This window comes from Mucilaginibacter sp. P4_A11 (genome assembly GCF_056402535.1).
Genome location: NZ_JBFUHE010000009.1, coordinates 230,687 through 288,357 on the forward strand (window position 1 = coordinate 230,687; position 57,671 = coordinate 288,357).

At 42.6% G+C, this 57,671-nt stretch carries 48 protein-coding genes (2 of these 48 running past the window's edge); 29 read left to right on the top strand and 19 right to left on the bottom strand.

Translation table 11 applies throughout. The features are described 5' to 3' along the window. Window positions 1-625, top strand: the 3' portion of a protein-coding gene (locus AC1DUD_RS18870) for a LutC/YkgG family protein (protein ID WP_477377149.1). The gene continues 14 nt to the left of window position 1, outside the view; only the last 625 of its 639 coding nucleotides appear in the window; the start codon falls outside the window, past its left edge; it ends in the stop codon at window positions 623-625. Between the two features lie 87 nt (window positions 626-712). Here the strand turns inward: AC1DUD_RS18870 and AC1DUD_RS18875 are convergent, their stop codons facing one another. Continuing rightward, window positions 713-1,816: a metallophosphoesterase gene (locus tag AC1DUD_RS18875; RefSeq protein WP_477377151.1), complete on the bottom strand. Its 1,104-nt coding sequence runs from the start codon at window positions 1,814-1,816 to the stop codon at window positions 713-715. Window positions 1,817-1,965: 149 nt separating this feature from the next. Here AC1DUD_RS18875 and AC1DUD_RS18880 point away from each other — a divergent pair, with 149 nt between their 5' ends. From AC1DUD_RS18880 to AC1DUD_RS18895, 4 genes are all read left to right on the top strand, one after another. Further along, window positions 1,966-2,337 carry a hypothetical protein gene (locus AC1DUD_RS18880; protein WP_477377153.1) on the top strand — a complete coding sequence of 124 codons (372 nt, stop codon included), beginning with the start codon at window positions 1,966-1,968 and terminating at the stop codon, window positions 2,335-2,337. Window positions 2,338-3,004: 667 nt separating this feature from the next. After that, the gene (locus AC1DUD_RS18885; protein ID WP_477377155.1) at window positions 3,005-3,835 is read left to right on the top strand and encodes a sensor histidine kinase; all 831 of its coding nucleotides are present in this window, start codon (window positions 3,005-3,007) and stop codon (window positions 3,833-3,835) included. Then, window positions 3,801-4,442, top strand: coding sequence for a response regulator transcription factor (locus AC1DUD_RS18890; RefSeq protein WP_477377157.1), 642 nt, complete (start codon window positions 3,801-3,803; stop codon window positions 4,440-4,442). Before AC1DUD_RS18885 ends, AC1DUD_RS18890 begins: the two co-directional genes overlap by 35 nt. Before the next feature lie 29 nt (window positions 4,443-4,471). Next, on the top strand, window positions 4,472-5,542 hold the full coding sequence (locus tag AC1DUD_RS18895) for a PA0069 family radical SAM protein (RefSeq protein ID WP_477377159.1): 1,071 nt from the start codon (window positions 4,472-4,474) through the stop codon (window positions 5,540-5,542). Window positions 5,543-5,568: 26 nt separating this feature from the next. Here AC1DUD_RS18895 and AC1DUD_RS18900 read toward each other — a convergent pair whose 3' ends face one another. Then, window positions 5,569-5,856 carry a hypothetical protein gene (locus tag AC1DUD_RS18900; protein WP_477377161.1) on the bottom strand — a complete coding sequence of 96 codons (288 nt, stop codon included), beginning with the start codon at window positions 5,854-5,856 and terminating at the stop codon, window positions 5,569-5,571. Between the two features lie 146 nt (window positions 5,857-6,002). Between AC1DUD_RS18900 and AC1DUD_RS18905 the strand changes: the two genes are divergently transcribed. Together AC1DUD_RS18905 and AC1DUD_RS18910 are read left to right on the top strand one after the other, a co-directional pair. Then, window positions 6,003-6,188 (top strand): hypothetical protein, encoded by a 186-nt coding sequence (locus AC1DUD_RS18905; protein ID WP_477377163.1) that lies wholly within the window; start codon window positions 6,003-6,005, stop codon window positions 6,186-6,188. A gap of 19 nt (window positions 6,189-6,207) precedes the next feature. Then, a complete protein-coding gene (locus AC1DUD_RS18910) occupies window positions 6,208-6,534 on the top strand; it encodes a PIN domain-containing protein (protein ID WP_477377165.1) in 327 nt (108 codons plus the stop codon). Here AC1DUD_RS18910 and AC1DUD_RS18915 read toward each other — a convergent pair. The 4 genes from AC1DUD_RS18915 to AC1DUD_RS18930 form a co-directional block, all read right to left on the bottom strand. Next, the gene (locus AC1DUD_RS18915) at window positions 6,515-6,895 is read right to left on the bottom strand and encodes a ribosomal maturation YjgA family protein (RefSeq protein ID WP_477377167.1); all 381 of its coding nucleotides are present in this window, start codon (window positions 6,893-6,895) and stop codon (window positions 6,515-6,517) included. The genes AC1DUD_RS18910 and AC1DUD_RS18915 overlap by 20 nt on opposite strands. Window positions 6,896-6,977: 82 nt before the next feature. Further along, window positions 6,978-7,721 (bottom strand): zinc ribbon domain-containing protein, encoded by a 744-nt coding sequence (locus AC1DUD_RS18920; protein WP_121232474.1) that lies wholly within the window; start codon window positions 7,719-7,721, stop codon window positions 6,978-6,980. After that, entirely contained in the window at window positions 7,721-8,818 is a 1,098-nt protein-coding gene (locus AC1DUD_RS18925; RefSeq protein ID WP_477377170.1) for a Nif3-like dinuclear metal center hexameric protein, read from the bottom strand. The genes AC1DUD_RS18920 and AC1DUD_RS18925 overlap by 1 nt, the downstream gene beginning before the upstream one ends. Window positions 8,819-8,850: 32 nt before the next feature. After that, on the bottom strand, window positions 8,851-9,213 hold the full coding sequence (locus tag AC1DUD_RS18930; RefSeq protein ID WP_477377172.1) for a TM2 domain-containing protein: 363 nt from the start codon (window positions 9,211-9,213) through the stop codon (window positions 8,851-8,853). A gap of 132 nt (window positions 9,214-9,345) precedes the next feature. Here AC1DUD_RS18930 and AC1DUD_RS18935 point away from each other — a divergent pair, with 132 nt between their 5' ends. From AC1DUD_RS18935 to AC1DUD_RS18950, 4 genes are all read left to right on the top strand, one after another. Further along, window positions 9,346-10,332 carry an NAD-dependent epimerase/dehydratase family protein gene (locus AC1DUD_RS18935; RefSeq protein ID WP_477377174.1) on the top strand — a complete coding sequence of 329 codons (987 nt, stop codon included), beginning with the start codon at window positions 9,346-9,348 and terminating at the stop codon, window positions 10,330-10,332. Then, window positions 10,329-11,120 carry an SDR family NAD(P)-dependent oxidoreductase gene (locus AC1DUD_RS18940; protein WP_477377176.1) on the top strand — a complete coding sequence of 264 codons (792 nt, stop codon included), beginning with the start codon at window positions 10,329-10,331 and terminating at the stop codon, window positions 11,118-11,120. The genes AC1DUD_RS18935 and AC1DUD_RS18940 overlap by 4 nt, the downstream gene beginning before the upstream one ends. A gap of 4 nt (window positions 11,121-11,124) precedes the next feature. After that, window positions 11,125-11,400 (top strand): hypothetical protein, encoded by a 276-nt coding sequence (locus AC1DUD_RS18945; protein WP_477377178.1) that lies wholly within the window; start codon window positions 11,125-11,127, stop codon window positions 11,398-11,400. A 147-nt stretch (window positions 11,401-11,547) separates the two neighbouring features. Next, window positions 11,548-13,944, top strand: a complete 2,397-nt coding sequence (locus AC1DUD_RS18950) for an ABC transporter permease (protein WP_477377180.1) — start codon at window positions 11,548-11,550, stop codon at window positions 13,942-13,944. A gap of 434 nt (window positions 13,945-14,378) precedes the next feature. On the opposite strand, the gene AC1DUD_RS18955 is transcribed toward AC1DUD_RS18950, so the two are convergent. After that, entirely contained in the window at window positions 14,379-15,740 is a 1,362-nt protein-coding gene (locus AC1DUD_RS18955) for a UDP-N-acetylmuramoyl-tripeptide--D-alanyl-D-alanine ligase (protein WP_477377182.1), read from the bottom strand. Between the two features lie 258 nt (window positions 15,741-15,998). Next, a complete protein-coding gene (gene recQ / locus AC1DUD_RS18960) occupies window positions 15,999-18,170 on the bottom strand; it encodes a DNA helicase RecQ (RefSeq protein WP_477377184.1) in 2,172 nt (723 codons plus the stop codon). A gap of 247 nt (window positions 18,171-18,417) precedes the next feature. On the opposite strand from recQ, the gene AC1DUD_RS18965 reads away from it, so the two are divergent. Further along, the gene (locus AC1DUD_RS18965; protein WP_477377186.1) at window positions 18,418-20,925 is read left to right on the top strand and encodes a M14 family metallopeptidase; all 2,508 of its coding nucleotides are present in this window, start codon (window positions 18,418-18,420) and stop codon (window positions 20,923-20,925) included. 138 nt (window positions 20,926-21,063) lie between these two features. Here AC1DUD_RS18965 and AC1DUD_RS18970 read toward each other — a convergent pair whose 3' ends face one another. The 4 genes from AC1DUD_RS18970 to AC1DUD_RS18985 all read right to left on the bottom strand — a co-directional run bounded on the left by AC1DUD_RS18970 (window position 21,064) and on the right by AC1DUD_RS18985 (window position 26,081). Then, window positions 21,064-23,511: a TonB-dependent receptor domain-containing protein gene (locus AC1DUD_RS18970; protein WP_477377188.1), complete on the bottom strand. Its 2,448-nt coding sequence runs from the start codon at window positions 23,509-23,511 to the stop codon at window positions 21,064-21,066. A 304-nt stretch (window positions 23,512-23,815) separates the two neighbouring features. Further along, entirely contained in the window at window positions 23,816-24,025 is a 210-nt protein-coding gene (locus tag AC1DUD_RS18975) for a hypothetical protein (RefSeq protein WP_477377190.1), read from the bottom strand. Window positions 24,026-24,035: 10 nt separating this feature from the next. Then, window positions 24,036-25,724 (bottom strand): PspC domain-containing protein, encoded by a 1,689-nt coding sequence (locus tag AC1DUD_RS18980; protein WP_477377192.1) that lies wholly within the window; start codon window positions 25,722-25,724, stop codon window positions 24,036-24,038. A 24-nt stretch (window positions 25,725-25,748) separates the two neighbouring features. Next, on the bottom strand, window positions 25,749-26,081 hold the full coding sequence (locus AC1DUD_RS18985) for a PadR family transcriptional regulator (RefSeq protein WP_091209926.1): 333 nt from the start codon (window positions 26,079-26,081) through the stop codon (window positions 25,749-25,751). Between the two features lie 183 nt (window positions 26,082-26,264). On the opposite strand from AC1DUD_RS18985, the gene AC1DUD_RS18990 reads away from it, so the two are divergent. The 4 genes from AC1DUD_RS18990 to AC1DUD_RS19005 all read left to right on the top strand — a co-directional run bounded on the left by AC1DUD_RS18990 (window position 26,265) and on the right by AC1DUD_RS19005 (window position 33,149). Beyond that, window positions 26,265-29,585, top strand: coding sequence for a SusC/RagA family TonB-linked outer membrane protein (locus tag AC1DUD_RS18990; RefSeq protein WP_477377195.1), 3,321 nt, complete (start codon window positions 26,265-26,267; stop codon window positions 29,583-29,585). Between the two features lie 11 nt (window positions 29,586-29,596). Continuing rightward, on the top strand, window positions 29,597-31,063 hold the full coding sequence (locus tag AC1DUD_RS18995; RefSeq protein WP_477377197.1) for a SusD/RagB family nutrient-binding outer membrane lipoprotein: 1,467 nt from the start codon (window positions 29,597-29,599) through the stop codon (window positions 31,061-31,063). A gap of 17 nt (window positions 31,064-31,080) precedes the next feature. After that, window positions 31,081-31,983: a DUF1735 domain-containing protein gene (locus AC1DUD_RS19000; RefSeq protein WP_330863049.1), complete on the top strand. Its 903-nt coding sequence runs from the start codon at window positions 31,081-31,083 to the stop codon at window positions 31,981-31,983. Window positions 31,984-32,183: 200 nt separating this feature from the next. Then, window positions 32,184-33,149 (top strand): hypothetical protein, encoded by a 966-nt coding sequence (locus tag AC1DUD_RS19005; protein WP_477377200.1) that lies wholly within the window; start codon window positions 32,184-32,186, stop codon window positions 33,147-33,149. 53 nt (window positions 33,150-33,202) lie between these two features. Here AC1DUD_RS19005 and AC1DUD_RS19010 read toward each other — a convergent pair whose 3' ends face one another. The 3 genes from AC1DUD_RS19010 to AC1DUD_RS19020 form a co-directional block, all read right to left on the bottom strand. Next, entirely contained in the window at window positions 33,203-34,090 is an 888-nt protein-coding gene (locus tag AC1DUD_RS19010; protein ID WP_477377202.1) for a hypothetical protein, read from the bottom strand. A gap of 132 nt (window positions 34,091-34,222) precedes the next feature. Next, a complete protein-coding gene (locus AC1DUD_RS19015) occupies window positions 34,223-34,630 on the bottom strand; it encodes a DoxX family protein (RefSeq protein ID WP_477377204.1) in 408 nt (135 codons plus the stop codon). Between the two features lie 346 nt (window positions 34,631-34,976). After that, window positions 34,977-35,363, bottom strand: a complete 387-nt coding sequence (locus AC1DUD_RS19020) for a hypothetical protein (RefSeq protein ID WP_477377206.1) — start codon at window positions 35,361-35,363, stop codon at window positions 34,977-34,979. Window positions 35,364-35,725: 362 nt separating this feature from the next. Between AC1DUD_RS19020 and AC1DUD_RS19025 the strand changes: the two genes are divergently transcribed. The 5 genes from AC1DUD_RS19025 to AC1DUD_RS19045 all read left to right on the top strand — a co-directional run bounded on the left by AC1DUD_RS19025 (window position 35,726) and on the right by AC1DUD_RS19045 (window position 41,224). After that, window positions 35,726-37,033 carry an amidohydrolase gene (locus AC1DUD_RS19025; RefSeq protein ID WP_477377208.1) on the top strand — a complete coding sequence of 436 codons (1,308 nt, stop codon included), beginning with the start codon at window positions 35,726-35,728 and terminating at the stop codon, window positions 37,031-37,033. A 131-nt stretch (window positions 37,034-37,164) separates the two neighbouring features. Beyond that, on the top strand, window positions 37,165-37,671 hold the full coding sequence (locus AC1DUD_RS19030; RefSeq protein ID WP_477377210.1) for a Cif family virulence factor: 507 nt from the start codon (window positions 37,165-37,167) through the stop codon (window positions 37,669-37,671). Between the two features lie 182 nt (window positions 37,672-37,853). After that, on the top strand, window positions 37,854-38,867 hold the full coding sequence (locus AC1DUD_RS19035; RefSeq protein WP_477377212.1) for an LLM class flavin-dependent oxidoreductase: 1,014 nt from the start codon (window positions 37,854-37,856) through the stop codon (window positions 38,865-38,867). Window positions 38,868-39,023: 156 nt separating this feature from the next. Beyond that, window positions 39,024-39,758, top strand: a complete 735-nt coding sequence (locus AC1DUD_RS19040; protein WP_477377214.1) for an acyl-CoA desaturase — start codon at window positions 39,024-39,026, stop codon at window positions 39,756-39,758. 209 nt (window positions 39,759-39,967) lie between these two features. After that, window positions 39,968-41,224: a pyridoxal phosphate-dependent aminotransferase gene (locus tag AC1DUD_RS19045; protein WP_477377216.1), complete on the top strand. Its 1,257-nt coding sequence runs from the start codon at window positions 39,968-39,970 to the stop codon at window positions 41,222-41,224. Between the two features lie 187 nt (window positions 41,225-41,411). On the opposite strand, the gene AC1DUD_RS19050 is transcribed toward AC1DUD_RS19045, so the two are convergent. Together AC1DUD_RS19050 and AC1DUD_RS19055 are read right to left on the bottom strand one after the other, a co-directional pair. Continuing rightward, the gene (locus AC1DUD_RS19050; RefSeq protein ID WP_477377218.1) at window positions 41,412-44,306 is read right to left on the bottom strand and encodes a DEAD/DEAH box helicase; all 2,895 of its coding nucleotides are present in this window, start codon (window positions 44,304-44,306) and stop codon (window positions 41,412-41,414) included. A gap of 349 nt (window positions 44,307-44,655) precedes the next feature. Beyond that, window positions 44,656-47,109 carry a PIG-L family deacetylase gene (locus AC1DUD_RS19055; RefSeq protein WP_477377220.1) on the bottom strand — a complete coding sequence of 818 codons (2,454 nt, stop codon included), beginning with the start codon at window positions 47,107-47,109 and terminating at the stop codon, window positions 44,656-44,658. A 263-nt stretch (window positions 47,110-47,372) separates the two neighbouring features. Between AC1DUD_RS19055 and AC1DUD_RS19060 the strand changes: the two genes are divergently transcribed. The 4 genes from AC1DUD_RS19060 to AC1DUD_RS19075 are packed head-to-tail and all read left to right on the top strand — an operon-like array spanning window position 47,373 to window position 51,997. Next, a complete protein-coding gene (locus AC1DUD_RS19060) occupies window positions 47,373-48,002 on the top strand; it encodes a TetR/AcrR family transcriptional regulator (RefSeq protein ID WP_477377222.1) in 630 nt (209 codons plus the stop codon). Between the two features lie 2 nt (window positions 48,003-48,004). Next, a complete protein-coding gene (locus tag AC1DUD_RS19065) occupies window positions 48,005-49,369 on the top strand; it encodes a TolC family protein (RefSeq protein ID WP_477377224.1) in 1,365 nt (454 codons plus the stop codon). 23 nt (window positions 49,370-49,392) lie between these two features. After that, window positions 49,393-50,448: an HlyD family secretion protein gene (locus AC1DUD_RS19070; protein ID WP_477377226.1), complete on the top strand. Its 1,056-nt coding sequence runs from the start codon at window positions 49,393-49,395 to the stop codon at window positions 50,446-50,448. A 4-nt stretch (window positions 50,449-50,452) separates the two neighbouring features. Beyond that, entirely contained in the window at window positions 50,453-51,997 is a 1,545-nt protein-coding gene (locus AC1DUD_RS19075; RefSeq protein ID WP_477377229.1) for a DHA2 family efflux MFS transporter permease subunit, read from the top strand. A gap of 255 nt (window positions 51,998-52,252) precedes the next feature. Here AC1DUD_RS19075 and AC1DUD_RS19080 read toward each other — a convergent pair whose 3' ends face one another. Together AC1DUD_RS19080 and AC1DUD_RS19085 are read right to left on the bottom strand one after the other, a co-directional pair. Further along, window positions 52,253-52,837: a carboxymuconolactone decarboxylase family protein gene (locus tag AC1DUD_RS19080; RefSeq protein WP_121232522.1), complete on the bottom strand. Its 585-nt coding sequence runs from the start codon at window positions 52,835-52,837 to the stop codon at window positions 52,253-52,255. A 226-nt stretch (window positions 52,838-53,063) separates the two neighbouring features. Beyond that, complete coding sequence (locus AC1DUD_RS19085) at window positions 53,064-53,609, bottom strand: peroxiredoxin (protein WP_110586381.1); 546 nt, start codon at window positions 53,607-53,609, stop codon at window positions 53,064-53,066. A 187-nt stretch (window positions 53,610-53,796) separates the two neighbouring features. Here AC1DUD_RS19085 and AC1DUD_RS19090 point away from each other — a divergent pair, with 187 nt between their 5' ends. The 4 genes from AC1DUD_RS19090 to AC1DUD_RS19105 form a co-directional block, all read left to right on the top strand. Then, entirely contained in the window at window positions 53,797-55,701 is a 1,905-nt protein-coding gene (locus AC1DUD_RS19090; protein WP_477377232.1) for a hypothetical protein, read from the top strand. 71 nt (window positions 55,702-55,772) lie between these two features. Further along, window positions 55,773-56,849 (top strand): WG repeat-containing protein, encoded by a 1,077-nt coding sequence (locus AC1DUD_RS19095; protein ID WP_477377234.1) that lies wholly within the window; start codon window positions 55,773-55,775, stop codon window positions 56,847-56,849. Then, window positions 56,846-57,667: a hypothetical protein gene (locus AC1DUD_RS19100; RefSeq protein ID WP_477377236.1), complete on the top strand. Its 822-nt coding sequence runs from the start codon at window positions 56,846-56,848 to the stop codon at window positions 57,665-57,667. Before AC1DUD_RS19095 ends, AC1DUD_RS19100 begins: the two co-directional genes overlap by 4 nt. Further along, window positions 57,664-57,671, top strand: partial view of a DUF2306 domain-containing protein gene (locus tag AC1DUD_RS19105; protein WP_477377238.1) — the start only. 625 nt of this gene lie beyond the right edge of the window; the window shows 8 of its 633 coding nt (coding positions 1-8); the start codon lies at window positions 57,664-57,666; the stop codon falls past the right edge of the window. Before AC1DUD_RS19100 ends, AC1DUD_RS19105 begins: the two co-directional genes overlap by 4 nt.

Genomic DNA, 57,671 nt, shown 5'->3' on the forward strand with positions numbered 1-57,671 from the left:
CACATCAAAAGAAAAACTGCTTAAAAAAATAAGGAAGGCGCTTTTGGAAAAAAGGGATAACCCATACCCTCAGCTGGAAGACCTGCCCCTTTATCCTCCTACCGAAGAAATGCCCGAGGTGATCTTCGCCGAGCAGTTTACCAATGTATCAGGTCAGTTTATTTTTTGTGAAGATGAGCTGCAGTTTATAGAAAACCTGCTTACCCTTGCCGAAGAACGTAAATGGCACAAAATTTACTGCTGGGAACCAAAGCTGCAGGAGATCCTGAACCAGTTTGAATACCCACACTACGAAACCGACAAAGACTTTGAAGAAGCGGAAGTGGGTTTTACCCTTTGCGAAGCTTTAATTGCCCGAAATGGCAGTATTTTGCTCTCAAACGGAAATATGGCCGGCCGCAGGTTAAGCATCTACCCGTCGGTTCATATCGTGCTGGCTTATACCTCTCAAATGGTTATGGACTTGAAGGACGGCTTTAAACTCATTAAGGCTAAATATGGCAACCAGTTGCCATCCATGATCAGTACCGTAACCGGCCCCAGCCGTACTGCTGATATAGAAAAGACACTGGTATTAGGCGCCCACGGCCCTAAAGAGCTTTTTGTTTTTATGATGGAAGGCTGACAACTGATTTTTTTGATTCCGATGATTTTTAGGATTTTTCTGAACCGTGATTTTTAGGATTTAAGGATTAGTTTGATGTTTTCACCTTTAGCCTTTCACCTCGTCATTAAACAGTTCTTTCAACTCGCATTCCTCCAATATTATTCTTTCGCTTTGGTTTAGGTTGTTGTATTCCCATTTGATCAGGCGAATCTGACCATCTGCTATCTCAATGCCTGTGATATCGCCATCATCATAGCAACAACAGCCGCTGTTAAAATAACTTGGGTCGCAGGCGCTGAAATCGGGTGCTACGTCGCCTTTGATCTGCCTGTTTACGATCTGTTTGCTTAATTCATCTGCCAGTTTATCGTCTCCTGCTTTCTTTGCCCTTGCGATATCATTATACAACTTTTCGAGATGCGTTAAGGACCTGAACACTGGCTGATGGGTATGCCCGGTTATCAGCAGGGTATCTTTTTGCTTCAGGCTCCATTCATACATAATGCGGTTATGATCTGTTTTGAGCAGGTCATTATTGGCAGGGGTATTAGGATTGATTTTAAGATATGCCTGAAAAGGTGCCCAGATATCGGACACAAACCATTTGCTGAACCAGTTACCGTCACTTTGCAGATCGCCCTGGTGACCGTGCGTTAAAAAGATATTTAATGGTTTGTCATTAAGCTTTGTTTGCAGCACGGCTCCCTCATATATTTTAATTACTTCATCATAAATTTGCTTTAAGCCTACTTTGGCTAAAGGATCATTGTCCCAATACAGGTCATGGTTGCCGAAGATTTTCAGGAACGCTTTACGTTTTATGAATCGTTTTTCGCTTTCAAAAGTGGCCTTGTTATGCTTTTTTATGGTGATGAACAGGTTTTCCCAAAGCTCCTCACTATCCCCAAGGTTAATGTAGAAGAATTGCTGGTTGTGGTAATAATCAAGTGCTGCAAGGTAATTTTGCTCAGCGAGGGCAAACATATCCATATCGTCACGGGCACCTTTATGCTGATCAGACAGGATGATGAATTTATCGCTTTCCGCGTTGAACGGAATCAAAAGTCCTTTTTTGCCTGAACCTTTCAGTAGGTATTTGTATAAGCGGTTCAATGACTTGTCAACCCTTTTTTTGTCTGGCCGTGAAGAGAGCCTGTCGGCCAGGCGTGCCACCGGCTTAGTTAAAAGTTTTTGTAAAAACTTACGCATGGCTTTTTAACGTATAATATAAAGTATTGTGTTGCTGATTGATGGTTAATTTACCGTGTTTAAACGGGGTGAAAAAACGGTGAAATGACGGGTGGAATAATTTGTAATAAATATATAGATTGGAGGCTAATTTAAACTCCCGAAATTATATGGAACCTATTGACTTAAAAACCGCCAGGGAAATGGTAGCCCGGTATAAGAAAACCCGAAAAGCAGTTATTGACAAACATCATAAAGTTAATGATACCGAATCGACATGGCTCCCGATAGACAAACTGAAGGAGTTTATTAATAATTTGCCAGCGGAAGCTACAGGTGTGAGGATACATTTTGGAGTGCATGATGCAGACCACAAGCACGCACCACATCAAACATCGGTTGCTATAGTTGGTACAGTGGCAGGGAAAGGTGCAGATCAGCATATAGATGCGATACAATCTGATGATGTGGCAAGCCTGGCGGTAAGCGGGTTAGCTGCTTTAAAGTCGAGCAAGGATTGCCCCCCGACATGTCAATCCTGATAAATTTGTAAGCTGCATGAATGCTATTATATATTATTTTAGCGTTCATGCTTGATTCCCTTTATTATGTAATGTTTGTGGTGGCTTTTATATGCTGTATATTCACATATAAGTCGCTTGACAAAAATTTTAAATGGTTTTTACCCTTTTTGGCTTTTGGGGTATTTTATAATTATCCGGCTATTTTTCAACTGCTTATTATCAACCACACTAATGCGTGGTGTAATAACTTCAATGACATATTGGAGTTTATTTGTTATACAATGTTCATCATGTCATTTGATGATCGGGCTAAACGTAAAAAGTTTGTATATATAGCTGCTGGGGTTATTGTTGGGCTAACGCTTATTGATATATTTTTCATTCAGGGTTTCTGGCATAGGGCAACCATCGCGATAGTTATACAGAATATATTTGGCCTTTGGCTTGTTTGTGATTACTACTATAGATTATTAAATGATGATAATGACGAATACATTGAATTAATATCACACCCCCCGTTTTTGGCGATAACAGGGATTTTTTTCTATTATTTGGCAATGACATTTTATTACTCTTGCTTCAGCTTCATGGTGTATAAAAACAATTATCATTTTTATCTGATAGCCATGACATTGTTAGATCTTAACTCATTAATGCTATACGGCCTATTTTCATTCTCCTTTATATGCTTTTTCAGGAAGAACAATTTATCCTCATAATAATTGCAGGTACTGCTTTATTGCTTCTGTTAGGGGTATTCATGGTTAGCTTTATGCTCATGTACCAAAAAAAGCAGAATAAAAACCTGCTTGAACGTGAAAATTTGAAAGCTTCATTTAAGCAGGAGATGCTTAAAACCCAGATAGAGATCCAGGAGCAAACGCTTAACGATATAAGCCGCGAGATCCATGATAATATTACCCAGGTGTTATCATTTGTAAAATTGAACCTCGGCTTGCTCAACAATAGCCTCGATGACGAAAAAAAGGCCCGTGTAAACGAAAACCGTGAACTGGTTTCGCAAACTATTAATGATTTGCGGCACCTTTCAAAAAGTATGAGCTTCGAGCACATCAGCTCATATGGACTTATAAAAACCCTTGAAACCGAAACAGAACGTTTAACCCGCAGCGGCATTATCAATGTTGCGTTTGAGGTTGAAGGTGATGTATACCGTTTAGGTGAACAACGCGAGCTGGTAATATTCCGGATTTTCCAGGAAGCGGTGAATAATACCCTGAAATACGCTAAGGCAGCTAACCTTAAAATCAGTTTGTATTATACTGCACAAATGTTTAATTTGCTCATCGAAGATGATGGTGCTGGTTTCAATACCGAAAAGGTTGATAGTAAGGGCGGTTCGGGATTGCGGAACATTGAAAACAGGGCAGCTTTAGTAGGCGCGGACGTAATTATTACCAGCTCGCCTGGTAAGGGTTGCCAGATAAAATTGTCGTTCAATCCCCTGGTACAACAAATTTATGCTAAAGGAACCCATTCAAATAGCCTTAGTTGATGACCACAAACTCTTCAGGAGTGGTATGGCCGCTCTTGTCACCAATTTTAAAAGATACAATATACTATTTGAAGCAGCCAACGGCCAGGAACTGTTAAATACTATAAACAGCGGTACTGTTCCGGATATTATATTGCTGGATATCAGCATGCCGGTTATGGATGGTGTTGAAGCAGCCCAAATACTCAGGGCCAAACATCCAAATGTGAGGATCATCATATTATCCATGTTTGAGGACGCCGATAAAGTGCTGCTCATGGTAAAAATGGGGGTAAAAGGATACCTGCTTAAAGACTCGGAACCCCATGAAGTTGAAGACGCCCTTTTGAAAGTTTCGCAGGGCGAGCTTTACTACCCCGAGTTTGTAACCCGCCACCTGATCACCAACTTTAACAGCAAGTTAGAGAACATCAAGCTTAACCCGCGCGAAATAGAGTTCCTTCGCCTTACCGGCACCGAGCTTACTTACAAGGAAATTGCCGAAACCATGAACATCAGCGTGCGCACCGTTGATAGTTATCGCGATCAGCTTTTTGAAAAACTCCAGATTAAAAGCCGCGTAGGGCTGGTTTTATACAGCATAAAAAATAAACTGATTGAATTGTAATTTGCTAAATTTATTAGCAAATTTGTTCGATGTCACATGAGGAAAATCCGGATTTTTTTAAGGGACGCGGCGCACAGGTAAATACGCACAATAAGTTTCTGAAAAACAAGTATGTACTTGATCATATTGAAGGTATTGACGAACCCTTGCTTGAAAATAGCAACACGCAACTTTTTGAGGAAACACCCAAAAAAATAGTAAGCGAATCCAACAGTCCCGACTTAAGCCATATGTACTCCATAAACCCTTACCAGGGTTGCGAGCATGGCTGCATTTATTGTTACGCCCGTAACACCCATGAATATTATGGCTTTAGCGCCGGACTCGATTTTGAACGGAAGATCATCATCAAGCCTAATGCCCCCGAACTGCTTGAGCAATATTTTAATAAAAAAAATTATAAGCCGGTCTGCATCATGCTCTCCGGCAATACCGATTGCTACCAGCCTATTGAGCGCAGCCTGAAAATAACCCAGGGCCTGCTCGAGGTGTTCTGGAAATATAAAAACCCGGTAAGTATCATCACCAAAAATAACGTGATTCTGCGCGATATTGACCTGCTTGCCGACATGGCCAAACTGAACCTGGTGCATGTTAACGTATCCATCACCTCCCTTAACGAGCAGCTAAGGCAAAAGTTGGAGCCCCGTACCGTAACGGCAACGGGCCGACTGGCAGTGGTTCAAAAACTATCTGAACGCGGTATCCCGGTGCGGGTTATGGCGGCACCTATTATTCCCGGGTTAAACAGTAATGAAGTGCCTAATATCATCAAAGCTGCAGCCGACAGGGGCGCTTTAGCCGCAGGTTTTACCATGGTACGCCTGAACGGTAGTATAGCCGAAATTTTCAGCGACTGGATCCATAAAGCTTTTCCCGACCGCGCCGAAAAGGTGCTGAACATGATCCGCTCCACGCATGACGGCAACTTAAACGACAGCGATTACGGTCGCCGGATGAGTGGTGACGGTAAAATAGCCGAATCTATTCACCAGATGTTTAAAATGGCCTGTAAACGCTTTATGGGCGACAGGCAAATGCCGGAATATGACTATAGTTTATTTGTGCCGAGGAAAGGGAAACAAACGAGCTTGTTTTGAGGCTTGAAATTATTAGCCTTATCCGATTAAAGAAATTGTAACACTAATTGCTCCCACTCTTCTTCCAATGATAGGTTGGGGCGGATTTGCCGTGCCCGGCTGTACCAGTAATCGGCATTTCCAATATCACCTTCTTTACGGTGCAGGTAAGCATGAACCCACGCCGATGCCCGGTCTTCGAGGTGATCAACCTGTGCATGGGCTTGATGCCAATCGCCCTTACTATCGTACCACAGGCTTTTTAACTGTACAGGCAGTTCGTTGCCGGGCTGCGGTAAATTTAATGATGCTTTAAATTCGGCTAAAGTTTTCATTGGGTGTTGGTTTCTTAGATGACAAGTATAAATATCGCACTTTTTGAATTGATAGGATTTAAAAGTTTGAGGTGAAGGATAGCAGACAAGTATGTTTCGCGGTGAATATGTATAAAATTTATTAAATTTGTTATGAAAGGATTAATATGGTATTGGTATTAAAAAAGGGAGCATCCAAAAAGGATATAGAGGCGATTGAAAAAGCACTTTACAAAGAAGCGCCATCTTCGGGCTTTGATGCAAAAAAATACAGCGGAACAATACCTTTAAAAGAAGATCCAATAACCATTCAAACTAAGTTAAGAGATGAGTGGGAAAGAGATATTAGTTGATATCAATATCCTATTGTATTTGCTTGACGGAAATGATACCATAGAAAAGTTATTGCAGGGTAAGCAAATCTATATTTCATTTATAACCGAGCTGGAATTATTAGGGTTAAAAAAGCTTTCAGAACGCGAAGAAAAGCAAATACACGCCTTATTAAATGATTGTTCAATTATTCAGATGAATAACAAATTAAAAGAACAATATATTACGATAAGAAAAAAGCATGGTTTAAAGCTGCCTGATGCTATCATTGCAGCAACAGCTATTGCCTTCAATCTCCCGTTTATAACATCTGATAAGCAATTCAGAACTATAGAAAGACTAAAGCTTATTGCTTATGAGGTTTAATTTTTTGCAGTAATTGATCAATCCCCACCCCTATCCCCACCCCAATAACATAGCACAACAAATCACCCCACAAAAAGCCCTCGCCTAAAACGAGCCTTCCGAACAATGTATGCCGTAATTCGTTTATCCATGGCGCTTTATAAAGCTGGCTAAATTCAATCGCGAAGCAAAATAATAATGCCGCTATAACATTGAACTTGATAGGCTTGGCGATAAAAAGGAACCGCATGATAAAGTAAACCATGGTAGCCCATAAAATGTCGCCAATAAATAGGGGGATGAATTTGTAATGCCGGGATAGCAGACCGAGGATAATGGTTGCTATTGTTAAAGTAAAGTAAGTGATGCGGGTTTTAGCCATGAAATAAATATCGGCTAAATAAATGCAACAAAAAAGGCACCCACCGGGTGCCTTTGATATATTTAATTTTATAAATGGTTGCTTATGCTTCTTCAGCTTCCAAAGCCATTTGCTCATCAACAAGGATACGTCCGCAATGCTCGCAAACGATGATCTTTTTACGCTGACGGATGTCTGACTGGCGCTGAGGTGGGATCTGGTTAAAGCAACCAGAACATGAATCACGCTGAATAGTTACTACAGCCAATCCGTTTTTAGCGTTTTGACGCAGACGGGTGTAAGCAGTTAACAAACGCTCTTCAATGTTTTGAGTAGCTTTTGCAGCCTGTGAATTCAATTCGGTCTCTTCTTTTTCAGTTTCGGCGGTAATGGTGCCTAATTCTTCTTTCTTGGCATCAAGGTCGCTCTGACGGGCTTCCAGGTCGGCAAGTGCTTTTTCGTAAACCTGTGTTTTGTTAGTGATCTCGAAGCCGTACTCACGGATCTTCTTTTCGCTCACCTGTATATCTAAGCCCTGGATCTCAATTTCTTTTGAGATAGCATCATATTCGCGGTTGTTTTTAACCTCGTTAAGCTGGCCTTCGTATTTTTTGATGTTCGCCTGAGCTTCTTTGATCAGGTTTTTACGGGTAACTATGTCATCTTCCACATCGTCAAGTTCACCTTTGATCTTCTGGATGCGGGTTTCAAGGCCAGCAACGTCGTCCTCAAGGTCGGCAACTTCCATTGGCAATTCGCCTCTTACCTGGCGGATCCTATCAATTTTGGTGTGGATAGTTTGTAGCTCGTATAAAGCTTTAAGCTTTTGTTCTACGGTTTGTTCCATTAAATAAAATATTTGACGGGGTTTGTATTTACTTCTGTTAAACGGACGGCAAAGATAGGGAATTTTTTTCTAATTATTTCATACAATAATTGCTGCGTAAATTGTTCACTTTCAAAGTGTCCGATATCTGCAATAACTATCTTTCCTTCGGCATCAAAAAACTCGTGATACTTGTAATCGGCTGTGATAAAAACGTCGGCTCCGGCAGCTATGGCATGCTTCAATAAAAAGCCTCCCGAACCTCCGCAAACAGCTACTTTTTTAACGTGCTTACCTATTAATTTAGTATGCCTGATCACGTGTGTGCGCATCTTGTCCTTTACATGAAACAGGAAACTTTCCTCATTAAGCGGTATTTCCAGTTCGCCTATCATGCCCGAACCTACCTGCTGGTGCTGGTTGGTTAAGTTATAGAGATCGTAAGCAACCTCTTCGTAAGGGTGGGCCAGTATCAGGGCCATCAGGATCTTGCTTTCCAGGTTGGCCGGATATACAGTTTCAATACGCACCTCGTTTTCCTTGTGGCGTTTGCCAACTTCGCCAACGTAAGGGTTAGCTGCATCGTTGCCTTTAAATGTTCCTGTGCCTTCGGCATTAAAGCTGGTTTCGCTGTAGTTGCCAATATTGCCAGCGCCCGCACTGAATAAAGCATCGCGCACGGCATCAGCATGCCTTAAAGGCACATAGGTAACCAGTTTTTTGATCAGGTTATGCTTGGGCAGCAGTATGCGGGTGTTCTTTAAACCCAAAGTTTCGCAAATGCGGGCGTTAACACCCGTCATGATACTATCCAGGTTGGTGTGAATAGCGTATATCGCGACCCCTTTGCGGATAGCTTTTTCAACCACCCGCTCCACATAAGTTTTGCCGTTGAATTTTTTGAGCCCCTTAAAAACTATGGGATGGTGTGATATGATCACCTGGCAACCGGTGGCGATAGCCTCATCAACTACAGCTTCGGTACAATCAAGCGAAATCAATGCCTGGCTTATTTCCTGATCAGGGTTACCAACTATAAGGCCTGAGTTGTCATAATCTTCCTGGTAATTAAGCGGAGCAAGGCTTTCAAGGTATGCGGTTAGGGCGGATAATTTCATTAATCAAGTATAACAATAAATAATGGCGTTAGTTAGCTGCTCATTTTAGCCATTTGATAGCTTTCATAAGCCATATTCTTATTATACTCCAAAGTGATCGACTTATTGTTGATCAGATCGACAACAGTACCTATTACGCAAAGGCCCCCCGTGAAAAAGTAAAGGATCCCCATCCCTACCTGCCCTAACACAAAACGCTGGATGCCCGCAAAGCCAACAAAGCCAAGCAGGGTAAATAACAGTATATCCTGCGAGTTTTTGCGCTTGTTGCTGTAAACCATATAAAAGTATTTCTTTTGATTTTCAGTCAGATCGGGCGTTGCATGCTGTAAAAAGCCCAACTCCTCGGGCGAAAAATCTGCAAATGATTTATATGGATCCTGGAATGTGTTCATGTTTGGTAAAGGCTTTATTATAGTAATAAGTCAAATTTAAATATTTACCGCATTAAAACTATAGGTTAAAAAATGATTTAAAATTTCTTTCCCTTGCATAGGGGTAAACTCAGGCCGGATTGTAATACCTGTATGAAAGTTTTAGTAACCGGGGCAACAGGCTTTATTGGCAGGCAGCTTACCTTATCACTGGCTATGCAGGGCTATGATGTTAAGGCTTTATGCCGCAATACCGATCATCCATATTTAGTAAAGCATAAAAACATTGAGCCGGTTACCGGCAATATCCTGTACCGGCAAAGCCTGGGCAGAGCCATGCAAGGCTGCGGATTGGTTTACCATACCGCTGCCCTGGCTAAAATGTGGTGCCGAAACCCTGATGATTACCACGAAACCAACGTGGTTGGCACCCGGAACGTGCTTGAAGTTGCCGCCAATGCCGGGGTACAAAAAATTGTCTATACCTCTACCTGCGGAGTATGGGGCCCCACCGTTAAATATCCCATGCATGAGGATGACCCGCGAATAGCTGGTTTCCCGATTGCCTATGAGCGTACCAAATACTTGGCCGAGCTTGAGGTGCAAAACTTTGTAAAGCGAGGTGCTCACGTGGTTACCGTAAATCCTTCACGCGTATATGGTGAAGGCCCGGTTACCGAAAGTAATACCGTTGGTAAAATGGTATCCGCGTATTTGCGTGGCAAATGGCGTTTTATACCCGGCAGCGGTGAACAGATAGCCAATTATGCTTTTTTAAACGACGTTGTTGAAGGGCACCTGGCAGCGATGGAAAAAGGGCAAAGCGGCGAACGTTATATTTTAGGGGGAGAGGACATCAGCTTTAATGACTTTTTTAACACGGTGTACAAGGTTTCCGGTAAACATCACCGCCTTATTCACCTGCCTTTAAAAGCGATAGAATTTTATAGTCATATAGAAAAGCTTAAAGCACAATTTACGGGTTTGCGCCCATTTTTCCTTCCTGAATTTGCCGAGCGTTTAAAGTACGATCAAAAATATAGCAGCAACAAGGCTATCACCCAACTGGGCTACAGGATAACCCCTTTTGCCGAGGGAATGCACAAAACAGTTAACTATCTTAAAAAGCCTGAACCATGATCAACCAAACCGCCATCATAACCGGCGCCAGCGAAGGACTGGGCAAATCATTTGCCATTGAACTGGCATCGCGCCAAATAAACCTGGTGCTGGTTTCGTTGCCCGAGTCAGGCCTGCCCGAACTGGCATCGTTTATCCGCAAAAACTTTGAGGTTAAAGTAAATTATCTTGAAATTGATTTAACACTTGCTGAAAGTTACCCGGCAATTTTTAATTACCTTAGTGATGAGCAAATTACCGCCCACCTGCTCATCAATAATGCAGGTTTGGGCAACTGGTCGTGGTTTGAAGATCTGAATATTGGTTTCTATAAAAAGCAAATTGAACTGAACGTGATTACTCCTGTACTGCTTACGCGCTTGTTTCTGGCCCAGGCCGATACCGATGCTACTTCATATATATTAAATGTAGGGAGTTTAGGCGGATTGTTTGTGGTACCTAAAAAGCAAGTTTATGGCGCTACCAAATCATTCATTAGGTATTTTACTAAATGTTTGCAGCTGGAGCTTCACGGCTCAAATGTGAAGATCAGTCTGCTCAGTCCCGGAGGCATCAATACCAAGCCCGAACTGCTGGTAATGAATAATAAGCTTAAAGGCATATCAAAAGCAACCATTATGGAACCCGGGCACGTAGCACGTATAGCGGTAGACGGTTTGCTGAAGGGTAAAAAAGAAATTATCCCCGGCATGATAAACAGGATACTTGTTTTATTGAATAGTTTGCTGCCTGCTGGTATTAAAGACATTATTATAAGGCAACGCCTGGCAACCATTATAAAAAGCTGACAGCATGATCATTTCTTTACTCACCTATCGGCACGTTAAAAGTTTGTGCAGCTTTTTTAAGCGTACACGAAATAGCTTTAAACTCATCAATAATGAGCAGATCGTTATTATTTCGGGCAGTATGCGCGGGTTGGTATTATATTTTGATCGCGATGCCTGCGAGATAAAAAATGGCGAAAAGGACTTTATCAGTATTGATATAACACGCGATTTTTCGGTTGATATGCTGATGCGGATCCTGGTGAACCATAATATCATAACTCCTGTTTTTGAAGGCTGATTGCCATCTGTATCCCGTAACCAGATCAAATTTTTATATTTTTTACCGTTGCATAAGTGGACACCCGGCTGTCCGTATCCGTACGGTATTCCATGGCGACGTTGTGTAAGTTTTTGATATATAGCAATTTACAATATTGGCATCATTTTGATTATCACAACATCTGATAAAGCCGATATTATTATGCTGAAAAACTATATCAAAACCGCCTGGCGCAATCTCATCCGTAATAAATTTTATTCGGTGATCAACATCGCCGGGTTAACTTTGGGCCTTGCCATAGGGATCCTGATCCTGCTTTGGGTACAGGACGAGTTTAGCTTTGACAGCTTTCATAAAAATGCATCCAATATTTACCGGGTGGAGCTTTTTGGAGGTACCGGTGCCAGCAAACAAATCTGGCAGGTTACGGTAGCACCGATGGGGCCGTTGGCCAAACAGGAATTGCCCGCTGTGCAAAACCAGGTGCGCATTACCAATAATTGGTTTTTCTCCTTATTTAAATACCAGGATAAAGTTTTTAACGAGCAGGCCGTAGGTTTTGCCGATCCGTCGCTGTTTACGGTTTTTGATTTTCCGCTGATTGAAGGTAACAAGACAAAGCCTTTTGCAAACGATAATTCGGTAGTGATCACAAAAAGTACAGCAAAGAAATATTTCGGGAATCAGGATGCTTTGGGAAAAGTTATTGTCGCCGATAGCAAAGAGAACTTTACGGTATCGGGTGTTATTGATGATTTTCCGCTTAACTCGAGCATTCACTATGATATGATCATTCCGATGAGCTATCATGTTAAGTACATGCTGACTAATTTTAAAGATGATCTGAACCATGATTTCAGCAATTACGCTTATGAAACCTACTTACAGCTGAAACCCGGTACTTCGTTAAAACAGCTATCGGCCGATTTAAATAGTGTTCACCTGAAACGGAAACCCGAAGATACTGATGCCGACTATCTCGTACTGCCTGTTACTAAGATGCACCTTTATAATGCTGATGGTACCGACCGGGGGATCAGTACTGTACGTATCTTTATTATTATAGCTTTAGTGATATTGATTATTGCTTGCATTAATTATGTTAACCTTTCAACCGCGCGGGCCATGCTGCGCGCCAAGGAAATCAGCATGCGAAAGATCATCGGCGCAGCAAAAACGCAATTATTTATGCAGTTTGTGGTGGAAACCGCTTTGCTGTTTGTGCTTTCGGCGGTTTTAGCGGTGCTGGTAATTTATAATGTGATGCCTGTATTTAATACAATTGCAGGTAAACAGCTGGTGTTTAATCTTTCCGATTTCCATATTTGGCTGGTTATCGCGGGAACGATAATCGCTACCCTGCTGTTATCCAGTATTTACCCGGCCTTGCTGCTGTCGTCTTTTGAGCCATTAAAAGCACTTAAAGGCAGGGTATCAAACGGTATTGGCGATGTGCTTTTCCGTAAGATATTGGTGGTGGTGCAGTTTACCTTTTCGGTTGTATTGATCATCAGCACCATTGTTATCACAGGGCAGTTGAATTATATCCGGTCGAAAAATTTAGGTTACGATAAAAGTCATGTATTTGCTTTTTGGATGCGTGATATGAAAGGCCATTATGACGCTGTTAAGGCCGAGCTTTTGAAACAACCGGGTATTGAAGCCGTAACCCGATCGACCGGTAATATCGTTAATAGCGGAGGTATTTCTGGCGATACCGATTGGGATGGCAAAGCAACCGGGCAAACATTTATTGTACACCCGCAAGGGATTGATAAGGATTTTATCTCCTTTTTCAAGATGAAAATGGCAGCAGGACATAGCTTTGACGGTTCGGTAAGCGACTCGGCTCATTATATCCTGAACGAAGCGGCAATTAAGGAATTAGGAATGAAAGACCCGATAGGTAAACGTTTCAAGCTGCGTAAAACCGAAGGTACTATTATAGGAGTGGTTAAAGATTTTCACTTTGCGAGTATGCGTGAAAAGATTGGTCCGATGGTGTTTTTCTACGCGCCGGATACTTATGCCTCTATCTACATTAAAACCACCGGCAATGGTGTATCAAAAGCCATAGCCGCTGCCGAAGGTCAATTTAAACAATACAACGGCCAGTTTCCGTTTGGGTATACTTTTTTGGATGAAGTATTTAGTAAGCTTTATCAGGGCGAGCAACGGGAAGGTACGTTATTTAATTATTTTGCAGGGATAGCTATTTTGATCTCTTGTCTCGGTTTGCTTGGTTTAGCGGCTTATACGGCCCAGGTTCGTACCCGTGAAATTGGCGTACGGAAAGTTTTGGGTGCGACAGTGGGAAGTGTTGTTACCCTATTAGCCAAAGATTTTATTAAGTTAGTGCTTATTGCAATTGTTATAGCCTTCCCAATAGCCTGGCTGGCCATGAGCCATTGGCTGGATGCTTTTGCTTACCGCGTTGGTATAAGCTGGACAACCTTTTTATTAGCTGCTGGTATTGCTGTATTAATAGCCTTTATCACAATCAGCTTTCAATCGGTTAAAGCTGCACTGGCTAATCCTGTTGATAGTTTAAGGAGGGAGTAGTTTAGACCTTTTTTAAGCAAGAAATAAAACTCGCGTCATTGCGAGGTACGAAGCAATCCCAAACTTTACAGGGCTACCTGCATAGCCACTCTGTATTTAGGGGTATTAATATTTATTTTTTTTATAGGTATTAATGAGCTCCTTTGGGTCGGTTGTCTTAGTGTCTTATAATGACGTAATCGTAAGGCGTTGATTATTACGTGTGTTTTTAAAGTCGACTTTCTGACCTGGGCGTTGCCTCCGGCCCGGGCTTTTCGTTACAAGTCCTCGCCTTTCCTGCCCGCATTCCCTTCACGCGCTGTGGGCTTTACACTGCAATCCCTAACGCGGCCCCCTCACAAAATCCCTAAAACATATTTTACACGTCATCGCTTTTTTTAGAGTTTCCATGATAATTACTCGCAATGACGCTTTTATAAGGGGAGGCTCATCTATTAAAACAACTCCACCAATCGCTCCAAAGCCATACCTCTTGATCCTTTAATAAGAATGGTTGAATTGCTTATGGGTTGTGCTTTTAAGGCAGCAATAGCGTCTTCGGCGGTTTCATAAAACTTATTGTCCATGGTCCATAGTCCATGGTCCATGGCCTGTGACGAAGCTAAAAAATCCTTCCCAATAAAGATCCGTTCATCAACCGGGGTATCCATTGCCTTTTTAATTACTGCTGCATGTTCAACAGCTGCTTCCGGCCCCATTTCAAACATATCGCCCAAAATGAGCACTTTCCTTTTTGCCTCAATTTTTGCCACGTTTTCAATAGCTACAAACATGCTGCTGGGGTTGGCATTGTAATAATCGCAAATAAGGGTATTTGTAGCTGTCTGCACAATTTGCGAGCGGTTGTTTTTAGGCTGATAACCTTCAATTCCGGCGTTTATTTCATTAGCCGATAAACCGAGATAGGTGCCAATACAAATAGCCACCAAAATATTAGGCAGGTTGTAAGTACCTGTTAATTGAGTTTTAACTTTATAGCTTTCACCGGTTTTGTTGTTTACCCACTCTAAAGTAAGGAAAGGCGAGTTTTCAAGCAGTTCGCCGCTAATAAGATTATCAATTGCATCTGTACCATAATATTCCACATGTGTTAAATGGCGGGCAGAAGCCATCTCCATTAAAACAGTATCGTCGCTATTAACAAAAACAATATTCTTACTTACCGACTTTCCGACTTCCGGACTTTCCGACTTTTTGAAGTAATCATACAACTCCCCTTTTCCTTTCTTCACCCCTTCAACGCCGCCAAAGCCTTCTAAATGTGCCTTACCCACATTGGTAATTAAACCGTGCGATGGCTGAGCGATACTGCAAAGCAGCTCAATCTCTTTTTGATGATTGGCCCCCATTTCAATAACCGCAACCTCATGGCTGGCATCAATAGTTAATATGGTGAGCGGTACACCAATGTGGTTGTTTAAGTTACCTTGTGTTGCCTGGGTTTTAAAATGCTGCGATAATATGGCGTTGATTAATTCTTTAGTGGTTGTTTTACCATTGGTACCGGTAAGGCCGATAACCGGGATATCAAGCTGCCTGCGATGGTGCCGCGCCAGGTCCTGTAAGGCGGATAATACATCATCGACCAATAAGTATTGTTCACCCAGTTTGTATTCGGGATTATCAATTACCACATAAGCTGCACCGGTCTCCACTGCTTTTTGAGCAAACGTATTGGCATCAAATTTATCGCCCTTAAGCGCAAAGAACAGGCTGCCCGGTATTATTTTCCGGGTATCGGTGCTAATTACAGGGTGTTTGGTGTATATATCGTAGAGTTGGGTTGTGGTAGTCATATGTATTCTATAATGGCAAACGTAAATCAAAAGTACAATTATCTTGCACTCGTTAAAAACGAGCGCAAGGTTAAAGACTTACGAAGTTTTAAAAACTTCATAAGTCTGGTTTCTGCAACATGTCATTTTGGGGAACGAAGCAATCGTACGGAAGTATAGCCGCTCTGTATGGCATGCGATTGCCGCGTCGCGCCCTGGCTTTTCCCATCTTGCTCCTCGCAGTGACATGGGCCTATTTTAACGTAACAAAAATTATTCCTACTTCTTTATCCAGTCTATCACAGCCCTGATCTCGCCATAGCTATAATCATCACCTAAGATCTCTTTTAATGGTGACAGCTTTTCAGCTCCGTAACTTTCAACTGCATCGGAAATAACAGCTATCTTTTGCTGTGGCACTATTTCGGTTATATCCAGATCACCGTTTTGTACATAATAACTCAGGTGTGTTTCTATGGTTGATGTAGTGAAACCACGTTCAGCAGCTATTTCGGCAATAGTTTTTCCGGAACGATACAGATTAAACGTTTCGGTTTTAGTATCACTGCTTCGCGGAGAAGATTTGACTTGTCCCTGCGATTTCGCCTTCCGCTCACGCTTAGGTGATTTCTGCTTTATTTTTGAACCAAGGCCTTTTTCGGTACAATAAATCTTAACCGGTTCAAGCAGCTCGCGACCGTAACGGGCAAGTTTAATATCGCCAAAACCAGAGATCATTCTCAATTCATCGAGGCTTTGAGGTAGGTAGGTTGCCATTTCCTGTAAAGTAGCATCCGACACTATAATATAGGCAGGGACATTTTCATTTGTAGCAATGCCGCGCCTAACCTCCTTAAGTTGATTAAGCAATCCGGCTTCGTATGGTAAAGTTTCTTCGTGATGAACTTCCTCTACCTTTTCTATCTCAATAAACTCAATCTTTTGGCCGCCTTTTAAAATATCAGTGCTTTGTGCGGTAAGTTTTAAAACAGGATATTCATCGCCCGCAGTTTGCAGGTAGCCCATGGTTACCAGCTCACGGATGTGGTGCTGCCAGTCGGCCTTGCTGATATCGGCACCAATGCCGTAGGTTTTTAACTGTTTATGTTCCTCGCGAATTTTGTCGCTTTTTGATCCCCGTAAAAAGTCTATCACATAGTTAGCACCAAAGCGCTCGTTTAAGCGGGCCACTGCCGAAAGCGCTTTTTGAGCGATCAGCGTGCCATCAAAGCGTTTGTACTCGGTAAGGCAAACATCGCATGAGCCGCATTTGGGCGGAAACTCTTCGTCGAAGTATCTCATCAGATATTGCCTGCGGCACGAAAGCAGCTGGCAATATTTAACCATATCATTAAGCTTGTTAAGCATAATACGGCTTTGTTGCTCGTTACCCTCCACTTTGGCAAAACCCTGTAGTTTCATGGCATCGCCGGGTGAGTAAAGCAATAATGCTTCGGATGGCAAGCCATCACGCCCTGCCCTGCCTGTTTCCTGGTAATAGCCCTCGATGTTTTTAGGCAGATCGACGTGTACCACATAGCGCACGTTTGATTTATTAATACCCATACCAAAGGCAATGGTCGCTACAATGATTTTCAAGTCATCGCGCAAAAAAGCTTCCTGGTTCCGGGCTTTTATTTCGTTATTTAAACCGGCATGATAAGCCTCGGCTGCAAAACCTTCATCCTTTAAATCTTCGGCTAACGCTTCTGTAGATTTGCGGGAAAGACAATATATAATACCCGATTCATCCTTATGCTCATTTAAAAAAGCGATGAGCTGTTTAAAGCTGTTCTTTTTGGGCGATACCCGGTAAGTAATGTTTGCCCTGTTAAATGAGGATACAAATATCGCCGGGGATTTAAGGTTAAGTTTTTCAAGAATGTCTTTCTGTGTGAGCTTATCGGCCGTGGCCGTAAGTGCAATAACCGGTACCGATGGAAATTCCTCTTTAAGGCCAGCAAGCATTAAATACTCGGGCCTGAAATCATGCCCCCATGACGAGATACAATGTGCTTCGTCGATAGCTATCTGCGCAACTTTTAGGGTTTTTAAAAAGGGGATGAGCTTGTTATCTTTATTTTCCTTACTCTCGGCGCTGAACAAACGTTCGGGGGCAAGGTAAAGCAATTTGATCTCGTTATTCTTCAGCCGGTTTACCAATATCCTTGTTTCTTCGGGATTTAAGGATGAATTGAGGAAAGCCGCCGGGATACCGTTTACGTTCAGGCTATCTACCTGGTCCTTCATCAGCGCAATAAGCGGTGATATTACAATGGTTAGGCCATCTAATAAAACGGCAGGCAATTGGTAGCATAACGATTTGCCGCCGCCTGTGGGCATCAGCGCCATTACATCCTGCCCTTTGAGTATATTTTGAATAATAGCTTCCTGCTCATGCCTGAAGGCACTATAACCAAAATATTTTTGCAGGGCCTGGATAGGTGTCATGTTTGTATTTATTTCAGCTGCGTAATTTAATAAGATTCAGGACAACAAATGTGAGAATTTGTTGCCGATTTTGATTTTTCTGAACCGGAATTTGTTGATTTTATGAATTATTAAGAATTGAAAAGGGTAAGCAAAACATAAAATAATATGGAATAGTCACGTATTTAATAAAATCTGTTAACCGCTGCGAAATACATCGGAATTTTATTTTTAGATTAGCTTCTGCTACACTTCCACATTAAATAACATGATAAAAAAAATACTTCTTACTCTGATAGCAGTCGCTTCGGCTGTAGTGGGCTTTGCGCAAAAAATCCAATCGCCGCAGGAGTTCCTTGGTTATAAATTGGGTGAGCATTTTACACCACATTACCGCATTGTCGAATATTTTAAATATGTAGCATCGGCCTCAAAAAATGCAAAGCTGCAACAGTTTGGTACAACCAACGAGGGCAGGCCATTGCTGGCGATGTTTATTGCATCCGACGAGAATATTGGCAGGTTGGAAGAGATCCGTCACAATAACCTTAAACTGGCTGGGATTGAAAGTGGCGGTGGCAGTACTGCCATGCCGGTTGTAACCTGGTTAAGCTATAATGTGCATGGCAACGAACCAGCATCAAGTGAAGCGGCCATGTGGACCTTGTTTGATATGGTTGATCCGGAAAATACCGCTACCAAAGCCTGGCTCAAAAATATGGTTGTTGTTATCGACCCATGTTTAAACCCTGACGGGCGCGACCGCTATGTGAACTTTTATAACTCGGTTGTAGGTGCTACGCCCGATGCCAGCCCAACATCGCGTGAGCATGCCGAACCATGGCCGGGCGGCAGGGTAAACCATTTTTACTTTGACCTTAACCGCGATTGGGCCTGGCAGCAGCAAAAAGAAACCCAGGCGCGTGTAGGCCTATATAATCAATGGTTGCCGCAGGTGCACGTTGATTACCATGAGCAAGGTTATAATGCCCCTTACTACTTTGCACCGGCTGCCGAACCTTATCACAAAGATATTACAGCATGGCAGCGCCAGTTCCAGATCACCATTGGTAAAAACAATGCCAAATATTTTGATCAGAACGGTTGGATGTATTTCACTAAATATGAGTTCGACCTGTTGTATCCTTCGTACGGCGATACCTATCCTTTATATAATGGCTCTATCGGCATGACCTATGAGCAGGGTGGGATCAGTGCGGGTTTGGCCGTAGTTACCCGAAGTGGGGATACCCTTACTTTGGTACAGCGTGTGGCGCACCACCATTCAACAAGTTTAAGTACGCTGGAGATCGCTTCGCTAAATACCCAAAAACTTTTGGACGAGTACAAAAAGTTTTTTGATAACAGCCGCGCCAATCCACCAGGCGACTATAAGACTTACGTTATTAAAAATGATAACAACAATAAAATTAATGCGCTGGCAAAAATGCTGGGCCGCAACGGCATTCAGTACGGGTTTGGTTTAGCCAATAAGGCGGTTACAGGCTTTAATTATGTTACCCAAAAAACAGAACAATACAATGTTGGCGCAAATGACCTGGTAATTAATGCCTATCAGCCTAAAGCGGTATTGCTGCATGTGCTGCTGGAGCCCAAAACTTTTATCCCCGATTCCAATACTTATGATATTACGGCATGGTCGCTTCCGTATGCCTACGGTTTAAAAGCTTATGGTTTAAAGGAATCGTTTAAGCCGGCCAGTACAGAGTGGAGCGTGGCTGCGCCCAAGCCTTTGATAAATACACATGCTTACGCTTATGTATCGGCATGGCAATCTGTTAATGACGTGAAATTTTTGGCGGCATTGCTTAAAAAGAAGATCAAGGTGCGCTACGCCGAAAAGCCATTTGAGGCCGGAGGTAAACAATTTACTGCAGGCTCATTAATAATTACCCGTGCCGGGAATGATCAGGCGGACTTTGACCAGGTTGTTACGCAAACGGCGGCTGGTTTGGGTCAGGAGATCACCCCTATTTCAACTGGTTTTGTCGATAAGGGATCGGATATTGGCTCGGATGCGGTAAGGTATATTCATCAGCCTAAAATTGCTTTGATAGCTGGCGATGGTATAAACTCTGAAGCCATGGGCGAGGTTTGGCATTTGTTTGAAGCGCAAATTGCATATCCTGTTACTTTAATAAGGTACCAGGACTTAGGCAGGACCAAACTGGGCGATTTTGATGTGGTGATTTGTCCCGATGGCCGTTATGAGGATTTTCCTTCCGAGAAATTGCAGAGCTGGATCCGCGACGGTGGCAAGCTGATAGCAATAGATAACGCAGTATCATTATTGGTTGATAAAAAAGGCTTCCTGATCAAACATAAGGAAGAAAAAAAAGAAGACAAGGATAAAGAAAAGGACAAGGATAAAACAGTTAAGCTTTATGGCGATCGTGACCGTTTGGCGCTTAGCGAATCTATCCCTGGTGCTATTTATAAGCTGAACCTTGATAATACCCATCCGCTTGGCTTTGGTTTGCCGGATTACTACTATTCATTAAAGCTGAATGACGATATCTATGATCTCTTCTCTGGTGATGACGGCTGGAATGTAGGCACCATAAAAAAGGATGGATACGTATCGGGCTTTGTTGGCGCCGAATCAAAAAAGAAAATCATAAACGGTTTGCTGCTCGGTGTACAGCCCATGGGCCGCGGCTCAGTTGTTTATATGGTTGATGACCCGCTGTTCCGTAGCTTCTGGGAAAACGGTAAGCTGTTGTTCAGCAACGCTGTGTTTATGGTGGGGCAGTAGAGCCAGTTTGCAGTTTGCAGTTTTTGAATCAACTAATTAGGTTAGGGAAATTATTAAAAAGAAAAGCGCTGGATAAACAAAATCCGGCGCTTTTCTTTTTATAAAGAGCTAACTGCCAACTAAAAACTGCCAACTGATTTAATTATTCCCCTTCACCCTGCCTTTTTCATCATCGGCACCGCTGCGGTGCTCGCGCATTTTGATGGAGTTGTTGCCAAAATTATAGGTGAAAGTGAGGCGCATTACGCGGGTATCATTCTTTTGTTTGATGGTGAAATTATTGTTTACCACCTGGCTGCTTAAATCATTACGACGAATGTTGAAGATATCATCGCATGAGGCTTTAATATTGAATTTTTTATTCATGAATGATTTGCTGACCCCCATATCTACGGAGTAACGCGGCCTGATCTTGTAGATGCCATAGGTTAATGCTGATTGATAATCGCCCGTTACCTCGAAGCGGTAGCCTGCATATTTGAATGTTTGTGTTGTACGGCCCTGGAAAGCCCATTGCCCATCGTTAAATTTTTGACCGGCAAGGGTATCTGATTTAAAGCCCAGGTAAAACGCGGTTGCGTTAACATTGCCTTCCCACCATTTGGTAATGGTGAACGGGGTGTTGATATTGATATTATACCCGGTTTGGGTTTGCAGGTTCTGGTGTGTTTCGAACGAGCGTTTGCCTTCGGTTAGTATCAACTCGGTGATAGCATCAGTAGTATGACTATAGCCAAGGCTTACGTTAATGGTTTTATTATAGGTATAGTTAAACTCAAAGTTTTGAGTGTATTGCGGGTTCAGGAATGCATTACCCTGTGAGTAAGTATATGGGTCAAGGTAGTAGATGAACGGGTTCAGATCGTCATAGCCAGGGCGGTCGATACGGCGGCTGTACGAAAAGCTTACCTCATTTTTATCATTAATGGTTTGGTTAATGAATACACTTGGGAACAGGTTTAAATAACTCCTCTTAACAGGTGTGCTGCCAATCAGGTTGCCAGTCGACCGGGTTTGTTCGGCACGTAAACCTAATTGTACCGAAAACTTTTTGAACTGCTTGTTCAGGTTCAAATAGCCGGCGTTGATTTTTTCGCTATAAATAAACCGGTTAGTACGGGTGGAGTCATTTCTATAAGCGCCGTTATCAAATATCTGTGCTTGCAGGTCATTGTCTGTTTTAACGCTGCTGAATTTTACCCCGGCTTCCAGTTTGATAGTTTTCGTAAGCGGTTTGGTATAGTCAGCTTTACCAGTGTAGATGCTTATGGTTGAGGGGGTTTGGTTGCGCAACATCTGCGGGGCATGCTGTACGCTGCCATCAGGCAAAAAGTAATCGGTATTATACATGGCGTTTGAGTTGTTCTTGAATTTAGAATAATCCAAATCAATGCTCAATTCCTGGCCGCTGGTATCAAGCTTCAGCCTGTCGTTAAGGTTAAGGGCGAAGTTTTTATAGGTTTGCCTGATATCTGAAGTAGTATGCAATGATGAATCGGCCACGCCAAATTGTTTGCCGATGATAGTTCTGTTGTCATTAAGGTCCTGCCCACTATTTGAATAGCCGCTTACCACAAAGCCAATGGTATGTTTAGGGGTTAGGTCATAGTCGGCACCTAAACGATAGTTATTGTAATGGTTGGTGCTCGGCATGCTTGATTTCTGATTGAAATATGTTTTATTGCCTAGCGTATCGGTAATGATGCGGTTAATGCCAATGTCATGTCCGCGTTTGTTATCGCCCCTGCTTAACGAGGTAAATACATTAAGGCCGCCTTGTTTGTGGTTAAGGTTAAGGCTGCTGTTATCGCGCCAGTATTGGCTTTTTGCGCCCCCTACAGTAAGGCTGCCGTTTGTGCCGGATTGTGCATTCTTTTTTAACTTGATATTGATAATCCCTGAATTACCCGCTGCGTCATATTTTGCCGATGGATTGGTAATGATCTCAATAGATTTAATGGTATTGCCATCGGTTGACCGTAACAAAGTGGCCAGCTGAGCTGCAGTAAGATAGGTTAATTTATCGTTGATCATCACGGTTACGCCCTGTTTGCCTTTCAGGCTGATGTTATCATCTTTATCAACAGTAACACCGGGCGCGCGCTCTAAAATTTCCATAGCGGTATTGCCGGCTGCCAGTACGCTGTTCTCAACGTTCATTACAGTGCGGTCAATCTTGCGCTCTATAAGCGGTTTAGTTGCCGTGATGGTAACACCTTTTAATTCGGTACTGCCTGTATGCAGGTTTAAAGCTGGTGCTGTAACCTGCGATGAATTAGCTGGCACAGTAAAACTTTTACTTACCGCTTTTTGATAACCAACAACCGATGCTTTAATGAGGTAGCTGCCAGCTTTTATGTTGGTAAATACATAAACCCCGGCATCGTTACTTAACGCGCCTTTAACAACGGTTGAGTCGGATGCGCGCAAAAGGCTCACGGTTGCATAATCAAGCGGTTTGCCCTGCTCGTTGAGCAAAGCCCCGGATACCTTAGCGGTAGGCGCGGCCTGCTGGGCAAAGGATACACCGCAGCTGATAGCAACAAGCAGCAGTGTATAAAATATGTTGTGTATGATAGTTTTCATTTTTAGTTCGGTTTAAAACGTATGGGCAATACAATGCCGGTAAAGAATCTCGTCTTTTTTAAAATTTGTAAATAAGCTTGTTTTAGTTTCCGGGGGTGTTTTTCCGGTGTTGGGTGTTTAGTAATTATGAGATATAGGCGATTGTTTTCATAGTGTCCCTGTTATTTGATTTAAATTTTTGGCAAAACAACTCCACCTGGCTTTTAGGCCATTTTTTAACGATTATTAAATTTATGTTGCCGGATTACCCGGAAATGGTGATTGTGTTGCTTTTTATAGTAAGATGCAAAAACAGGGGTGTTGGTTACAGATTATTTTCACTTTTTAAAGCAGGCATTAAATTTTTTGCCATATCCTTAATAATCCGGAAGGTGATTGGCATTTCAATTTCTGATCCGGGCGTGTTTATCCGGCTGGTTAAAAGCGATTTGCCGCCTGGTTGAAACAGGAAGTAAAAAGGAATAATAAGCCCGCTAAAAATTAGCAGGCTTATATATTTAAACAATGTTTTCACAGGGAGATGTTTATTGTGCTTGTACCGTTGCGGTATCCGTTCTTTCTAATGTTGTATCCTGTTCTCTGAGCGCTTTCAGGCTATCAGCTTTAAATTTGGCTGCCTTTATTGGGTCAACTTTGCACTCCAACCCGTTTGCCGTCATGATGTAAGTAGCCGTGGTGATGCCGTTATTGTTACCCTGCTCTTTACATTCATATATATTAAAGTTGATGTTACGATCAAGCTTTTGATCAATAACGATCTTTGCATTAAGCGGAACTTTGAGGGTGAGGTGAAGCTCCTGTCCGCGCCATAAAAAGCCCTTAGGCATTTCCAGGTGGCGGTCAAAGTTCAGTACTGAATCTTTTTGATCGAAACGGTAAGCTGCGCTGCGGGCGTTAATCAGGGCTTCTTCAAGGTTAGTGCCACGGGCGCTAAAAGTTTCGATCAGTACAGGCTGCGGTACGTCGCTTTTTTCAATATCGATGGTAACATTATGGTTTGGCATATCATCGCCGTTAAAGTCATCATCTAAAATGATCATACCCTTAAAACGGTCGTTGATTTTAAGACGGGTACTATCCTCATTGCTTAAATACTTGGTATCATTAAGCTGCAGGTAATAAGTGTTATTAGCCGTTGGCTTAAGCTTGATTGTTTGCGTGAATTTGCCACCCTCGCGGAAGCTGGCCGCAGTTTTTACGCCGTAGTATGAAACTGCTCCTAATGACGCTAACCAGATACATAATAAGGTGGTACCTATCGAACGGTTAAATGAAGCCTTTTTAAACAGGAAGCCAATAGTTGATAAAATGATGGCCAGTAAAGGTATGCTTAGCACCAAAAAGCCGCTCACCATAAAAATACCGTTAGCCTGGTGGTTAGCTATATTGAAGGGGAACAGGTTGTAGATGCCCATATTGCCTGCGGCAAATAAGGCTATAAGCGAAATAATGAGGGCAATGGTCATGCCCAGGCAGGTTAACAAAACGGCTGCTGCCAATAGTTTACCAAGTAAATTGCCGGTGCCTTTTAAAAAGGCCGCCAAATGTTCAAAAATATCACTGATGAGGTCACGCACCTGGTATATGAAGGGCTTGGCTTCGTGCTTAAAGTTTTGGAGGTTTTCGCGTACGGTGCTTAACTCTTCTTCAAAATTCTTTTTAAAGCCTTTCAGGTCCTGCTTTTCACCCTTCATGGCCATGCGGTCGGCACGGGTAATGGCTTTAGGCACAACCATCCATAATATAATATATATGATGAAGCCTATTGCTGCAAACGGTACCAGGATGGCAAAGGCAAGCCGCACCCAAACAGGGTTAATATCAAAATAGTTAGCGATACCGGCGCAAACACCGCTGATCAGGTGATCGTCCGGATCGCGGAAAAGCCTGCGGCGTTCCATATTATATTCAAACGGGTTGCCGCCCGAGGTTTTGGCATCGGTTTCGGCAGTTTCAAAATCCTGCACGCTGCCCATCTGCCCGGTAACTTCCTTCACATCAGCCTCAACAATAACTTGTTTGGCGTCGCGTGCCAGGATCTCGTTAAACATTTCGGCAATGCGGTTTTCAATGTCGGTTGTGATCTCCAGGCTATCGGCCGAAGTTGAAAAATGACGCTTTACATCCGTCATATAATTCTTCAGCACTTCGTAGGCATCTTCTTCAATGTGAAAAACCATGCCGTTTATATTTATGATAATTGTTTTGTTCATGATTAAAGTGATTTGTAGGTTTTTCTATTTTCTTTCTCCGATAGCTGTTTGAACAGCAAATACCAGTTCCTGCCAGGTTTTGTCCAATTGTTCAAGCACCGCGCGACCTTCGTCCGAGAGCACATAGTACTTTCGGGGCGGCCCGGAAATCGACTCCACCCAGTTGTACGTGAGCAGGCCGTTATTTTTTAAACGTGTTAAAAGAGGATACAGAGTACCCTCAACTACAAGCAGTTGGGCTTTCTTAAGTTCAGCGATTATGTCTGACGCATATGTTTCGCCCTTTGCTATGATGGAGAGGATGCAGTACTCCAGTATGCCTTTCCTCATTTGGGTTTGGGTGTTTTCGACGATCATAATACAAAGATATATGTTTTAGATTGTATTATGCAATACATAGTACTATAATTATTATTCTTTCAGCACAAACTTGGTTTTTTGAAAAAAAAATGACGTTTTAAAAGAAATTACTTGACTTTTTGATAACGTAACATTACTTTTATGATTAATTAACTATTAACTGATCTTATTATTAACGAAATGAAAAAACTTCTACTCGTAAGTTTGTGCTTGCTTGTGTTGTCTATGACGCAAGTATTCGCGCAAAACCGTACAGTTACTGGTACGGTTACGGCCAAAGACGACGGCCTACCCATCCCGGGAGTAACAGTAAAGGTAAAGGGTTCAACAATCGGAACCCAAACCAACGCAGCCGGTAAATATGTACTCAGCATCCCGGCAAATTCCACCCTCGTTTTTAGCTTTATCGGTTACACCACAACCGAAAAATCAACAACAGGCAGCACCATCAACGTTGTTTTAGAAACTTCGGCCCGTTCATTGGGTGAGGTTGTTGTTACCGGTGCTTTGGGTATTAAACGCCAGGCCAAAGAGCAGGGAGCAGCAGCTACAACTGTAAGTGCAAAAAGCTTAACCGAAGCGCATCCTACCAACTTTACCAACGGCTTAACCGCCAAGGTGCCGGGCTTAGTGGTAAGTACCCTTAACAACGGTGTTAACCCTAATACCCGTTTTACCTTACGTGGTAGCCGTCACATTATCGGTAACAACTACGCGCTGGTGGTATTAAACGGTACGCCGATCTCTCCAAATGAGGTTAACACCATCAACCCTGACGATATCGAATCTGTGAATATCCTTAACGGTGCCGGTGCAGCCGCGCTTTACGGTTCAGACGCGTCAAACGGTGCATTGATCATTACTACCAAAAAAGGTAGCCCAAGCGGTGCCCCACAGGTTACTTATACCAATAACTTCCTGTTAGAGAAAATCTCTTACTTCCCTAAATTCCAAACCAAATTTGGTGGTTATGGTGGTGAAGGCGCTCCGTTCCAGGATCCGATTACCGGTTTTATTACCGCTACTGCTCCTTTCGAAAACCAATCATACGGCCCTGCCTATGATGGCCACATGCAGCAGTTAGGTATCCCGTTGGAAGATGGTACAACTCAAAGCTATCCTTACATGACCCCAAAGACTGACCCAAGGAGGGCTTTCTTTAACACTGGTCACAGCGAAGAGAATAACCTTTCTTACTCATCAGGTGATGCTAATAACAGCTTTAACTTAACCGCCAACCATTTATTTAAAACAGGTGTATTGCCTGATGATAAATATAAAAGGAGCAGCGTACGTGTATCGGCAGCAAAAACTTATAATAAGTTTAAGGCCGAGTTTACCGCCAGCTATGTGCAGGATTATACCAATACTGTAGGTAGCGGTGGTTATGACGGTGCTACATTAGATGGCGGCCGTTCATTATACAGCACTATATTCAACACCCCGTCATGGGTGCCTTTAACTAAATTCAGCGACCCTGCAAAACCGTTTGCTGATGTTAATACTTACTTTAACTCATACGGCGTAAACCCATACTGGATCATCAAAAACGACCGTGTTGATACCCGTACCGATCACTTTAACGGTAGCTTCGGCGGTACTTATTCGCCAACTACCTGGTTAGATGCAAGCTACCGTTTATCAGGTAACTTTGGTACAGGTCAGCAACAATACAGAAGGTCATCTGTACAGTTCAGCAAATACGCGCTGGGCCAAACAAAGGATGCTGATGGTAACCTTATCGACCCAACTGCCGGTTTATATGGCCTTGATAAAGTGCCTGGCGGTGGCTATGGTACACAAGCACAATCATATGGTGGTTCAACAGGTTATATCCCTGGCCAGGTACAAAATATTACCCAGTTTGGCGATGGTTCAATAACCAACCCGGCTGCAGGTACAAATAACGCTGTAGCAGGCCCGCAAGGTTACTCACGTTTACAACAGGATTTCTTTTTAACCTTCCACAAAAAGTTCTTTAATGACTTTACAACCAATTTGTTGGTAGGTAGTTCATTATGGCAGGCTTATTATAGCAATGTTCAAAACAACAGTACCAACTTACTGGTTGATAATTTTTATAACGTTGGCAGTATCCTCGGTACGCCGGCAACTTCAAGAACCGAAGGTAAAATACGCCAGATAGGTTACTTTGCCGATTTAACCATCGGTTATAAAGATTTTGCGTTTCTTGAAGGTACCGTACGTAATGACCACGACTCAAGGCTTGCCAGCGGCATCCGTTCATTCTGGTACCCTTCTGTAAAAGGTTCATTCATTTTCACCGAAGCTATCCCGGCGTTAAAGAACAATAAAATCATTAACTACGGTAAATTAAGGGCTTCCTACAGCCAGGTAGGTGATATCAACGTTGCTCCGTACAGCACAGTTAACACCTACAATCCAACTACAGGTTTCCCATATGGTAACACAGGTGGTTTAACTGTAAGCACAACTTTAAATAACCCTACCATTAAGCCGGAGAAAACCAAAGAAATTGAGTTTGGTACCGATCTGGGCTTCCTCAACAGCAGGATCAATGCGGGCTTTACTTATTACAAGAGCAACACTACCAACCAAACACTGCCAATTACTACATCACCAACCACAGGTTACAGCAATGCTACTGTAAATATTGGTGAAGTTGAAAACACCGGTTATGAGTTTAAAATGGATGTAACTGCGCTTACTAAAGAAGCAAATGGTTTTTACCTGAATGTTGGCGGTAACTTGGCCATCCAAAATTCAAAAGTTAAATCATTATTTGCCGGTTTATCATCAATTACTGTAGCCTCACAAGGCTCAGCCGCTATCCAGGCGGTGGTTGGCCAGCCTTTCCCGGTATTATACGGTACCGATGTAACACGTGACCCTCAAGGCCGTGTTGTTGTTGACCCGGTTACTGGTTATGCTATCACAAACTCAAACCTGGTTAACTTAGGCCGCACAACACCTAAATACATATTAGGTTTAACAACAACTGCAAGCTGGAGATTTATTACCCTTACAGCGGTGAGCGAATACCGCAGCGGTTATGTAGTATATAACCAGGGTATAGCTTCAGCGACAGCTGCAGGTGTATCTTACCTTTCTGCTTCTGCTGATCGCCAGGCATTTATTTTCCCTAATTCAGTTATTCAAACATCTCCGGGTGTATATGTGCCAAATACCAGCACTACTGTTGTTGATGGTAACCAGGGTTTCTGGAACGCGGGTGCTTATTATAACTCAATTGCCGCATACACATCAAGTGCTGCTTTCTGGAAACTGCGTGAAGCCAACTTAAGCTTTGATATTTCGCAATGGACAAGATCAGTGAAGTTTATCAAAAGGGCTTCATTTGGTATCATAGGCAGGAACCTTGTTATGATCAGGCCAAAATCAAATACCTTTAGCGATCCTGAGTTCGCAGCAACATCAGGTAACGGTACAGGTATTATCAACACTTACCAGTTGCCTCCAACCCGTATTTTCGGAGCCACTCTTAATGTTACATTTTAATAACTATTCAGATGAAAAAGTATCTTTCAATTATATTAATGGGTGTTGTAATTGCTGGCAGCAGTTGCAAGAAAACTTATCTTGATGAGTTAACAAACAACCCTAATACGCCATCTGTAGCTGCCCCGGGCTTGCTACTATCGGGTGCGCTTAAAAGCACGGCCGATATCGTTAACGGTACAACCCTTAGGCAATATGGCGGTTACTTAAATTATTTAAGCCGCAGCACCGGTTACCAGGTTTTTGCAAACTTTGATCAGTACCAGTTTACTACCAATGATTTTGATATCTGGTCGCCTACGTACCTTAATCTTTCAAACTATAAAGCGTTAATCGATGCAAACATAAGCGCCAACTATACCGCTATAGCCAAGATCATGACTGTGTATGATTTTCAGATAGTTGTTGACAGCTATAATAACGTGCCATACACCGAAGCTTTACAAGGTACCAAAAACCTTAACCCTAAATATGATAAGGGTGCGGCTATTTATGCCGATTTACCAAAACAACTGGATGCAGCTATTGCTTTAATAGCCGGCGGTGCTGCAAGTGCAAACCCCGGAAACGGCGATATCATGTTTAAAGGTGATATGACCAAATGGACCAAATTTGCCAATAGCCTTAAATTAAGGATAGCCTTACGTTTGGTAAATGTTGATCCAGCAGGCGGTAAAACTATAGCGACCGGCCTTACTGCCGATAAAATGCTTGACGGAACAGTAGCGGCTTCATTAAACCCGGGTTACACTAATTCTGATGCTAATGGTGGTCAGCAAAGCCCGCTTTGGCAAAACTGGGGCACCACACAGGCTGGTGCAGGTACGTTGGGTAACCAGCAATACCAGGCCAATACTGATTTTATTAACTTTTTAACTAATAATAATGATCCCCGCCTAACTAAAGTTTATGCGCCTAATGGCGACGGGAATGTTATTGGCAGCTATTTTGGTGGAACTGCTACCGTGCCTGCAAACAAAACTGCAAGTAAATTTGGCCCGGGCGTATTAAAGGCTGCTACTATGGATGCCTATATCCTGTCATCGGCCGAAGCATTGTTTGAGCAGGCTGAAGCTGCTGCAAGAGGTTATACTACAGGTGATGCCCAGGCGCTATATAATGCGGCTATTACTGCTTCATTTACAGACGAAGGCCTTACTGCCGCGCAGGCAACAACTTATTATTCACAGGCTGCTATTGCCTACCCAACAGGCGGTTCATTAGAAGATAAGATAAAAGCAATTATCACCCAAAAATGGGCAGCCCTAAATCCTTATGGTGTGCTTGAAGCTTATAATGATCTGCGCCGCACAGGTTATCCAACTGGTTTGCGATTGTCAACATATCCGGGGGTAAATGCTACCTCGCAGGTAACACGTATTTTTTATCCGGTTGTTGAGTATAAAACCAATGCTACAAATGTAGGCGCTGAAGGTACTATTGATATATTCAAGTCGAAAATATTTTGGGCAAAATAATTTTAAACTAAAAGAAAATGAAAAAATTAAATTATATAAAAACGATTTTGCTTGGCCTGGCGGTAACAGCTTCATTAAGCTCTTGCCTTAAAGACAAGACATATATCGACTTTTCGCAGGGAGGTGTGTCTGCAGAACTTCCACTAAGCGGTTTGAATAGTTTCAGTGCTGATGCAATTACAGTTGACACGGCTATTGTATCATTTGGTGTAAATATAGCCTCATCTAAAACGCCTACAACTGATTCAAAAATTACGGTAGATGTAATACCTGCTAAGATTGCAGAATATTTAAAAAGTAACCCTGCGGTGCAATATGAATTAATGCCGACCACAGCTTATACATTCAAAACAACTGTTGTAGATATACCAGCTGGTCAAAGACTGAAAATATTAACTTTTACAGTGTATAAAAATAAACTGGATCCATCAAAAAGTTATATGCTTCCAATTGGTATTACCAGTGCGCCTGGATTAACTATTTCGGCAAATAATGCATTGCATTATTATCACGTAATTGGTAATGATTTTGCAGGGGTTTATAAATGGGATTATACACGTTATAATGCCAGTGCACCACTTGCTACTCCATCGGGAGGTTCATTTACAAACGGCACAGTTACTATATCTCCTGTATCACCAACGCAGTTTGAAGTAGTTACAGGTTATAACACGAAAGAAGTAAAGTATGAAGTAACATTTAAAAGAAATGTTGATGGAACAGGAAAAGTTACTTATTCAGACTTTGCCGTATCGATGGATCCAGCAACTGTAAAATCTGTATGGACAGCAGGGGGAGTAACACAGACGCAACCACCTAAGATTGTAAGTATAGATCCGGTTGCTAAGACATTTATATTCCAATACATAGCGAATAATGGAACTGCTGATCGTTACATAATTGACAAGTATTATAAATAAGCTTTCAGTTAATTTATGACATATAAGGGCATCTAATTTAGGTGCCCTTTTTTATTGGAAAATAGGCTAATCGACTACGTTCATTATAGCTTGTAACTCATGATTTTACTGTAAAAAAACTAGTACATATTACTTTTTAATAAACTGTTTACTTATAATTTATATTTTAGTTCTATATTATAAGCTTTGATCGTGTATTTATGAAAAAAATATTTTTGTGCCTGATACCTATCTTGGTTAGCACTGTTACTTTAGCCCAAACTATTACAGTTAGCGGCACAGTAAATAACCAGCAGGGCAAGCCCGCGCAGTTCGTTTTTATCCGCGATGCCTTCCACAGCTACGCTACCTATACCGACCAGATGGGGAACTTTTCGTTAAAGGCCGATCCTGCCTCGAAATTAGTTGCTTCAGGGATTAACTTAAAAGATACTACGGTTGCCATAGGCAATCAAACCAATATCAAAATAGTGATGACAGCCGGCCTTTCACAAGGCGCGGGTAAGGCGCTGAGCAGCCATACCGGAAGCGATTTTTTTAAAATGGAATCGGAAGTGCCTACTAATATTTCGGGGGTGCTATATATGATCTCCGGGCATGATGAGCTGCATGGCAGCCGGTTTCTTTCAAAATCATGGATGCGCGGCTTTGCTTTAAGTGTTAAAGATTCGCTGATCCAGAGTAATGATTACTTCTTTAACTTTGATAAGGATGGCGGCGACTTGCTGTTTACCCGCGACCAGCGTAAGGTTTTCCAGGCCGATAAAGGTGAAGTAAAAGCCTGCACAATTATTGACGATAATGACCAGGCTTATAACTTTGAAACTGTACCCGCCATTGATCCTAACCGCTTTATTTTGGTGCTGGAAGCAGGTAATAAATACAAGATATATAATAAGCTTAAATCAAAATTTGTTAAAGCCAATTTTACCACGAATGGTATTACCTCATCGGGCAATAATTATGACGAATATGTTGACCAAAACAGCTATTTTGTACTGAATGTTAAAACTAATCAGCTACAGCCCCTTGAGCTAAAAAGCAAATCAATTAAAACGGTATTTGCAGCCGAAGCGGATAAGATCAAAGCTTTTAATAAGGAGCATGGTGATGATGAGATCAATGAGGGGTATTTGAAGGATTTGGGGGATTATTTGAATAAGTAATTTGATAAAAACAAAAAAGGCCGCAATTAACGGCCCTTTGTTGTTAATGTGCCTTAGCTAAAGTCAGTTGTACGTGTGGTTATAGTGAATTTGCTTCCATTCGCTCTTGTAATAGTTACAGTTACATCATTGGTTCCTTGACTAATTGTGGTTTTGGTGTAAGTGCCACTTGCCGGTTTAGATCCAACTCCCGGTTCTCCTTGTGTTGCTATAATGCCATTATTACCAAATAGATTATAATATATTGTTGGGTCATTTGGATCGTATATCGAACCAATATATAATTGTACAGGAACTGGTGAGCTTGATATTTGGGGTGCTGGATAATCAATAGTAGCTACGGCCCAGTGTGAACCTGTAGTTACCCTGATTAGTTTAGCAGGAGTGGCTACAACGCCGCCCCCGGTTGAGTAATTATCCTGGATATAGTTGCCTATAAATGGGATGCTGGCTCCTGTCGAAACAAAAACGTCAAAGGCAAAATTGAAATTATCAATATCCGCTTGAAATGCGCTTGCGTTAAAATAGCCCAGCTGCCCTTGTACAATTACAAATGCGTCACCATCCTGTATTGATTTGGAAGATGTACCATATGTGCCAATCGGGCTAACAAACGAATTTGTGCCAAAATCAGTAGAAACACCGGCACCTGCAGTAGGCACACCATTTTGCAAGTTTGGATACATAACCGTATTCCATGACGGGGAACCTGTAACAATTACTCTTACACCATTAAAAATTGTTGCGTAGGTATCAAAGTTTTCCCCGGGTTTACGGGTCTGCAGTACAAGATCCGCATAGTAATTCTGCGGGTCGAGAGAATTTGTTTTAACCTTGTCAGGTGTCGGGTTTGAGGTCGTCGCGGGTTTAAAAGAATCCTTCTGGCACGAGCTAAAACCTGCAAGAATTAGCATCATACCCCATAATAATTGTTTTTTCATATTGATTTGTGATATATTTTTTATAAATATATGATATCAATATGTTTCGTGGCAATAGGTGTTTTAACGGTATTTAATAATATTTTAATTTATAGTATTAAAAATGCTTGCCTTAATGTTAAATTAATGCGATTATTTTTTATCAACACTATATTTTCCCGGGCCTATAAATATCAAACCTGCAAACATAACAGCATCTTCAATAGCATGAGCGGCGCCGCCCAGCCCGTCGCCGCTGCCCAAATGCATCAAAGCGGCTACTATAAGGTTAATCAATAACAGGATACAAACAGGCCTGAACGCCAGGCCTATAATGAGCAGGAAGCCGCCAAAACATTCGGTCACTGCTGCCAGCAGGCCCCAAATCATTGGCCAAAAATGTATGCCAACATATTTCATTGATGTACCAAGCTCTTTCCAGCTCGCGGTGCCGCCCATCAATTTGGGGTATCCATGATAAATGAACATAATACCAAGCCCAACGCGGATGATCAGCATTCCGAAATTTTTGTAATTGCCTAAATTGCCTAAAAGTGCCATTTGCAGATATTTTATTGATTTGAGGGGCTTAAGGTAATAAAAATGTTGGAGGAGATTGGGATAGATTTGAGGGCGTTTTTGAATTAAAGGGACTTTGTAATTGATCAATGTAATGAAGAAATTGAAAGCAAATGTCATGCGTGTTTAAATCCGGCGAACTCTGAGGGAGAAATGACAAAAGAGGGCTGGTCAGTCTGAGCCTGTCGAAGACTCGCGCGCGGAAGCCCTGCCCACCATGCTTCGACAAGCTCAGCATGACCCCATGACATGTTTAAAAAACGTCTGTCATTCTGAGCGATAGCGAAGAATCTTCTGTAATATACAGGGCGAAGAAGATCCTTCGTTCCTACCCATGACATAATAAATGGAGGACGTTCCCGTCAGCAGGTAAGCTTCGGGTGAAAGCGGGCAGAACAATGGTGGCCTTGTGCGCGGGAAGGGGCATAGCAAGTTTTTGCAGAAGCATAGGGAGCGCAGCGGGGCAAAATAATTGCAGCCCGTGGTTCTGTCCGGTTTGCAGGGCAAAGGCCTTGTGCGCAAAGAAGCCTACCTGCTGACTTGACTTTTTGGATACTTTTGTGTCAAGACAAACGGCGAAGCCTTCTTGAGCACCTAAAAAAATGAATAATAGCGAAAAACGTATCTGGCCCCGCGCGGCCAAGAGCGCGACGATGTAAGTCCATAGAACAAAGATGGTTACCTGCCTGTCGGGGATTGCTTCGTACCTCGCCATGACGTTGTGGAGATGTCATTGCACCTTCAGAGTCCATCGGTTTTAAACACTCAGCATGACAAAGGGGCAAATGATGGGGCTGTATCACAAATTCAATTGACCTCCCTTGGTGTTGTGTTATCTGCGAATAGAAATTTAGCCGATGATATTAATACAAAAAGGGGGTTAACATATTTTTTGCACGAAAAGCACTTAATTATCTGATTTTTAGATATATATAAATGTTGACCCTGAATTGTGTTAACCCTGTTAACCCCCCAACCTCCCAACAATTGTGGTTTAAAGCGGTCCCCTGCTAATGGCTTTCAGCATCTCTCATATATAAACTATTCTACTTATATTACTGTCCCTAAGCAACCCGTATGAAAGCAACCCTTATTTTATCTCTATGTGTGTGTTCGCTGCAAGTTATGGCGCAAAAGAACGCGTTACGCACACAGGTAAATACAAAAGCTGATGCCTTGCAGCAGCAGGTGGTAACCTGGCGCCGCGATTTTCATGAACATCCTGAACTCGGTAATCATGAGGTGCGCACATCAGCCATTATAGCTAAACATTTGCAGTCGTTAGGTATTGAAGTAACCAGCGGGATAGCTACTACCGGTGTGGTTGGGATCTTAAAGGGCGGGCATCCGGGGCCGGTTGTGGCATTGCGGGCAGATATGGACGGCCTGCCGGTTATTGAGCGTACGCCTGTGCCTTTTGCATCTAAAGTAAAAACTACTTACAACGGGCAGGAAGTTGGCGTGATGCATGCCTGCGGACATGATTCGCACATGGCTATACTGATGGCTGTTGCCCAGGTACTCTCATCAATGAAGGCTGATTTGCACGGAACCGTAAAATTCATTTTTCAACCTGCAGAAGAAGGCGTTGAACCCGGACAAAAAGGCGGTGCCGAGGAGATGGTAAAGGAGGGTGTTTTGGAGAACCCAAAAGTGGACGTGGTTTTTGGCCTGCACATCAATTCACAAACGGAAGTTGGTAAAATAACCTATCGTCCAGGTGGTACCATGGCTGGGGTTAACGATATGCAGATCATTGTAAAGGGAAGATCGTCCCACGGGGCCTACCCATGGTCGAGCGTTGACCCGATAGTTACATCAGCACAGATCATTAACAACCTGCAAACTATAGTAAGCCGTAATATCAATGTAACCGAAAACCCAGCGGTAGTAACCATAGGCGCTATAAAGGGAGGCAACCGCTCAAACATCATCCCCGAATCGGTTGAAATGCTGGGCACCCTCCGCTCCTTTACCCCTGCCGACGAAAAAATGCTGGTTGCGCGGGTAACAGAAATAGCCACCAAGACTGCTGATGCAATGGGGGCAACAGCAATCGTAAAAATTCCTTACAGCAACCATTATCCCGTAACTTACAATGATCCGGAGCTTACCCAAAAAATGTTACCAAGCCTGCAGCAAACTGCCGGTGCCGCTAACGTGCTATTGCGCCCGCCGGTAACCGGTGCCGAAGATTTTAGCTTTTACCAGGAAAAGGTACCGGGCCTATTCATATTTTTAGGAGGTATGCCAAAGGGAGGCGATCCGCTGAAAGCGCCATCGCACCATACGCCCGATTTTTATATTGATGAAAGCGGCTTTAGCTTAGGTGTAAAAGCTTTGTGCAACCTCACTATTGACTATATGAATGCGAAAACAAAATAAGCTGCACAACGTCATGCCAGCCCTTTTATATTAAAGCTGAAACAATGGCGTTCAAAAAGTATTTTTACACCGGCTTATTCGTATATTGAACGGCCTTAATATAAAACACGAAGTTTGAAATTGTTAAGATCATGAAAAAGCATTTATTACCCCTTTTATGCCTGTGCATGTTTATGAGCAGTTTGCCTGTTATGGCAGCTTCGGCAAAAATAGTGCTGCCTGCTGATACGGTAGCTAAATTAAAACCCGAGGTGAGGCAGATTGTGGAAACGGTAATAAAGGCTTCGGGTACTTTTAATATCGAGGCGGTATCTGATCTGTATGCCCCTAACGCGGTTGTAGCCGATGAACAGCCCCCTTTTTCATGGAACGGCCAATTGGCTGGCGTGCAGTGGATAAATTCGGTACAAAAGGCGGTTAAAGATTTTAAGATCAATAATTTTAAGGTGGATCTGCAGCGAATCAAAACTTTTCAGCAAACCGAAGAGATAGTTTACCTCGTAGCCCCTGTGGAATATACCGGCCTTGTAAACGGCGAGCACTTTGAAGAACAGGGCGCTTTTTCATTTGTATTAAGGATAGTGAGCGGCAAATGGCTCATTAAAAGCCAGGCCTGGGTGCCGCGCAATGGCTTATGATATTCATAAATGCCGCGCCTTTAGGGCTATTAAATACATATAAGCCACAAGTAGAAGTGAGTCTGTTGGCTTTCCGCTTTTAGCATTCTGTTTTCCGCTTTTAATAGTAATCCCAATGCCATAAAAGCCGGAGTGTAAAGCCCGCCTGCAACCCTATGCTTATTTTTGTGTTCACAATCTATATGAGCATAAATAAGATCAAACTGAGCGTGCTCGACCAGTCGCCGATAAGAAAAGGCGCCACTGCCGAGCAGGCCATACAAGAAACCATACAACTGGCAAAATATACCGATACTCTGGGTTACACCCGCTTCTGGATTTCGGAACATCATAATATGGGTATAATAGCGGGCTCAACGCCTGAGGTGCTATTGGCCCACCTGGCTGGCGAAACCAAAAACATGCGCATGGGCTCGGGCGGAATCATGATGCCTAACCATAGTACCCTTAAGGTTGCCGAAAATTTCAGGATGCTGGAGGCGCTGTTCCCCGGGCGGATAGATCTGGGTATGGGCCGTGCACCGGGTACCGACAGGATCACTGCAGCCGCACTTAATCCTTCAAATCAGTTCAAAGAACAGGATTTTGTTGAACAGTTGGCCGATCTGCAAAATTACTTTCACGATACTTATGAGCCGGGAACCATACAAGCGCGCATCAGGGCCATCCCGCAGGTTAAAACCGTACCTAATATGTGGCTGCTAAGCTCAAGCGGGCAAAGTGGTTTATTCGCGGCGCATTTTGGCATGGGCTTTTCCTTCGCTCATTTTATTAACCCCAATGGCGGCCCCGAAAGTGTTAAAATGTACAAAGAACGATTTCGGCCATCGGATGACTTGCAACAGCCCGAGGCTAATGTGGCCGTATTTATTTTCTGTTCGGAAGATGCCGAAAAAGTAAGGCAACACCAGGCCGTAATGGATCACCGTTTTTTACAATTTGAAAAAGGCGGGGCAATAGTGCCGTTAAGTTACGATGATGTAAAAGATGTGGAGTACACTCCTGCCGAACAGGAGCGCATTCGCTATAACCGTTACCGTGTAATTGCCGGCTCGCCGACTGAACTGAAGCTGAAATTGACCTGGCTTGCCAATGATTACGAAGTTGATGAGATCATGGCCGTTACCATTACCGAAAATTTTGAAGACAGGCTGGAATCGTACCGATTATTGGCCCAACAGTTTGAATTATTATAATCCCGGTAAAATAACTTTTTTGGGTAAATGCCGTTTCTATACCAGGAGCGGCATTTTTTGTTGGCGTCGCTATCATTATTCACATATTAAAAACTTTATAAGGCTTTAAATCGTATCTTTGGAAAGATTATAAATAAGTCTATTTTCTACAATTCAATGGTTATTATCATATTCTTCGTAGCGCACTGGTTTCTGTCGCTATTTTTTCAAACGTTCTTTCTGCACAGGTATGCATCGCACAAAATGTTCACTACCAATAAATTTTACGAGGGTACATTTTATCTGCTTACCTACATTTGCCAGGGTTCATCATTTTTAAACCCAAGGGCGTACGCCATTATGCACCGTGAACACCATGCATATAGCGATACCGAAAAAGACCCGCATTCACCACATTTTTTTAAGGATGTTTTCCAGATGATGGTTTATACCGCTAAAAGCTACAGGCTGCACGTAAAAAAGCTTAAGGAGCCTGAAGAACGTTTTAAGGGTAATATCCCTGAATGGCGCTTTGTTGATTTTATAGGATCATCAGTTGTATCACGTATTTCATTTGGTATTTTATACATTTTGTTTTATGTTGAATTTGCTACTGCGTGGTGGATGTTCCTGCTGATCCCTATTCACTTTTTGATGGGCCCGATCCACGGTGCTATTGTTAACTGGTGTGGCCACAAATACGGCTATCAAAACTTTGATAATGGCGATAAATCAAAAAACACTACCCCGTTTGATTTTTTAATGCTGGGCGAACTGTTCCAGAACAATCACCATAAGCATCCCAATAAAGCCAACTTCGGCGCTAAATGGTTTGAGATAGATCCGGTTTACCCCGTAATGAAACTCATGCACTGGATGCGGATAATTAAACTGCGTAAAGCTTATTTGTAAGCTTAAAGCCGAAGGCAAAAAGCTAAAAGAAGCTTAAGGCCTAAAGCGAAAAGCTTAAAGCAAAGAATTTAACAAAGGCCTAAAGCCCGGAAGCTAAAAAGCTTTCAGCTTTAGGCCTTTTGCTTTTAGCTCTTAGTTTTGCTTTCAGCTTTCGGCCTTCGGCTTTCAGCTTCTTTCCCTATCTTTGCCGCTCATAAATACATAAATCCATGAGTGTTTCTTTATTAGCTCAAAATTTACATGGCTCGGAGATCATCAAGATTGCCGGCGAGATCAACGAATTAAAACGACAAGGCCAGAATATTGCCAACCTTACTATCGGCGATTTCGACTCTAATATTTATCCTATCCCAACTCCCTTAAAGGATAAGATCATTGATGCTTACAATCATAATCAAACCAACTACCCTGCTGCCGACGGTATGCTTGACCTGCGCCAGAGCGTAAGCGGTTTCTTAAAAAGAAGCTTAGGCCTTGACTATGCCCCTAACCAGATCCTGATCTCAGGCGGTTCACGTCCGTTAATCTATTCCATATTTTTAGCGGTAGTTAACCCCGGCGAAAAAGTAGTTTTCCCGGCACCGTCATGGAACAATAACCATTACAGCGATCTGCTGAATGCCGATGCTGTGATCATTCCTACGGCCCCTGAAAACAACTTTATGCCTACGGCAGATGATATCCGCCCGCATTTAAAAGGAGCGGCTTTACTGGCCCTGTGTTCGCCTTTGAACCCTACGGGTACTATGTTCAGCAAAAAAGATCTGGAAGAGATCTGCGACCTTGTAATAGCCGAAAACAAGAGCCGTACAGCAGGTGAAAAGCCACTGTATTTATTATATGATCAAATCTACTCGCAATTAACTTTTGGCGAGCATAAGCATTACGATCCGGTAACCCTTCGCCCTGAATTAAAGGATTACACCATTTTTGTTGATGGCGGTTCGAAATGTTTTGCAGCTACAGGTGTACGTGTAGGCTGGGGTTTTGGCCCGGAGCTGGTTATTGAAAATATGAAAGCCATCGTAGGCCATATGGGTGCATGGGCGCCAAAGCCGGAGCAAATGGCTATGGCCAAATTTTTAACCAGCGAAACAGATGTAAACACTTACCTTGACGATTTAAAAGGAAAAATCCAGGCAAGTCTTACCGCTTTGCACGAGGGTTTCCAGGAGATGAAAACCAGCGGCTTAAATGTAGATTCCATTGAACCTATGGGCGCTATTTATCTTACGCTTAAAATAGATTACAGCGGCAAAACCACTCCGGATGGCAAAGTGCTGAAAGATTCGGCAGATATCAATTTTTACCTCATCAAAGAAGCAGGAGCTGCTTTTGTGCCGTTCTCGGCCTTCGGTACCGGCGATGAGGTGAACTGGTTCCGCGCATCGGTTGGCGCAACCCCGCTTAATGAGATCGAAGCTTTGATACCAAGGGTGAAAGCGGCGTTGGCTAAGCTGAAGTAGTAAATGAATTAAATGTTATAAAAAAGGGCTTATTGATTTTATCAATAAGCCCTTTTTTATATCGCGTCATTGCGAGGTACGAAGCAATCCCCGACTTTACAGGGGAAGATTTGCATAGCCGCTCTGCTGCTTGGGGATTGCTTCGTGCCTCGCAATGACGATTTTATTTATTAATAGCTTCGCCCCTCTACCCCAATATCTCCTTAATATCCTCCGCCGTAAGCGATTTAATAAAGCTTTCTTCTGTAGTGATCAATGCACGTGACAGGCTAAGCTTACGCTGCTGCAGGGCCAGGATCTTTTCTTCAACCGAATCTTTGGTGATGAATTTATAGATGAATACGTTTTTAGTTTGGCCGATGCGGTGTGTACGGTCAATGGCCTGCTGCTCAACGGCGGGGTTCCACCATGGGTCCAGGATGAATACATAGTCGGCTTCGGTAAGGTTAAGGCCTACGCCACCGGCTTTTATCGAGATCAGGAATACGCGTGTTTTTTCATCTTCCTGAAACTGCTTCACTACATCCCCGCGGTTTTGAGTGCTGCCATCAAGATATACGTAAGGAATACCAACACGCTCAAAATGCTCGCGGTAAATACTGAGCTGTTTTACAAACTGTGAAAATATGAGCACTTTGTGACCGCCATCAAGCACGTTACCTAAGGTATGTACCACATCCTCAAATTTGCCGCTGTCCCCCTCGTAATCCTTATCGATCATGATAGGGTGGTTGGCAATTTGTCTCAGCTTAATGAGCCCCTGTAATACCTGGATCTGTGTTTTGGCGAAAGTGCCATCTTCCAGGCTTTTCAGCAATTCGTTCCGGTATTCGGATTTGATCTCTTCATAAACCGATGATTGTTCTTCAGTCATCTGTGAATAGAAAAGGTTTTCGGTTTTAGGCGGAAGCTCTGTTGCCACCTGCTCCTTGGTACGGCGCAGCACAAAAGGCTTGATCAGGGCCTGTAGCTTGCGTGCCTTATCCTCGTCTTTTTTCTTTTCTATCGGGGTAACAAATTCGTTTTGGAAAAACTGTTGTGCACCCAGCAAGCCTGGGTTAATGAACGACATTTGTGTCCATAAATCGTTAACCGAGTTTTCTACCGGGGTACCGCTCAAGATCAGCTTAAAGCGCGATTTGAGTTGCTTAACCGCCTGGTATGATTTTGACGACGGATTTTTGATGTTCTGACTTTCATCCAGGATCACGTAATCAAAAAAGAAATCTTTGAACATCTCAATATCAATACGGCTGATACCATAGGTAGTGATCACCACATCGTAATTGGCAAAAACTTCGGCGCTGCGGTAACGCATAGTGCCGGTATGCACCATTAGCCTTAACTGCGGCGCAAATTTACGGGCCTCATTAAGCCAGTTATATATCAGCGAAGTAGGCATGATCACCAGCGAAGTGGCTTTGCCGCCGGCGTTTTCTGCATCTTCTTTATGTTTTTGCAGTAAGGATAAAGTTTGTATGGTTTTACCCAAACCCATATCATCGGCAAGGCAGCCGCCAAAATGATACTGCTTTAAAAAGTGGAACCAATTATAGCCTGCTTTTTGGTAAGGCCTTAAGTTGCCCTCAAAGTTGACTGGCATTGGCGCATCCTCAAGTTCATCAAAATTGGTGAGTTTTTGCAGTTTGCGGGTCATGGTAACGCTCGCCATTTCTCCTTCGGCAAGGTCGGTGACCAGGCCAATATGATGACGGCGAAGTTTAAGTTCATTGCTGCCTTCGGTAAAATGCAGCAGGTTGCCATATTGTGAAAACCATTTTTCAGGGATCACGGCTATCTCGCCCGATGGCAAGGTAAACTCTTTTTTATGATTGAGAATGTGGTTTTTAAGCTGGATAAAGGGAATCCGGTATGGCCCGAAGCTTACCATGGCATTGATATCAAACCAGTCGTTATTTTCGGTTACTTCCAGTTCAATTTTACTGCTGCCAAATACGTAGCGTTTTTGCCCTTCAGGTTGTTCAAGCTCAAAGCCCTGTTCAATAAGCTGATCATGATGCTGATTAAGCCATTCAAAAACTGAGAACGAGCGATCGTCATCATCTTCATGACCAGCAACTTCAAGATTTTGGAACAGGGAAGACGCTACTTTAAGCCCCAAGTGTTCCAATTGCTGCATTTTGCCTTTTTCCCAGGTGGTTGAGCGCTTAATGCGGTGAAACAGGTAATCATCGCCGGTTTTTTCCATCCGCACGGAAATATGCCTGCCATCGCCATAAGGAAATATGTAGCCGGCATACTTAAAGGAGAGCTGCAATTGCGAAGTTCCGCCTTCAATATAAATAGGTTTAAGTACCGGGCGTGCATCATACTTTTCGGTATTGATGGTAAAACCTTCGGCGTAAACGTTATGCTTTTCGATAAGCGGGGCAACAAACTTTTCAAAGTATGATTGTTCTGACGATTTTGGGATGGCAATGAAACGCTTGTTCAGGAAGGGTTGTAACTTTTTGCCTTCAATTTCCTTGTCAAAGTAATATAGGGTATCGTCAAGCAGCATCCAGGCCGGGTGATTGCAAATGATCTCGGCATTTTTAAACATGAACTCAATGCGCATGCCCTGGTATTTGATGGTGGGAAAATACCTGATCTCCTCCTCATTGCGCCTGAAGTGGAACAATACCGATGCCGCTTCGGTAGCCAGTTGGAGCTTACGCTCGCCTGGATAACCTTCCTTGCTCATCTGGTATACCTGTTTGCCGCAAAGTAATGACAAAGCCTCGGCTATGCGTTTCTCCAGCTTCGGGCGGATCATATCAAACATCGGCTCGTTAAAGATCTTCGAGAAAAACTCAAACGGGCGGATAGGCTTTTTGTAATACCTTTTGATCACGTTACCCTGCTCCATCTCCTCCAGTAATTTGACCAGTTTGATGTCGGTATCATCCAGAAATTCACAAAACTCTTTGGCTGTATTGGAAAATAAGCGCTGATGAGTTAAAGAAAATTCACCGTTAGGGTTGAGTTGAACAATATGAGGCTCAATAACATACGACAGGTAGTCATGCTTTGCAATGGCATAAATAATTTGGCATGGTTTGGAACTGTCGACGCGTAACATGTGCTTCAGGGTAAAAAATTATTTGAAGCTACATCAAGAAAAAATTCAAACGTAAATAGAATTTACTGTAATTGAAAATGTTTTATATTAAAAAATTGTTAACAGGTTGAAATTGACACGGTTTTGATAACATAAAATGTTTTTTGTCGGATAGTTGGGGATAAACGGAAAAGATAAACCGTCATTGCGAGGTACGAAGCAATCCCCGACTTTACAGAGAGGATTTGCATAGTCGCCCTGCTTCTTGGGGATTGCTTCGTACCTCGCAATGACGATTTGTTTAATGTTCCATCAGGGTCTCTCGTAGAGGACCCTGATGTCTTTGCCATGCAGGTGTTGCTTATTCTTTTTACTTCGGCTTGCTCAATAAGTTAATAAACAACCTGTAAGCTCCCGGTACACCGGCAGGTAGCTCCCTGAAAAATGCCAGCGACGTATATATAAACCTACCCTTGCCATAGTCGCCAACTATGAGCGAGCCGTTAAGAGGCTCTTCGCCTTTGTCATGCATCTGAAAAATGGGTTTATACTGCGGATCGATATTACTTACAAAATACAGCCCTCGCTCCTGGATCCAGCCGCTGAAATCAGCATTAGTTATTTTATTAGGATAGTTTAACACCGGATTTTGAGGATCTAAAATGGTTACTTCGGCATTTTCGTCAGTAACCCTTCTGTTCACTACGGTAAACGGATATGGGCCTATTTGTTTAACCACGATGCCGTTGTTGTTGTTATACTGTACAACCAGGTTGCCACCATTCTTAACATATTCCATTAATTTCGGTTGCTGGTAAGCAAGGCGATCATTTACATTGTAGGCACGAACCCCGGTTACAATGGCGTCATACCCTGATAAGTCGCCGTTCATGACTTCGTTTTCGCTTAGCATGTGTACTTCGTAGCCTACCTGGCGCAGGGCTTCGGGCATCTGGTCGCCGGCACCGGCGATGTAGCCAATTCTTTTGCCATTGTTTTTCAGGTCGAGATAAATGAGTTTTGTTTGTGCGGGTGGGAATAAGGTAATAGCCGGCACATGGTCATACCTGATACGGAGCAGGCTCAGAGAAAACGGTTTGCCATTGGCGTTAACTACTACTTCCAGATCGCTTGCTTTAGTTTTGGTATCGGTTGGGCTAACTGTAAATGCTATCGACCATTCATCGTTTTTGTCCTTATCCGTAAAGTCAATTTTTTCGGGACTTATTTTCCAGCCTGCAATAGGTTTAAGGCTGATGGTACCGCTGGCTTTTGTAAAGCTTTTCAGTTTTACCAGTACCGTTTGTGCTTGCTGTGCGCTAAAAATATAATCCTTGTTTTCAATGTTGGCTGTTACCGGCGGCGTTATTTCAATGGGCTGATAAACCTCGCCCCTAACGGGATCAACATATTTATATACAATGCGGCGGTCGATATTTATGGGCTTACCTTCAATAATAAACTGGAAAGTAACTTTGGGCAAATCCGGGTTTTCGGGATTTCCGGCCAGGGTGTTGTCGGCCAGGGTATAAACACCTATTGGATGAGGGGCTGCCAACCAGTACGGCTGAGTTAATGCAGATGCTGCGGCCGTGGTTTCAAAAGTTTGCAGCTGGTTAAACGGTATTTCTTTGCTTTGCAGGGCCAACGCGCTGTCATTAGCATCAATGCTGTTTATTTTAACACGATAATTAAAGCGGTTGATCACCTGTGCACGCAGGTTCATTTTATCGCCCAGGGCATAGGTAGGTTCTGTTGCATAGGCCTCAAACCATAAACCAGCACATGCCGCGATCAGGTTGTTTAATTCTTTTGTTTTTTGTTCACGCCAGTAAGTATCGGATACTTTCTCAACTTTCATCAGCAATTGCACTAACGCGGGCAGCGATTTTTCGGGAGCTTCGTTGATGAAATTTCGACTGATCACACTTGTTAGGGCTGCAATAGCGTCTCCATCTTTAACCCGTTTCCAGGTGGTATTAACACCATCCATCAGGTCATTTTGAGGGGCATCCCCTAAAATAGTTTTAAAAAACTCGTACGATTCACCACGTTGTTTTGCCGAGCCAAAGCCCTGGGTTTTGTGGTTGCTGCGGCTTTCAGCAGCAATTTCGCCATAACTTTTGCCTAAGATAGTATTATATGCACCTACATCAATCTTAAACTGATCGGCTGCGGTGGTGTTAGTATTTCCAAAGTTGAAAGTGTTCCATAACAGGCGTTTGGCCTGCCACGGCTTTACATATTTCAACTGCTCCGGGTAACGGGTTGGATCGGCAGCGGCAGCAAAAGCCTCCTGCGCCAATATGGCCGATGAGGTATGGTGACCATGGCCTCCTTCGCCTGTTGTGGGGAAACGGCAAATGATCACATCGGGCCTGAATTTACGGATCACCCAAACTACATCGCCAAGTACTTTTTCCTTGTCCCAGATCTTCAGCGTTTCTTCCGGCCCTTTTGAAAAACCGAAATCATTGGCGCGGGTAAAAAACTGTTCGGCGCCATCAACCCGGCGGGCAGCCAGTAGTTCCTGCGTGCGGATCAACCCAAGCAGCTCACTTTGTTCGTTGCCTATCAGGTTTTGTCCCCCATCGCCACGGGTGAGCGACAGGTAGCCTGTGCGATAATGTTTTTCCTGTGCAAGGTATGCCAGCAGGCGGGTATTTTCATCATCGGGATGGGCTGCTACATATAGTACGCTGCCCAGCACATCAAGCTTTTTCAGATTTTGCTGGATACTGCCAAGGTCAGTAGGCGGGTTGGTTTGGGCTTTTGAAAATGCGGTTATAAGCAGGAATACTACAACGAGGTGGATACGCTTCATGGCAACAAATATATTGAAAGATAAATATTCTGTATTTCCTGTATCAACAATATAACAAAACGATTACTGTGGCCATCAATCTGTTAAGGTTTTCAATAATTGGTATTAAATGTTTCAACAAATAGTTTCGTTTTTTATAATTTTCTTAAGGCATGTCAAACAAATCTGTCATTCGACGGTAATCTTAATCAACTGATTAACTTTTTCTGCTTCAATCCGATACGCTTAATCAATCGTTTGATTAATTTTGTGCCGTTAAAACAATGGAAAAAGATAAAATAGATAAAAAAGACCACATCCTCGACGTAGCCGAAAAGGTGTTCGCGGATCTTGGTTATGACGGTGCCTCCACCCGTACCATATCGGGCGAAGCCGGTGTAAACATGGCTATGCTCAATTACTATTTTGGATCAAAAGAAGGGCTTTTCCTGGCGGTTTTTCAACGCAAAATTAATTCATTTCGCACCCTGCTGCAAAACATAGGCAATGACGACAGCATATCAGCATGGGACAAGCTTGATAAATGCATTGATAACTATGTTGAGCGTATTATCGCCAATAATTGCTTTCAAAAGCTCATCAACAGGGAAGTATCCATGAATAAACGCGGCGACCTTACCGATAAGATCATCGAGATACTGATGGTGAACGTATACGAGGTAAAAAGGATCATGGAAGAGGGTGTTAGCAGCGGCCTGTTCCATAAAGATGCTGATATACCTTTGGTAATAGCTACTCTTTTTGGTACAAAAAATTATATAGTTAACATGCCTCAGCTATCATCATTAATACTGGGACATGATATTCGTGATGAAAAGTTTATGGAAGCTGAACTGAAACCACGCGTAAAAACATACATGAAAAGACTTTTAAAAGCTTATTTAGTTAAATGAACATGACAACTCCAAATAATAAAACCAATCACCTTAAACTATTAAAGCTGGTATTACGGCCCGTTTTGCGCGGTAGTATCGCTCTCTTAGTTTTTAGCCTGCCGTTTGCGGCCAACGCACAGGACAGGACAATCACACTTGATGAAGCCATTAAGCTCGGCCTCGACAACAGTAAAACCCTTAAACTTTCAAATTCGAGGGTTGAACAGGCTGTTTCAGAATACAACCAGGCTAAAGATGAAGCTTTGCCAACCGGTAAAGTAAGTTATGGTTATAACCATGCCGAAATTCCTGCCAACAGGCTTGCATTAGGCTCTGAAAGTTTTAACCTGCCTGCACGTGCTGATGCTTACTTAGGGATCCTCACTTTAAACCAAACCATATTTGCCGGCGGTAAATTGAAATATGCCCGCCAGTCAACTGATCTGCTTACGCAGGTTGCCCGTTTGGATGTGGAGAACGATAAAGATCAGATCGTTTACGACATTATAAGCTCGTATTATAACCTGTACAAGGTGCTGCAAAGCAAAAAGGTAGTAACTCAAAACCTTACTACTGTTGATGCGCAGATTAAACAGGCACAACGCTTTTTTGAACAAGGTTTGGTTACCAAGAATGATGTATTGCGTTTCCAGTTACAACGCTCAAACATTGAGGTTAACGGTATCGACCTTGAAACCAACCGTCGGATCATCAACTACAACCTTAACGTATTGTTAGGTTTACCTGAAGGTACACAGCTAAATATAGATCAGATAACTGAAGCCGACAGAGCAGTTGCTCCGCTAACCGCTTATCTTGATACAGCAATGGCTACACGCCCTGAGTTTAAGCAATTCGCATTACGCAGCCGCGTTGCCGAAACTAATATCAAAAGCATTAAAGCTAATGAACTGCCAACTTTAGGCGCTTCGGTTGCGGGCTATTATGTTGATGTTAGCGCTAACCCTATACCTAAAAGCGGTAGTTTCATCACCCCGCTATCTGCCGGCTTAACACTGTCATGGAACTTCGGCTCATTGTGGACAAACAAAAATAAAGTAAAAGAAGCCCAGATTCAGAGCCAGCAGGTTGATATCAACAAAAGTATCACTACCGACCGTGTGAAAGATGAAGTTAATCAAAGCTACCAGAACTATACCATGGCGCTTGAAAAGATCAAACTTTTGCAAACTTCAATTGATCAGGCAGGCGAAAACAACAAGATCCTCGAATCAAAATACAAAAGCAATATAGCATCAGCTACTGACCGTGCCGATGCAGAAACCTTGCTTTACCAGGCACAGATCAATTTAGAATTGGCTAAAGCCGATGCTGGTCTGGCTTACTATACTTTACAAAAATCAACAGGAAAAATCAACAAATAACAATACCAAACCTTTTAAATAAAATGGCAAAGGAACAAGAAACACCGGAACAACCGAAAAAGAAAAACAAAGTTATCCCCATCATATTAGGCATTGTACTTATTGGCGGTATCATTTTCGGTATAAAAGAATACATCTACTTCAGTAAACACATTGATACTGATGATGCGCAGATTGATGGCGATATCAGCCCTGTAGTTGCCCGCGTTGGCGGATATGTTGATTCAATTTATTTTGAAGAAAACACCCACGTAAATGTTGGTCAGCCGCTGGTTAAAATTGATGACCACGATTATAGAATAAAAGTAGAGCAGGCCCAGGCTGCACAGGTAGGCGCAAGTGCTGGTATTGGTGTAAACCAGTCACAGATCTTCGCTAACCAGGCAAATTCAGCAGGAGCTAAAGCGCAGGTTGCATCAAACGCGGCCCATTTAGAAAAAGTACAGAAAGATTATGACCGTTATGCCAACCTGGTAAAAGACGGATCAGTAACCCAACAACAATTTGATCAGGCTAAAGCCGATCTGGATGTTGCTAAAGCTAATTACAAAGCATCGCAGGATCAGTACAAAGCCGCTGTTGAGCAAATTGGTACAACCCGTAGCCAGTTAGCTGTTACCCACACAGGTGTATCGCAAAAGCAGGTTGATATTGATTATGCTAAACTTCAATTGAGCTACACCCAGGTAAAATCACCTGCAAGCGGTTTGGCGTCTAAAAAGAATGTACAGTTAGGTCAGTTGGTTCAGGCTGGTCAAACTTTGTTTTCAATAGTAAACGACAACAGCCTTTACATTACTGCCAACTATAAAGAAACACAGCTTACCGATATCAAAAACGGTTTAAAAGTTGAAATTGAAGTTGACGCTTACCCTGATATGAAACTGGAAGGCGAAGTATATAATTTTTCACCTGCTACAGGCGCTAAATTTTCATTGCTTCCTCCGGATAATGCTACCGGTAACTTCGTAAAGGTTGTACAACGTGTGCCTATCAAAATAAAGATTAATGGTACTAAAGAAGAGCTTGCAAAATTACGCCCGGGCATGAGCGTAAACGTATCTGTAATTAAAGGATAATACAATGGCTGAAACTGGCTTTAAAAAGTGGATCATCACCATTACGGTGATCACAGCTTCGTTACTGGAGCTGATAGATACCACTATCGTTAACGTAGCGTTGCCTCACATACAAGGTAACCTTGGCGCAACCCTTGAGGATGTAGCCTGGGTAGTTACCGGCTATGCGGTAGCAAACGTGATCATATTGCCTATGTCTGGTTGGCTGGGCGGCCGTTTTGGGCGAAAAAACTATTTCATGACATCTATTATAGTGTTTACCATCGTATCGTTTTTATGCGGTAATGCACACACTATGAATGAGCTGGTACTATTCAGGATTTTACAGGGTATTGCCGGCGGCGGTTTAATCTCAACCGCCCAAGCTATATTGCTTGAAACCTGGCCCCGTGAGCAAATAGGTACAGCAACCGCCTTGTTTGGTTTGGGAGCGGTTGTAGGCCCAACGGTAGGTCCAACCATTGGTGGCTGGATAGTTGAAAATTACTCATGGCCATGGATCTTTTATGTAAATATCCCGGTTGGAGCGCTGGCGGCATTTTGTACCTACACCTTTGTGCGGGAAACGCCCAAGGATGCTAAAGGTAAACCTGTTGACTGGTGGGGTATTATCCTGCTGGCCGTTGCCGTAGGTAGTTTACAAACTGTACTTGAAAAAGGTGAAAGTGAAGACTGGTTTGCAAAACCATACATCCTGATATTAACCATATCGGCAGTATTAGGAACCATATTGTTCATCTGGCGCGAAATGAGTACGGAACACCCGATAGTAAACTTCAGCATTTTGCGGCATCGAAGTTTTGCCGTGGGGATGTTTACCTCCTTTATACTTGGGTTTGGTTTATATGGTTCGGTTTTTGTGTTCCCGGTATTTTGTCAAAACCTGCTTGGCTTTAATGCCCAGCAAACAGGTGAGCTGCTGTTTCCCGGTGGTTTGTGTACCATTGTGATGATGCCATTTATAGGGAAGATGCTTAATAAAGGAATACCAGCCCAATTTATGGCTACCGCGGGTATGTTTTTGTTTTATGTATTTACGCACATGTTGAGCAACTCAACACTGGCCACCGGCGAAAAGGATGTGTTAGTGCCTTTGTTGATACGTGGTGTAGGTATGGCTTTATTGTTCGTGCCGCTTACTACGCTGGCCATGGCCGACCTGAAAGGGCCCGAGTTGGGCCAGGGTTCGGGCTTGAACAACATGATGCGCCAATTAGGTGGTTCATTTGGTATAGCCACGCTAACAACGCTTATCCACATACGCCAGGGCGTGCACCGCAATAACCTGCTGGTTAATATCAATCCGTACAATAACGCTTTTAATGATCGCCTGCATATGCTTACGCAGGGCTTCATGGCAAAAGGTAAATCGGTGATTGATGCCACCCATATGGCCTACCAGGCAATTGAAGGCATGGTTACCAGGCAAACATTATTACTGACCTATGATGATGCCTACTGGATCTCGGGGTTGGTGATGTTGTTTTCGATTCCGCTGCTTTACTTGCAGCCATTCAAAAAGCTGAAAGCCGTTGCTGATTCGCACTAAAATGATAAAAGCCGTTCCACTATTACCGGAACGGCTTTCCCCAAAAAAAATTAACAATTAAAATTTAAGTTACTCCCCCTGCATAAACAACATATTTAAATATTGCGACCAGGGTTAGTTTAATCTTAAGGTATAAATTTACTGGATTTTAATTAATAAACGCAAATTTTATTGGGCAATAAAATACTATTTATGAAAAAGGCATGAAATTTTATTGTTTCATGCCTTTTTCGTTGTAAAAATGAGCTAAGCTTGTTAAAATATAACTTTACCTGTAGCTGTAATTAACGATGCTATACGTACAGCATCAAAAATACGCTCCTCGGTAGTGCCTAATTTTATAAGCGAATCTTCATGTGCATTCACGCACATTTCACAGCCGTTAATTGCCGATACGGCTAAACTGGCCAGCTCAAAAAATTCTTTACCGGTTACGGGTTTCATCATGAGCTGCATGCGGATGCGGGCAGGGATCTGGGTGTATTTTTCCTTTTGGGTAAAATGCCTGAAGCGGTAAAATATGTTATTTGACGCCAGCAATGAAGCACAGCCAACAGCTTCGCCAATTTCGGCATCAGTGGCTTCGTTTTCTTTAGCGTATTTGGTAAAGTAGTTGATAAGTGGTACGTTATTGTTGTTAGCAGCGGTAGCTAAACCCAACAGGGCGCATTCTTTGTTGGTTAAGTGTGCTGATGTAAGGGTGCTGGTAAAGTTCAGCTTCAGATCGCGCAGGTAACGTGATTCGCCTGTTTCTAAAAGGGTAAGACTCGCGGTGCGGTAGCTTTTATCTAATCCGATACTTTCAAGTATCTCCTGGATCACTTCGGTACTTTCGTTCATGTTATTTTGAGCTGAAAGCTTAAGGCTGAAAGCCGAAAGCTGTTTTTAGCAGAAAGCTGAAGGCAGAAAGCCTAAAGCCTGTGTTAGTAGTTTAATTAGTAGAAAACTAAAAGCAGAAAGCAGCTACTTTCGAGCTTAAAGAAAAGGCCCAAAGCCAAGAGCGTTTATTTCCCGTGCTTCGAGCCTTTCGCTTTAAGCTTTAAGCCTTCGGCTTTAAGCTTAAATATTATACAGTTAAAGTTTCCTGACCTTTTTCCCAGTTGCAAGGGCAAAGCTCGTCAGTTTGTAAACCATCAAGTACACGTAATACTTCTTTAACGTTACGGCCTACGCTCAGGTCGTTAACTGATACCCAACGGATGATACCTTGTGGGTCAACAATGAAAGTAGCACGGTAAGCAATTTTTTCAGTTGGCTCTAAAATACCAAGGTCTTCGGCCAATGATTTTGAAGTATCAGCAAGCATCGGGAATTTCAAATCGCGCAGATCATCATGATCTCTTCTCCAGGCAGCGTGAACAAATTCAGAATCGGTAGAAGCACCGATCAAACGGGTTTCACGGTCACGGAATTCGCCGTAGTTTTTGTTAAACTCAGCAATTTCAGTAGGGCAAACAAAAGTGAAGTCTTTTGGCCACCAGAACATTACAGTCCAAACGTTATCATCGTTGGTTAAATACTCAGAAGTAAGGGTTTCAAACTCTTTACCTTTTTCAAGGCTTACTACTGCTGTTTTAGAAAATTCGGGGAATTTTTGTCCTATGGTTAACATATTTTGATATTTCTTTTAATGTTTATGCAAATATAGAAATTTTAACCCGCCTCCCGAATACTTATAATTGATGTGATATAGATTTTAGTTATATAATTTTATGTATGATATATATAATATTTATAGTGTTATTTATAAGGCTTTTAGCCCGTTTTTGCTATTTCAAAAAATGCGCTATCTTGGTTGTATGAAAACCAAACCTATCCTCATTATTGCAGTTTCTGTTGTTGTTTTGGCCGTTGGCGCTTTCCTGTTTTTTCGCGGTAAAACCATGACATCGCCAAAGCAAGGCGAGATAAGCCAATTTTTAGGCAACTTTAAAACTCAGCTCACCAAAGGCAACCGCGATTCATTATTAAGCTATTTTGGCGATAAGCAAAAAAGCGAACCCATAAACCGCCTGCTTGATGTATTATTAAATAAGCAAAGTAAAAATGACGATCCCGAGGCGCTATTTCACACAGACCTTGATGTTGCTAAAAGCAATATCACCTTTACCAATCCCGAACTGGCAGTAGCCATTGTACCGGTAACATTTAGCGGCGCTCACCTGGAAAGCAGGTTCTCGACCATTACATTCACCATCCAAAAAACTGCCCAGCACCAGTACAAAATTTACCAGGTAGATGCCCGCGATTTTATGACCGACTATATTGCCTATAAAAACACCGCCTGGCAAAAACAATATACCGATAAAGAAATTTATAGTCCTGCCACATTAAAAGCCTTTATCGATGCATCAAATTTATATGCCAAATATGACAGCGTAATATGGTTCGGCCATGTAAAAGATCAAACTTACTTTTATGTTGTAAAGGGTAAATGGGAGTTTTACAAGGCATTGGAGCGGGAAAAAGACACAACTAAAACTTATAAAATGGGATTAGTAGGGCCCGATTATAAAGAAGTGGTCCCGGCCGAATATGATCTTGTTCACAATATCAACGGCACTTTCCCTAATCTTGTCGAAGTAGAAAAGGAACATAAACACGGATTCTATGACCTCGGTGGTAAAATAGTGATCCCGGTTGATTATGATCAGGTATACCCGGTTACTGATACTGCAAATCTTGCTGCACTAAAAAAAGGAAACGATTATTTTTGGCTGAAAAACGATTATACCATATCTGAAAAAACCGAAATCAACGTCGGCGATCTGTTTTCAAAGCTTAAGCAGCCGGCTTCTTTTACTTTAACCAAAAGCCCGGCTGGTGATATCACCGAGTTTAATTCGCGTGAGCAGCATGGCACAATTTATCTGCCACCCTCATACCTTGTTGATTTGGGGTTGATGCCGCAAGTTGAAGAATTCAAAAATCCCTTACGTAATCATGTGGAGTTTGAAGCATCAAGCACCCAATACATAGTAAAAGCAAAATCATTGCCTGTACAAAGCTTGAGCGGAAGTGAAAATTGGCTGCAAAGCGCATTTTATTCTATTCGTGATTATTTTATTGGCGGACGGACTGAATTTTATGATACCCGAAACCTTGTGCTGATAGATAAAAAGCATAACAAGATTTACAGCCACCGGGTTGAAACAGACTACAGTCCTGAAGGAGAATCAGACAGCCCTTCCGATAACTGCAATGAATATGCTTTTCGTCCGCTTACAGATTCACTATTTGAGTTAAAAGCAACGGCTGTGAGCAGCATCTCACTTTACAGCGGCAAGGGCAATTTGGAGGAAATGCCTGTATATCATTATTTCACCATAAAAAATGAAAAATTAACCGAGCTGAATACCTCCCGCTTGTTCGGATTTACCAAATATGTAAAAATGAACCAGAACTATCTGGAAGGCTGCTATGTATATAGTGTAGATGAAGGATCGGTACCATGGAAAACCAAACGATCGACCCAGCTTACGCCTGAAGTTTTGCGGTATATGAAAAACGAGATCTATGCCGAGTATAAATACAAGTTCAAGGATAAAAGATGGAATGAGATTTTTTATGACTTTTACGGCGAAGGCAAAACAGGCCAAAACACCACTGTGGACGACTCGCTAACGGAGATTGACAAGTTCAACATTCAATGGATTGATCAAAAATTGAAAGCTGCACCAACTAAAGTACTCGCAGCAAAATAATTACCATAAATCATATAAAAAAGGCACCTTTAAGGGTGCTTTTTTTATACAACTTAATTAATGCCGATAAAATGAGAACTAAGCCTATACTAATCACATTAATAGCATTTTCAATTACCCTCGGCGGCATTTTCTTTGCCGGGTGTAAACACCAGGCAAGCGGCGATAAGGAAAAATTGATTCGATTTTTGAACGACTTTAACCGTCATGCTAAAGCCGGCGACATCGATTCACTGCAACAGTTTTTTGAAGCCGATAAAAACAGTAAAGCGATAACGCTGCTCATTAAAGTTTTATCCGGAAAAACCAACCTGAGCGGCAAAGCTATGCCCCTGTTCAGGACAGAGCTTAACTTTACGGACAATGACATTACGTTTGCCGGAAATGATTTAGCCAAAGCATTTGTAAAGGTTAGCTTTAGCAACGATAAAGAGCCTGCCAAACTATCGACTATAACTTTTACTGTCCACAAACTTAATGACGGTGGCTTCAAGATCATTAGCGTAAGCGCCGACCGTTTCAGGCGTGATTACCTGGCTTATCAAAAGAAAATAGCAGGCAAATCGTTAGCGAATAAGGATGTATATGAGCCTATAACCCTTGCCGCGTTTAAAACCGCCGAACAATTGAAAACACGCTATGATAGTGTTTTGTGGTTTGAGCACGTAAATAAGCAAACCTACTTTTATGTGATAAAAGGTGTATTAAACCGCAACTTTTATTATCCAGATTCGATACCGGCTAAATCCACCTACAAAATGGGGCTTTTAAGCCCGTCATTAAAGGAGATCATTCCACCGGCTTATGATCTGATCCATAACATCGGCGGAACTTTAAGCGGATTTATAGAAGTTGAACTGGGCAAAAACAGGGGGCTGTATGACCTTAACGGCAAACTGACAGTGCCTGTAATATATGACCAGATCTATCCACTAAATAATGACGACGATAACCTGGCGCTGCTAAAAAAAGATGCCGGTTACTTTTACCTGAAAAAAGACCTGAGTATCAGCGATAAACAAACTGATTTTAAAATAGCCGACGAGTTATCAAAAATCAAAACCTTCGGCTCATCGTTTGACCTGTCGGATAAAAGCTCGAAAAACATCATGGAATACAATGACCGGGAAAGCACCAATTGCATGTGATTCCGCCATCGTACCTGGCCGACTGGAAAATAGTACCTGCTTATATCGATTTTCAAAACCCTTTACGCAAGCATGTGCAAAGTATGAGTGAAGATGGTGAAGGTGATGTTGACATGTCGATAAGTTTTACCGGTACACAAAAACAGGATACCAGCTGGTTTAAAAGTGCGTTTTATTCGTTGGTGGGTAATTACCTCGGGGCCAGGGGAGGTTTGTACACCGAGAAAAAGCTGGTAGTGGTTGATAAAAGGACAAACCGGGTAATGGGCTTTAGCGCTCAAACATATTACGGCCAGGCCGAAGGCGGCGGTTATTTATCAGGGGCCTGCAATGAAAATTCCTTAAAAGCCATCAGTGATTCTCTCATTGAATTTAAAACCACGGCAAATATTGAAAGGTCGGGAATTATTGAAGGCCCATATTATCATTACCTGCAAATAAAAAACGGTAAACTGGTTCCGTTACCGGGCAAAAGAATCTTCGGCTTTACCCAGTACGTTAAAATGAACGATTCATATTTGCAGGGCTGCTATCTGCTGGGCGATCCTAATAACCGGGACGGCAAAGGTGTCCGTGCTGATAATATGCCAACAAGCGTTTTGCAATACATGAAAAACGAGATCTACGCTTCATACCAATATAAATTTAAAAGCGAGCAATGGAACAATGCATTTAATGATCAGTTTGAAAGGTATAACGGCGGCAATCTCAGCAATGTTGATGATTCGTTGACCGCCATTGATAAATTCAATATCAGTTTCCTGGTCAAAAAGCTTAGCAGCACCAAAATAAAAACCAATACCTTAGCTGCTAAATGAGCAT

Excerpts from the sequence above, each read along its gene's own strand:
- AC1DUD_RS18875 (WP_477377151.1), bottom strand. The coding sequence starts at position 1,816 with ATGCGTAAGTTTTTACAAAAACTTTTAACTAAGCCGGTGGCACGCCTG.
- AC1DUD_RS18880 (WP_477377153.1), top strand. The coding sequence starts at position 1,966 with ATGGAACCTATTGACTTAAAAACCGCCAGGGAAATGGTAGCCCGGTAT.
- AC1DUD_RS18885 (WP_477377155.1), top strand. The coding sequence starts at position 3,005 with ATGCTTTTTCAGGAAGAACAATTTATCCTCATAATAATTGCAGGTACT.
- AC1DUD_RS18890 (WP_477377157.1), top strand. The coding sequence starts at position 3,801 with ATGCTAAAGGAACCCATTCAAATAGCCTTAGTTGATGACCACAAACTC.
- AC1DUD_RS18895 (WP_477377159.1), top strand. The coding sequence starts at position 4,472 with ATGTCACATGAGGAAAATCCGGATTTTTTTAAGGGACGCGGCGCACAG.
- AC1DUD_RS18900 (WP_477377161.1), bottom strand. The coding sequence starts at position 5,856 with ATGAAAACTTTAGCCGAATTTAAAGCATCATTAAATTTACCGCAGCCC.
- AC1DUD_RS18905 (WP_477377163.1), top strand. The coding sequence starts at position 6,003 with ATGGTATTGGTATTAAAAAAGGGAGCATCCAAAAAGGATATAGAGGCG.
- AC1DUD_RS18915 (WP_477377167.1), bottom strand. The coding sequence starts at position 6,895 with ATGGCTAAAACCCGCATCACTTACTTTACTTTAACAATAGCAACCATT.
- AC1DUD_RS18920 (WP_121232474.1), bottom strand. The coding sequence starts at position 7,721 with ATGGAACAAACCGTAGAACAAAAGCTTAAAGCTTTATACGAGCTACAA.
- AC1DUD_RS18925 (WP_477377170.1), bottom strand. The coding sequence starts at position 8,818 with ATGAAATTATCCGCCCTAACCGCATACCTTGAAAGCCTTGCTCCGCTT.
- AC1DUD_RS18930 (WP_477377172.1), bottom strand. The coding sequence starts at position 9,213 with ATGAACACATTCCAGGATCCATATAAATCATTTGCAGATTTTTCGCCC.
- AC1DUD_RS18935 (WP_477377174.1), top strand. The coding sequence starts at position 9,346 with ATGAAAGTTTTAGTAACCGGGGCAACAGGCTTTATTGGCAGGCAGCTT.
- AC1DUD_RS18940 (WP_477377176.1), top strand. The coding sequence starts at position 10,329 with ATGATCAACCAAACCGCCATCATAACCGGCGCCAGCGAAGGACTGGGC.
- AC1DUD_RS18945 (WP_477377178.1), top strand. The coding sequence starts at position 11,125 with ATGATCATTTCTTTACTCACCTATCGGCACGTTAAAAGTTTGTGCAGC.
- AC1DUD_RS18955 (WP_477377182.1), bottom strand. The coding sequence starts at position 15,740 with ATGACTACCACAACCCAACTCTACGATATATACACCAAACACCCTGTA.
- recQ (WP_477377184.1), bottom strand. The coding sequence starts at position 18,170 with ATGACACCTATCCAGGCCCTGCAAAAATATTTTGGTTATAGTGCCTTC.
- AC1DUD_RS18965 (WP_477377186.1), top strand. The coding sequence starts at position 18,418 with ATGATAAAAAAAATACTTCTTACTCTGATAGCAGTCGCTTCGGCTGTA.
- AC1DUD_RS18970 (WP_477377188.1), bottom strand. The coding sequence starts at position 23,511 with ATGAAAACTATCATACACAACATATTTTATACACTGCTGCTTGTTGCT.
- AC1DUD_RS18980 (WP_477377192.1), bottom strand. The coding sequence starts at position 25,724 with ATGAACAAAACAATTATCATAAATATAAACGGCATGGTTTTTCACATT.
- AC1DUD_RS18985 (WP_091209926.1), bottom strand. The coding sequence starts at position 26,081 with ATGATCGTCGAAAACACCCAAACCCAAATGAGGAAAGGCATACTGGAG.
- AC1DUD_RS18990 (WP_477377195.1), top strand. The coding sequence starts at position 26,265 with ATGAAAAAACTTCTACTCGTAAGTTTGTGCTTGCTTGTGTTGTCTATG.
- AC1DUD_RS18995 (WP_477377197.1), top strand. The coding sequence starts at position 29,597 with ATGAAAAAGTATCTTTCAATTATATTAATGGGTGTTGTAATTGCTGGC.
- AC1DUD_RS19000 (WP_330863049.1), top strand. The coding sequence starts at position 31,081 with ATGAAAAAATTAAATTATATAAAAACGATTTTGCTTGGCCTGGCGGTA.
- AC1DUD_RS19005 (WP_477377200.1), top strand. The coding sequence starts at position 32,184 with ATGAAAAAAATATTTTTGTGCCTGATACCTATCTTGGTTAGCACTGTT.
- AC1DUD_RS19010 (WP_477377202.1), bottom strand. The coding sequence starts at position 34,090 with ATGAAAAAACAATTATTATGGGGTATGATGCTAATTCTTGCAGGTTTT.
- AC1DUD_RS19015 (WP_477377204.1), bottom strand. The coding sequence starts at position 34,630 with ATGGCACTTTTAGGCAATTTAGGCAATTACAAAAATTTCGGAATGCTG.
- AC1DUD_RS19020 (WP_477377206.1), bottom strand. The coding sequence starts at position 35,363 with ATGGCGAGGTACGAAGCAATCCCCGACAGGCAGGTAACCATCTTTGTT.
- AC1DUD_RS19025 (WP_477377208.1), top strand. The coding sequence starts at position 35,726 with ATGAAAGCAACCCTTATTTTATCTCTATGTGTGTGTTCGCTGCAAGTT.
- AC1DUD_RS19030 (WP_477377210.1), top strand. The coding sequence starts at position 37,165 with ATGAAAAAGCATTTATTACCCCTTTTATGCCTGTGCATGTTTATGAGC.
- AC1DUD_RS19035 (WP_477377212.1), top strand. The coding sequence starts at position 37,854 with ATGAGCATAAATAAGATCAAACTGAGCGTGCTCGACCAGTCGCCGATA.
- AC1DUD_RS19040 (WP_477377214.1), top strand. The coding sequence starts at position 39,024 with ATGGTTATTATCATATTCTTCGTAGCGCACTGGTTTCTGTCGCTATTT.
- AC1DUD_RS19045 (WP_477377216.1), top strand. The coding sequence starts at position 39,968 with ATGAGTGTTTCTTTATTAGCTCAAAATTTACATGGCTCGGAGATCATC.
- AC1DUD_RS19050 (WP_477377218.1), bottom strand. The coding sequence starts at position 44,306 with ATGTTACGCGTCGACAGTTCCAAACCATGCCAAATTATTTATGCCATT.
- AC1DUD_RS19055 (WP_477377220.1), bottom strand. The coding sequence starts at position 47,109 with ATGAAGCGTATCCACCTCGTTGTAGTATTCCTGCTTATAACCGCATTT.
- AC1DUD_RS19060 (WP_477377222.1), top strand. The coding sequence starts at position 47,373 with ATGGAAAAAGATAAAATAGATAAAAAAGACCACATCCTCGACGTAGCC.
- AC1DUD_RS19065 (WP_477377224.1), top strand. The coding sequence starts at position 48,005 with ATGACAACTCCAAATAATAAAACCAATCACCTTAAACTATTAAAGCTG.
- AC1DUD_RS19070 (WP_477377226.1), top strand. The coding sequence starts at position 49,393 with ATGGCAAAGGAACAAGAAACACCGGAACAACCGAAAAAGAAAAACAAA.
- AC1DUD_RS19075 (WP_477377229.1), top strand. The coding sequence starts at position 50,453 with ATGGCTGAAACTGGCTTTAAAAAGTGGATCATCACCATTACGGTGATC.
- AC1DUD_RS19080 (WP_121232522.1), bottom strand. The coding sequence starts at position 52,837 with ATGAACGAAAGTACCGAAGTGATCCAGGAGATACTTGAAAGTATCGGA.
- AC1DUD_RS19085 (WP_110586381.1), bottom strand. The coding sequence starts at position 53,609 with ATGTTAACCATAGGACAAAAATTCCCCGAATTTTCTAAAACAGCAGTA.
- AC1DUD_RS19090 (WP_477377232.1), top strand. The coding sequence starts at position 53,797 with ATGAAAACCAAACCTATCCTCATTATTGCAGTTTCTGTTGTTGTTTTG.
- AC1DUD_RS19095 (WP_477377234.1), top strand. The coding sequence starts at position 55,773 with ATGAGAACTAAGCCTATACTAATCACATTAATAGCATTTTCAATTACC.